The sequence below is a fragment of the Streptomyces sp. NPDC051738 genome, from assembly GCF_044453205.1.
Lineage (GTDB): Bacteria > Actinomycetota > Actinomycetes > Streptomycetales > Streptomycetaceae > Streptomyces.
On the sequence record NZ_JBITCM010000036.1, the window covers coordinates 1 to 53,308 of the forward strand.

Annotated in this window: 48 protein-coding genes and 10 pseudogenes; 35 read left to right on the forward strand and 23 right to left on the reverse strand. The window is 70.0% G+C overall.

The genetic code is table 11. The features are described 5' to 3' along the window. Nucleotides 1–198: 198 nt before the first annotated feature. A complete protein-coding gene (locus ACIA8X_RS44875; RefSeq protein WP_393459665.1) occupies nt 199–336 on the reverse strand; it encodes a hypothetical protein in 138 nt (45 codons plus the stop codon). Continuing rightward, nucleotides 333–883: pseudogene (locus ACIA8X_RS44880) on the reverse strand (cation:proton antiporter); the annotation flags it as partial. The pseudogene ACIA8X_RS44880 and the gene ACIA8X_RS44875, both read right to left, overlap by 4 nt. Before the next feature lie 226 nt (nt 884–1,109). On the opposite strand from ACIA8X_RS44880, the gene ACIA8X_RS44885 reads away from it, so the two are divergent. From ACIA8X_RS44885 to ACIA8X_RS44895, 3 genes and pseudogenes are all read left to right on the forward strand, one after another. Then, complete coding sequence (locus ACIA8X_RS44885; protein ID WP_393459662.1) at nt 1,110–1,553, forward strand: hypothetical protein; 444 nt, start codon at nt 1,110–1,112, stop codon at nt 1,551–1,553. Nucleotides 1,554–1,574: 21 nt separating this feature from the next. Then, nucleotides 1,575–1,763 carry a DUF1648 domain-containing protein gene (locus ACIA8X_RS44890; protein WP_393459659.1) on the forward strand — a complete coding sequence of 63 codons (189 nt, stop codon included), beginning with the start codon at nt 1,575–1,577 and terminating at the stop codon, nt 1,761–1,763. Nucleotides 1,764–2,401: 638 nt separating this feature from the next. After that, nucleotides 2,402–2,602: pseudogene (locus ACIA8X_RS44895) on the forward strand (potassium transporter TrkA); the annotation flags it as partial. 292 nt (nt 2,603–2,894) lie between these two features. On the opposite strand, the gene ACIA8X_RS44900 reads toward ACIA8X_RS44895, so the two are convergent. Further along, nucleotides 2,895–4,424 (reverse strand): FAD-dependent oxidoreductase, encoded by a 1,530-nt coding sequence (locus ACIA8X_RS44900; RefSeq protein WP_393459656.1) that lies wholly within the window; start codon nt 4,422–4,424, stop codon nt 2,895–2,897. A gap of 216 nt (nt 4,425–4,640) precedes the next feature. Here ACIA8X_RS44900 and ACIA8X_RS44905 point away from each other — a divergent pair, with 216 nt between their 5' ends. After that, nucleotides 4,641–4,874, forward strand: coding sequence for a hypothetical protein (locus ACIA8X_RS44905; RefSeq protein ID WP_393459725.1), 234 nt, complete (start codon nt 4,641–4,643; stop codon nt 4,872–4,874). A 185-nt stretch (nt 4,875–5,059) separates the two neighbouring features. Here the strand turns inward: ACIA8X_RS44905 and ACIA8X_RS44910 are convergent. Together ACIA8X_RS44910 and ACIA8X_RS44915 are read right to left on the reverse strand one after the other, a co-directional pair. Then, nucleotides 5,060–5,434 (reverse strand): annotated as a pseudogene (locus ACIA8X_RS44910) (DUF6766 family protein); the annotation flags it as partial. 214 nt (nt 5,435–5,648) lie between these two features. Continuing rightward, nucleotides 5,649–6,038 carry a hypothetical protein gene (locus ACIA8X_RS44915; protein ID WP_393459653.1) on the reverse strand — a complete coding sequence of 130 codons (390 nt, stop codon included), beginning with the start codon at nt 6,036–6,038 and terminating at the stop codon, nt 5,649–5,651. Between the two features lie 539 nt (nt 6,039–6,577). Here ACIA8X_RS44915 and ACIA8X_RS44920 point away from each other — a divergent pair. Continuing rightward, on the forward strand, nt 6,578–7,357 hold the full coding sequence (locus ACIA8X_RS44920; RefSeq protein ID WP_393459650.1) for an Fpg/Nei family DNA glycosylase: 780 nt from the start codon (nt 6,578–6,580) through the stop codon (nt 7,355–7,357). Between the two features lie 439 nt (nt 7,358–7,796). Here the strand turns inward: ACIA8X_RS44920 and ACIA8X_RS44925 are convergent. The 3 genes and pseudogenes from ACIA8X_RS44925 to ACIA8X_RS44935 form a co-directional block, all read right to left on the reverse strand. Then, nucleotides 7,797–8,113: pseudogene (locus tag ACIA8X_RS44925) on the reverse strand (enolase C-terminal domain-like protein); the annotation flags it as partial. A gap of 56 nt (nt 8,114–8,169) precedes the next feature. Then, nucleotides 8,170–9,993, reverse strand: coding sequence for a thiamine pyrophosphate-requiring protein (locus ACIA8X_RS44930; protein WP_393459647.1), 1,824 nt, complete (start codon nt 9,991–9,993; stop codon nt 8,170–8,172). Between the two features lie 220 nt (nt 9,994–10,213). Further along, a pseudogene (locus ACIA8X_RS44935) lies at nt 10,214–11,296 on the reverse strand (FAD-binding oxidoreductase); the annotation flags it as partial. 815 nt (nt 11,297–12,111) lie between these two features. Between ACIA8X_RS44935 and ACIA8X_RS44940 the strand changes: the two are divergent. The 6 genes from ACIA8X_RS44940 to ACIA8X_RS44965 all read left to right on the forward strand — a co-directional run bounded on the left by ACIA8X_RS44940 (nt 12,112) and on the right by ACIA8X_RS44965 (nt 16,721). Beyond that, nucleotides 12,112–12,534: a CBS domain-containing protein gene (locus ACIA8X_RS44940; protein WP_393459644.1), complete on the forward strand. Its 423-nt coding sequence runs from the start codon at nt 12,112–12,114 to the stop codon at nt 12,532–12,534. Between the two features lie 205 nt (nt 12,535–12,739). After that, complete coding sequence (locus ACIA8X_RS44945) at nt 12,740–12,967, forward strand: DUF6480 family protein (protein ID WP_393459641.1); 228 nt, start codon at nt 12,740–12,742, stop codon at nt 12,965–12,967. 228 nt (nt 12,968–13,195) lie between these two features. Continuing rightward, the gene (locus ACIA8X_RS44950) at nt 13,196–13,369 is read left to right on the forward strand and encodes a hypothetical protein (RefSeq protein WP_393459638.1); all 174 of its coding nucleotides are present in this window, start codon (nt 13,196–13,198) and stop codon (nt 13,367–13,369) included. A 1,405-nt stretch (nt 13,370–14,774) separates the two neighbouring features. Continuing rightward, complete coding sequence (locus ACIA8X_RS44955) at nt 14,775–15,458, forward strand: HemK2/MTQ2 family protein methyltransferase (protein ID WP_393459635.1); 684 nt, start codon at nt 14,775–14,777, stop codon at nt 15,456–15,458. Beyond that, nucleotides 15,442–15,663 carry a CDGSH iron-sulfur domain-containing protein gene (locus ACIA8X_RS44960; protein WP_393459632.1) on the forward strand — a complete coding sequence of 74 codons (222 nt, stop codon included), beginning with the start codon at nt 15,442–15,444 and terminating at the stop codon, nt 15,661–15,663. Before ACIA8X_RS44955 ends, ACIA8X_RS44960 begins: the two co-directional genes overlap by 17 nt. After that, entirely contained in the window at nt 15,660–16,721 is a 1,062-nt protein-coding gene (locus ACIA8X_RS44965; protein WP_393459629.1) for an iron-containing redox enzyme family protein, read from the forward strand. The genes ACIA8X_RS44960 and ACIA8X_RS44965 overlap by 4 nt, the downstream gene beginning before the upstream one ends. Before the next feature lie 88 nt (nt 16,722–16,809). Here the strand turns inward: ACIA8X_RS44965 and ACIA8X_RS44970 are convergent, their stop codons facing one another. Further along, a complete protein-coding gene (locus ACIA8X_RS44970; RefSeq protein WP_393459626.1) occupies nt 16,810–17,766 on the reverse strand; it encodes an LLM class F420-dependent oxidoreductase in 957 nt (318 codons plus the stop codon). Between the two features lie 382 nt (nt 17,767–18,148). Between ACIA8X_RS44970 and ACIA8X_RS44975 the strand changes: the two genes are divergently transcribed. Further along, nucleotides 18,149–18,307 (forward strand): hypothetical protein, encoded by a 159-nt coding sequence (locus ACIA8X_RS44975; RefSeq protein ID WP_393459623.1) that lies wholly within the window; start codon nt 18,149–18,151, stop codon nt 18,305–18,307. A gap of 86 nt (nt 18,308–18,393) precedes the next feature. Here the strand turns inward: ACIA8X_RS44975 and ACIA8X_RS44980 are convergent, their stop codons facing one another. After that, the gene (locus ACIA8X_RS44980; protein WP_393459620.1) at nt 18,394–19,866 is read right to left on the reverse strand and encodes an aminotransferase class I/II-fold pyridoxal phosphate-dependent enzyme; all 1,473 of its coding nucleotides are present in this window, start codon (nt 19,864–19,866) and stop codon (nt 18,394–18,396) included. 528 nt (nt 19,867–20,394) lie between these two features. On the opposite strand from ACIA8X_RS44980, the gene ACIA8X_RS44985 reads away from it, so the two are divergent. The 9 genes and pseudogenes from ACIA8X_RS44985 (at nt 20,395) to ACIA8X_RS45025 (ending at nt 29,530) form a co-directional block, all read left to right on the forward strand. After that, complete coding sequence (locus ACIA8X_RS44985; RefSeq protein WP_393459617.1) at nt 20,395–22,551, forward strand: SpoIIE family protein phosphatase; 2,157 nt, start codon at nt 20,395–20,397, stop codon at nt 22,549–22,551. A 162-nt stretch (nt 22,552–22,713) separates the two neighbouring features. Continuing rightward, nucleotides 22,714–22,902: a hypothetical protein gene (locus ACIA8X_RS44990; protein ID WP_393459614.1), complete on the forward strand. Its 189-nt coding sequence runs from the start codon at nt 22,714–22,716 to the stop codon at nt 22,900–22,902. 79 nt (nt 22,903–22,981) lie between these two features. After that, a complete protein-coding gene (locus ACIA8X_RS44995; RefSeq protein WP_393459611.1) occupies nt 22,982–23,308 on the forward strand; it encodes a plasmid stabilization protein in 327 nt (108 codons plus the stop codon). 12 nt (nt 23,309–23,320) lie between these two features. Continuing rightward, nucleotides 23,321–24,314, forward strand: a pseudogene (locus ACIA8X_RS45000) (Ppx/GppA family phosphatase). A 258-nt stretch (nt 24,315–24,572) separates the two neighbouring features. Then, the gene (locus ACIA8X_RS45005) at nt 24,573–24,926 is read left to right on the forward strand and encodes an ANTAR domain-containing protein (protein ID WP_393459608.1); all 354 of its coding nucleotides are present in this window, start codon (nt 24,573–24,575) and stop codon (nt 24,924–24,926) included. A 231-nt stretch (nt 24,927–25,157) separates the two neighbouring features. After that, complete coding sequence (locus tag ACIA8X_RS45010; RefSeq protein ID WP_399460696.1) at nt 25,158–25,634, forward strand: SRPBCC family protein; 477 nt, start codon at nt 25,158–25,160, stop codon at nt 25,632–25,634. Nucleotides 25,635–25,766: 132 nt separating this feature from the next. Further along, nucleotides 25,767–28,241: a molybdopterin oxidoreductase family protein gene (locus tag ACIA8X_RS45015; RefSeq protein ID WP_399460697.1), complete on the forward strand. Its 2,475-nt coding sequence runs from the start codon at nt 25,767–25,769 to the stop codon at nt 28,239–28,241. Further along, entirely contained in the window at nt 28,238–28,765 is a 528-nt protein-coding gene (locus ACIA8X_RS45020) for a hypothetical protein (protein WP_399460698.1), read from the forward strand. Before ACIA8X_RS45015 ends, ACIA8X_RS45020 begins: the two co-directional genes overlap by 4 nt. Nucleotides 28,766–29,317: 552 nt before the next feature. Further along, on the forward strand, nt 29,318–29,530 hold the full coding sequence (locus ACIA8X_RS45025; RefSeq protein ID WP_399460699.1) for a hypothetical protein: 213 nt from the start codon (nt 29,318–29,320) through the stop codon (nt 29,528–29,530). Between the two features lie 38 nt (nt 29,531–29,568). On the opposite strand, the gene ACIA8X_RS45030 is transcribed toward ACIA8X_RS45025, so the two are convergent. The 4 genes and pseudogenes from ACIA8X_RS45030 to ACIA8X_RS45045 all read right to left on the reverse strand — a co-directional run. Further along, a complete protein-coding gene (locus ACIA8X_RS45030) occupies nt 29,569–29,727 on the reverse strand; it encodes a hypothetical protein (protein ID WP_399460700.1) in 159 nt (52 codons plus the stop codon). Nucleotides 29,728–29,808: 81 nt separating this feature from the next. Continuing rightward, nucleotides 29,809–30,219, reverse strand: coding sequence for a hypothetical protein (locus tag ACIA8X_RS45035; protein ID WP_399460701.1), 411 nt, complete (start codon nt 30,217–30,219; stop codon nt 29,809–29,811). A 459-nt stretch (nt 30,220–30,678) separates the two neighbouring features. Continuing rightward, nucleotides 30,679–30,843 (reverse strand): annotated as a pseudogene (locus ACIA8X_RS45040) (UTRA domain-containing protein); the annotation flags it as partial. Between the two features lie 71 nt (nt 30,844–30,914). Then, nucleotides 30,915–31,049 (reverse strand): annotated as a pseudogene (locus tag ACIA8X_RS45045) (helix-turn-helix domain-containing protein); the annotation flags it as partial. A gap of 165 nt (nt 31,050–31,214) precedes the next feature. Between ACIA8X_RS45045 and ACIA8X_RS45050 the strand changes: the two are divergent. Both ACIA8X_RS45050 and ACIA8X_RS45055 read left to right on the forward strand, forming a co-directional pair. After that, nucleotides 31,215–32,450, forward strand: coding sequence for an MFS transporter (locus ACIA8X_RS45050; protein WP_399460702.1), 1,236 nt, complete (start codon nt 31,215–31,217; stop codon nt 32,448–32,450). Between the two features lie 89 nt (nt 32,451–32,539). Beyond that, nucleotides 32,540–33,742 carry a UDP-N-acetylglucosamine--N-acetylmuramyl-(pentapeptide) pyrophosphoryl-undecaprenol N-acetylglucosamine transferase gene (locus ACIA8X_RS45055; protein ID WP_399460703.1) on the forward strand — a complete coding sequence of 401 codons (1,203 nt, stop codon included), beginning with the start codon at nt 32,540–32,542 and terminating at the stop codon, nt 33,740–33,742. A gap of 180 nt (nt 33,743–33,922) precedes the next feature. Here the strand turns inward: ACIA8X_RS45055 and ACIA8X_RS45060 are convergent. Further along, nucleotides 33,923–34,201, reverse strand: a pseudogene (locus ACIA8X_RS45060) (hypothetical protein); the annotation flags it as partial. Between ACIA8X_RS45060 and ACIA8X_RS45065 the strand changes: the two are divergent. Next, nucleotides 34,092–34,457: pseudogene (locus ACIA8X_RS45065) on the forward strand (tyrosine-type recombinase/integrase); the annotation flags it as partial. The pseudogenes ACIA8X_RS45060 and ACIA8X_RS45065 overlap by 110 nt on opposite strands. 12 nt (nt 34,458–34,469) lie before the next feature. Here ACIA8X_RS45065 and ACIA8X_RS45070 read toward each other — a convergent pair. The 4 genes from ACIA8X_RS45070 to ACIA8X_RS45085 all read right to left on the reverse strand — a co-directional run bounded on the left by ACIA8X_RS45070 (nt 34,470) and on the right by ACIA8X_RS45085 (nt 37,986). After that, nucleotides 34,470–35,627, reverse strand: coding sequence for an oxygenase MpaB family protein (locus ACIA8X_RS45070; RefSeq protein WP_393459585.1), 1,158 nt, complete (start codon nt 35,625–35,627; stop codon nt 34,470–34,472). A gap of 95 nt (nt 35,628–35,722) precedes the next feature. Then, the gene (locus ACIA8X_RS45075) at nt 35,723–36,778 is read right to left on the reverse strand and encodes a polyprenyl synthetase family protein (protein ID WP_399460704.1); all 1,056 of its coding nucleotides are present in this window, start codon (nt 36,776–36,778) and stop codon (nt 35,723–35,725) included. Next, entirely contained in the window at nt 36,768–37,046 is a 279-nt protein-coding gene (locus ACIA8X_RS45080; protein WP_399460705.1) for a polyprenyl synthetase, read from the reverse strand. The genes ACIA8X_RS45075 and ACIA8X_RS45080 overlap by 11 nt, the downstream gene beginning before the upstream one ends. Nucleotides 37,047–37,473: 427 nt before the next feature. Beyond that, nucleotides 37,474–37,986, reverse strand: a complete 513-nt coding sequence (locus ACIA8X_RS45085) for a MarR family winged helix-turn-helix transcriptional regulator (protein WP_399460706.1) — start codon at nt 37,984–37,986, stop codon at nt 37,474–37,476. A gap of 110 nt (nt 37,987–38,096) precedes the next feature. On the opposite strand from ACIA8X_RS45085, the gene ACIA8X_RS45090 reads away from it, so the two are divergent. From ACIA8X_RS45090 to ACIA8X_RS45125, 8 genes are all read left to right on the forward strand, one after another. Further along, complete coding sequence (locus ACIA8X_RS45090) at nt 38,097–39,575, forward strand: MFS transporter (protein WP_399460707.1); 1,479 nt, start codon at nt 38,097–38,099, stop codon at nt 39,573–39,575. 61 nt (nt 39,576–39,636) lie between these two features. Then, the gene (locus tag ACIA8X_RS45095; RefSeq protein ID WP_393459722.1) at nt 39,637–40,293 is read left to right on the forward strand and encodes a sigma-70 family RNA polymerase sigma factor; all 657 of its coding nucleotides are present in this window, start codon (nt 39,637–39,639) and stop codon (nt 40,291–40,293) included. A 165-nt stretch (nt 40,294–40,458) separates the two neighbouring features. Beyond that, nucleotides 40,459–40,905, forward strand: coding sequence for a hypothetical protein (locus ACIA8X_RS45100; protein WP_393459570.1), 447 nt, complete (start codon nt 40,459–40,461; stop codon nt 40,903–40,905). A 63-nt stretch (nt 40,906–40,968) separates the two neighbouring features. Beyond that, nucleotides 40,969–42,204 carry a CaiB/BaiF CoA transferase family protein gene (locus ACIA8X_RS45105; RefSeq protein ID WP_399460708.1) on the forward strand — a complete coding sequence of 412 codons (1,236 nt, stop codon included), beginning with the start codon at nt 40,969–40,971 and terminating at the stop codon, nt 42,202–42,204. A 78-nt stretch (nt 42,205–42,282) separates the two neighbouring features. Beyond that, nucleotides 42,283–43,470 (forward strand): acyl-CoA dehydrogenase family protein, encoded by a 1,188-nt coding sequence (locus ACIA8X_RS45110; RefSeq protein WP_399460709.1) that lies wholly within the window; start codon nt 42,283–42,285, stop codon nt 43,468–43,470. A gap of 23 nt (nt 43,471–43,493) precedes the next feature. Further along, nucleotides 43,494–44,276 carry an electron transfer flavoprotein subunit beta/FixA family protein gene (locus ACIA8X_RS45115; protein WP_399460710.1) on the forward strand — a complete coding sequence of 261 codons (783 nt, stop codon included), beginning with the start codon at nt 43,494–43,496 and terminating at the stop codon, nt 44,274–44,276. Nucleotides 44,277–44,341: 65 nt separating this feature from the next. Next, nucleotides 44,342–45,307: an electron transfer flavoprotein subunit alpha/FixB family protein gene (locus ACIA8X_RS45120; protein WP_393459558.1), complete on the forward strand. Its 966-nt coding sequence runs from the start codon at nt 44,342–44,344 to the stop codon at nt 45,305–45,307. Nucleotides 45,308–45,374: 67 nt separating this feature from the next. Continuing rightward, nucleotides 45,375–45,917, forward strand: a complete 543-nt coding sequence (locus tag ACIA8X_RS45125; protein WP_393459555.1) for an SRPBCC family protein — start codon at nt 45,375–45,377, stop codon at nt 45,915–45,917. A 133-nt stretch (nt 45,918–46,050) separates the two neighbouring features. Here ACIA8X_RS45125 and ACIA8X_RS45130 read toward each other — a convergent pair whose 3' ends face one another. Further along, a complete protein-coding gene (locus tag ACIA8X_RS45130) occupies nt 46,051–46,545 on the reverse strand; it encodes a flavin reductase family protein (RefSeq protein ID WP_393459552.1) in 495 nt (164 codons plus the stop codon). Further along, nucleotides 46,542–47,723 carry an acyl-CoA dehydrogenase family protein gene (locus ACIA8X_RS45135; RefSeq protein ID WP_399460711.1) on the reverse strand — a complete coding sequence of 394 codons (1,182 nt, stop codon included), beginning with the start codon at nt 47,721–47,723 and terminating at the stop codon, nt 46,542–46,544. Before ACIA8X_RS45135 ends, ACIA8X_RS45130 begins: the two co-directional genes overlap by 4 nt. A gap of 281 nt (nt 47,724–48,004) precedes the next feature. Here ACIA8X_RS45135 and ACIA8X_RS45140 point away from each other — a divergent pair, with 281 nt between their 5' ends. Further along, the gene (locus ACIA8X_RS45140; protein ID WP_399460714.1) at nt 48,005–48,991 is read left to right on the forward strand and encodes a phosphotransferase family protein; all 987 of its coding nucleotides are present in this window, start codon (nt 48,005–48,007) and stop codon (nt 48,989–48,991) included. 64 nt (nt 48,992–49,055) lie between these two features. Further along, nucleotides 49,056–49,586, forward strand: a complete 531-nt coding sequence (locus ACIA8X_RS45145) for a cupin domain-containing protein (protein ID WP_399460712.1) — start codon at nt 49,056–49,058, stop codon at nt 49,584–49,586. A 432-nt stretch (nt 49,587–50,018) separates the two neighbouring features. Here ACIA8X_RS45145 and ACIA8X_RS45150 read toward each other — a convergent pair whose 3' ends face one another. Further along, nucleotides 50,019–51,179: a magnesium and cobalt transport protein CorA gene (locus ACIA8X_RS45150; protein WP_393459543.1), complete on the reverse strand. Its 1,161-nt coding sequence runs from the start codon at nt 51,177–51,179 to the stop codon at nt 50,019–50,021. A gap of 151 nt (nt 51,180–51,330) precedes the next feature. Here ACIA8X_RS45150 and ACIA8X_RS45155 point away from each other — a divergent pair, with 151 nt between their 5' ends. Beyond that, nucleotides 51,331–52,452 (forward strand): winged helix DNA-binding domain-containing protein, encoded by a 1,122-nt coding sequence (locus ACIA8X_RS45155; RefSeq protein WP_393459540.1) that lies wholly within the window; start codon nt 51,331–51,333, stop codon nt 52,450–52,452. Nucleotides 52,453–52,459: 7 nt separating this feature from the next. Here ACIA8X_RS45155 and ACIA8X_RS45160 read toward each other — a convergent pair whose 3' ends face one another. Further along, nucleotides 52,460–53,107 (reverse strand): LysE family translocator, encoded by a 648-nt coding sequence (locus ACIA8X_RS45160; RefSeq protein WP_399460713.1) that lies wholly within the window; start codon nt 53,105–53,107, stop codon nt 52,460–52,462. Between the last annotated feature and the right edge of the window lie 201 nt (nt 53,108–53,308).

The following is a 53,308-nucleotide window of genomic DNA, read 5'->3' on the forward strand; positions in this document are numbered from 1 at the left end:
CGGAGGCCGCGGCCGCGATGTCGCCGCAGGTGCCGCGCCGGGGACAGACGTCGGGCGATTGAGCCCACCCTCGGGCTGTCGCCAGGACCGCCGTGACGCGACTGGGCGGCGGCGACACACACCAAGGGTGACGACTCGCTGCGGCACGCCGCCGACCTGCCGGCCTTCGCCCTCCTGGCTCGCGCGGCAGCCCTTGATTCATTTGGTTTTGCTGCGCCGCAGGACCCTCGGCAGGTTCCGGGCGAAGCCGACGACGCCACCGAAGTAGACGGCGAGGGCCGCGAGCAGCAGGACCGTGTCCTGCTCTGCCAGCGCCGCCCAGCCGGCCTCACTCATGCCCGGCCGACCGCATCCTGATCATCCACTGCTTCATTCGCTTCCGCAGGCGACGCCACACCCTCGCCCGGGACGCGGCTCGCCGGTTCGGGCTTGCCCCGACGGCCCGTCAGCCGCAGGGCGACGGGCTCGGTGTAGCTCGCGGCGAGCGGGCCGAGGATCACAGGATCAGCACGTACGCCGTGGCCAGCGGGCCCAGGGACGGTTCGATCCCGGCGGTGACGGCGAGCCCGGCGATCACGATGGAGAACTCACCTCGCGCAACCAGCGTCCCCCCGCTCGCCACCGGCCCTTGACCGAGATCCCGGCCCGCTTCGGGGCCCAGTACCCGGTGGCCGAAGAAGACGAAGAACACCGCGGCCAACAGGTCCCGCAGCGGAGCGAGCAGATTGTGCGTGCCCTCCGCCACCTCGCCGGACAGGGCGATGCCGACCAGGAACGCCCCCACGGCGGCCGAGACCTGCAGCTGCTGCGCGAGCCCCGCGACCAGCAAAGTCAGGCCCAGCACCACCAGCAGCAGCTTCTCGGGGTCGTCGCTGGAGACGAAGACCGGGGTCTCCCGGTTGCCGAGCCGACCGGGCTGTCCCCTTGTCTGATTCGGCTGTTTTCTTTGGCCAAACTTTAATGACACGCTAACGAGCGCCTGGAACTCGGCCTTCGCCAGCTCCGTCCCGAGCCGGCAGGAAGCGATCACTGTCCGGTTGCCGGGACCGGCACGTAGCGACGACTGGCGTGCCCCCTGCTGGGACGGGCACGTGAAGGAAAGGTCAAACATGGTCGAGTGGGTGTCCCTCAGCACCGGGGCACGGCCCGTTCCCAGGCCCGTGGCCACGCCGCTGGTGTGGGCTACGGCGTCCGGCGGTGCACTGCTGCTGGTAACGCTCCTCAACGCGCTCGTGGGTCCGAACCGGCCCTCACTCGCCCTGGCCGTTCTGTCCCTGCTCGCAGCCCTGCTGGGACTGCGCGCCCGCTTCACCGCGGCCCCGGGCACGGCCGTCCTGTGCTGGCTTTTCCTGAACGGCTTCGCCATCCCACCCGTCGGCAGCCTCACCTGGGCCGGACACCGTGATGCCTTCTGGCTCACCTGCCTGTTCAGCGCCGTCCTCCTGGGTACGACGCTGGCCCGCCTCCTCCACGCCCGCGCCGCCTACCGCCGTGTCACCGCAGGAATCGACGCTGCCGCAACACAACCGCACCGTGCACAGCGCGGCTGCTGAACATGTGACGAAGGAGTTTCCATGTCGGCCAACCGCGGACCAGCTACGGTCCGCTTACGGCGCACAGCCTTGATTACCGTGCCCTTTGCCGTAGGAGCGTCGGCCACAGCCATTGCCTTCCTGCTGCTCCGGGACTCACTGCCTGCCCAGATGGCAACGCACTTCACCCTCGACGGCAGGGCCGACGGCTTCACCCGCAGGCGTACATGAACTGCGGTCATAGAGCGGCAGCAAGGTGGGGGAGGCCACGGATATGGAGGCGGCCGACGCAGCCGACATCCCGGAACTCACCGTCGTCTTCAAGGTAGTTCCCTTGCCATCAGCGAGTGGTCGTCTCCGCCGAGGTATGGCAATGAGCTGAGGCGACGAGCATCAAAGCTCTGGGGTATGGGGTGGAGTTTCAACCTCCATGGGGGAATCGCGGCCGGGCTGAGCGCCTTGCTACTGATCCTCGCCGCATTGGCGTGGCTGCCAGGGACCTTGCCGCCGGCGGACTCGGCATGGCTCTCATTCCGGTGTCTACCCGGCGCAGTTCAGGGGGTTCTCGGCGGCCTGGTCGCCTCGGGAGTCGTGGTGCTCGTGGTCAGCATGGCCGGTGCGGGGAACCTGCAGTCAGCCGAGACCAGGGACGGGTGAGGGACGTTTTCACCCACGGGATGCCGCTGTCCGGCAACCGGCTTTCTGACCAGGAGGTCACGAACGACATGGCCCTGTTCCCACAGCCGACGCCGGGGGTTCCGCCGCCGAGGCGCATGATCGTGTGCGGTGACGACGCGCTCGCCGAGAGGCTGGCAGCCGAGCTCACGGCGGTGTACCGGGAGTGGGTCACGCTCGTCGTCCCGGCCGGGCACCGGGCCGGCCCCGCCTTCGCCGGAGCCATGATGGGCCGTCAGATTCTCGGCGCCGTACCTGTCGAACGCCGCGTGCTGCTCTTCGCTGCCCTCAATGTCGCCGGAAACCCGCAGTTGGAGGGGCACACGATCGCGGAATCATTCCGCCCCGGCGCCTGGCGGGTTCTGGCGCTCGACACGGCCGAGCCGGATGAGCGGCTGCAGCGGTTCTGACGTGCGCAGATGGCTTTTGCTGGGGTGGTCGTGCGGGTTGGATCGCGCCGCTGTTGACCGTGGTTGTCCGCTCTTACGGGCACGCTATGGGCACGGTGTTGAGTCGAGCTCGGACGGACGTCCAACGTGGAACGCCTTCGCGCGCACAGAGCTTGAGTGAAGCCCGTTCTGCGCTGCGAGGTCGGGTCGCGGCTTCAGTGATTATGGCCGATAGGTCGGGTATCGATGGTGCGTCGTCCGGGTGTCCGTCCGTTCGCCCCGGAAATCCCGTGCCGCCTCACAGGTCTCGCTTCTCCAGCGGCTTTACCGCGGGGCCCTGGAGGATGCGGCCGTCCGGGGCGAAGCGGGAACCGTGGCAGGGGCATTCCCACGCCTGCTCAGCACGGTTGAAGGCGACGAGGCAGCCGAGGTGGGTGCACGTGGCGGACACGGCCTGGAGCTGCCCGCTCGCGTCGCGGTGGACGGCGCACTGATGTCCGCCGAGCCTCACCACGGCGCCGTCGCCCGGTGCGATGTCCTCCGGCCGGGGCCCGGTCAGAGCAGGCAGCCGGTCGCCGATGAAGTGCCGGGCGACCTGAGCCTGGTGCTTCAGGAAGGACATCCCCTCACGGACCACCGGACCCACGCGGCGCGGGTCGTACAGACCGGCCCACTCCACCTCACGGCCGCCGACGAGGTCGCTGATCAGGCGCCCCGCCATGATGCCGCCGCTCAGACCCCAGCCACCGAACCCGGTGGCCACGTAGGCGTGGTGGCTGCCGGGGTGGAGCGGCCCGACCAGGGGCACGGAGTCGGTGGAGTCGTTGTCCTGGGTGGCCCAGCGGTGGGTGAACGTCAGCCCGGGGAAGTGGTGGTCGGCCCAGTCGGAGAGCAGGGCGAAGCGCTTGTCGACGTCGGCGGTGCCGGGCGTGAAGTGTTCGCCGGTGACGATCAGCAGGCGTTTGCCGTCACCGTAGGGCGCGCTGCGGACGGAGCGGGTGCCCTGCTCCGGAGTGATGTACATGTCGCGCGGGGCCCGGTCCTCGTCGATGGTCCCGGCCACGACCAGCTCCCTGCGCGAGGAGAGCCGGGTGAACAGCAGGGCTCGGTCGAAGACGGGATAGTGAGTGGCGACCACGACCTTCTCGGCCCGCACCGACACCCCCGCGTCCGTCTCCAGCACACAGGGCTCACCCTCGGTGAGGCCCACGACCCGAGTCCCCTCGTACACCGTGCCGCCGCGCCGGCGCAGGTCGTCCGCCAGCGCCAGCAGGTACTTGCGGGGATGGAACTGTGCCTGCCCGCTCACCCGGACCGCACCGGCCACCGAGAAGGGCAGCCCCGTCTCCGTGACGAATTCGGCGGCCAGCCCGGCTTCCCGCGCCGCCCGCGCCTCCGCGCGCAGCTCCGCCACCCGCGCGGGATTCTGCGCGTACGTGTAAGCCGCCGCTTCCTCCCACTCGCAGTCGATGCCCAGCTCCCCCACGATCTCGGCGGCATGCCGGATCGCCTCGCTCTGCGACAGCGCGTAGAGCCGCGCACCCTCGGGGCCGCGGGTCCGGCGCAGGTGGTCGTAGATCAGAGTGTGCAGAGCGGTCAGCTTGGCCGTGGTGTGTCCGGTGACCCCGGCGGCCAGCCGGTCCGCTTCCAGCACCGCCACCTCGCGCCCCTGCCGGACCAGCTCCCAGGCCGTACTGAGCCCGGCGATGCCACCGCCGACCACGGCGACCTCCACAGAAAGGTCACCGGACGGCGGCGGGGCGGGTTCGCCGGGCGGTGCCGACTCCAGCCAGTACGAGCTCCGGATTCCGCTCTCGGCGTCTTTCATGGCCGTACCCCTGTCTCAGCGTTCATGGCCGCCGGGTTCCCGCCACGGGGACGTGATATCCGGAACCACGTCAGAAGCCGGGGCCCCGTCGGGTGGTGGGTGAGCGCGATCGCGGTCGGCTCTCCCAGGTGCGTCCTGTCCGGCCGGGGGTACTCGGTCGGCCAGGCCGGCGGGCCGGGCGCCCGCCTCAACCCAACGCAACGGAGTGATGCGACGATGGCCAGCACCCAGGAGACCGGAGCCATCACCGGAACCCCCGACAAGGACTACAACCTCCTCTGGTACGTCGAGAGCTGCCTGGACAACGCCCTCCGGCTGGACACGTACATCAAGGACGCCGAGCGGGAGAAGGACGAGCAACTGGTCGAGTTGTTCACCAAGGCACAGGCTGACAGCCGCAAGGGCGCCGATATGGGCAAGGCGCTGCTGCGCAGCCGCTTGAGCGGCTGATTCCCGGCGCCGACCGGGAACCCCCTGGGCCCGGCCCATTCATCCCCGGCGGCGACAGCAAGCCCCTGAAGCCGGCCCCGGGGAACCCCGGGGCCGGCTTCAGGGGCTCTACGCGCTCTGGCAGCCGTTTCCAGGTTGATCGACAGGACGGCCATGGAGGCGACGGCCAAGAGCTCGGACTGCCAGTTCTGCAGTGTGCGGTTCCATAAATCCGCCGAGCCGAGGTGGTCGGCCCAGCTCAGCGGGGCCTGTAGCTGCCGTAGCCGCTGTTCGTCGTAGGCGGCCACGCCGGTGATCGACTGGACCAGCCAGGACAGCAGGAAGATCGTCCCCATGACCAGCAGCAGGGAGTGCGAGTAGACCGCGCGGCGCCATCCGCCGGCCCTGGCTCACTTGGGCGAGCCCTCCCTGGCGTATGCGCCGACCAGCTGCTCCTCGTCGGACTCGATGCCGCCCTTGTGCAGTTCCTTGGATTCCGGGGAACCGCGTTGCAGTAACCAGACCGTCACGCCGACGTACAGGAAGAACTGCAGGTACTCCGACTGCCAGTTCTCGGACACGTCGACCGCGAAGTGAAGTCGGCGTGGCCTGCGATCGCCTGCCCGACCAGGGCCAGCAGGAACCCGACGGTGAAGAACAGCCCGAGCCCGTTGTCCCGCAGGAAACCCCTCACGTCTTCGCGCCCGGTCATCGGTGCATCAGTCCCAGGGCCGCCAGGTAGGCGAGACCCACCACGACGATCCCGAGCACGACGACGAACATGATTCTCACACCTCACCCGCCCTTGATCCGGCACTGGTACGGCTGCTGCGGCCGTGGCTCGCAGCCGGCAGCCACGACCTTCCAGCCGGTGGCGAAACGGGAGAGGAACAGGGTGTCGGCGGAGAGCACCGCCCGTGCCTGGTTGCCGTAGACATCCGTCCGTCGCACGGCACCGCCCGGCCGCGGAGACTCCTCACGCAGCGCCTGCGCACACGGGCTGTCGGCCGACTGCTCCAGCTCCTCCGCCGTGCCCGGCGCCAGAAGGGCGCATCCACGGTCGTAGGCACCGTCTCCGAGGGCCTGCTCGAACACAGCCACCGTGTCGTGCACATCGGCCCGCCGCTCCGCGACCGTGCCGCACCCAGCGACAGCGCCGACGGCCAGCAGGACGCACACCGTCACACCGCACGCTCGCCCGCCATCCGCCCACCTCCAAACGGCAGTACACCGCAAGGAACCGCACCTGAGAGGCCAGCGCGCACCGCCTTCCCCCTCCCGGCCGATCGACCGGCGGGGATGAGCGAAGTCGCGGTCAGCGAGTGCGTCTCGTCCCTGGTGTGCGGATGCGATCAGAGCAGGGGCGGGGTGCGATGGACGGGTGGGAGGTGAGGACGATGGCGCGTGCCGTATGGAGCGGAGTGCTGACATTCGGAAAGGCGGCGCCGCCGCCGAAGTCGACCCACGCCGTCGAGCTGGTGGAGGCGCTGCAGGCGAGCGTGGAACGGACCATAGGCCCCAAGGCCGGTGGGAAGGAGACGGGTGCCGGCGCCCGTCGAGGCTCCGGGGCAAGAAGACCGCGGACTTCGCGGGCAGGTCCTCGATGAACCGCGACCAACTGATCCACGCGCTCGCGCCCGCCGGGGGCCGGAAAGCACACGCATTCTGACGCGCCGGGTGCGTGGGATTGTCCCGTACAGGTATCGGAGAGCCGAAGAGGAAACATGCCCGAACTTCCGGATGTCGAAGGATTCCGCCAGGTCCTGTTGACTTGCAGTCGGCGCCGGTCCGTCACGGACATCGACGTGCGGGACGCCGGAGTTCTGCGGGGTGTCACGGAGAAACGGCTGCGGAGAGAATTGAAGGGGAGGCGCCTTGGGGAGGCGTGGCGTCACGGGAAATGGCTTTTTGTGCCGGCGGACGGTGGCCCGACACTTGTCTTTCATTTCGGCATGACAGGATCACTGCGGTGTTGTGCTCGGGAGGAAGCGATCGAAGCGCATGACCGCGTCGTGCTGACGCTCGATGGTGATCGGAATCTGTGCTATCGCGATCAACGCAAGCTACAGGGCGTGCAGTTGGCCGGCAACGCTGCCGTCGACCGGATTCTGGAGGGCCTCGGCCCGGACGCCCTGGCCGTGGACCGAGAGGAGTTCCTGGAACTGCTGTCGGGACGACGAGGTGGCGTCAAGAGTGCGCTGATGGACCAGTCCGTCATCGCGGGTCTCGGAAACCTCCTGTGCGACGAGATCCTCTGGCGTGCTCGTGTCGCCCCTCGGAATCCGGCGCGGAACCTGAACGAGAAATCCCTTCGGCGTATCTACGCGGCGATGGGTCGTGTCCTTGCGGCATCGGTGCCTGCCGCGTGCGTGCCGCCACGACGCTCCTGGCTCACGGGACGTAGGGACGACAGCGAACCGCTGTGTCCACGCTGCGGCAATTCCCTGCGTTCGACTCGCGTTGCCGGACGCCGTACGGTCTGGTGCCCGCAGTGTCAGAGCTGACGGTGTGCCCTGTGAACCCGGTCTGCTGCACGCGATCCGTTATGGCAGGAGATCTTCGGCCGGCGGTGTGGCCGGTCAGCGCCAGGATCCCGTAGTTCAAGGTGTCGCTCAGTACCCCGCCAGGAGTGTCTGGGCAGGTTCGTCGGGCTTTCGGTCGCCGCTCCACCTGCTCGTCCGGTCGGGCGGCGGCGGCCGGAGCCTGCACGGTTTCGCCCTCGCGGTCGGCCGCGACGCGCTCGCCGTGCCCTCCACGCCGCTGCAACGTCCGTGCTGTGGATGCGGGTTGCCTCCTGGACCAGGCTGGTGGGTGTCGTCGGACCTGGAGTCATGCTTGTTTTCCTGACGAGGTGTGGGCGCGCCTTTTCAGCAGGGCCGCCGCCGTGGCTCCGATACCTGCTGCGAGGGCTGAGGCGGCGGCGGGGTGGCTGGACAGGGTGGCCTAGGGCCGTGCCCGCTCCGTGTTGAGGGTGAGGCCGAGGCCGGGTGTGCCGTCGGCGCCGGGGGTGAGGGCGCCGTCCGTCGGGGCGAGGACTCCGTCGGAGAGGATGCGCTCTATGCGAACGCGGTCGTGGAACCACTCCAGGTGGCGCAGGTTGGGGACCGCGGCGGCGTGCGCGTGCGGGGCGCAGTGCCGGAGATCTCGGTGCCACGGACCTGGGCGAGGGCAGCGGTCCGCAGCCGGACGGTGACGCCGCCGCACCGGGTGATGTCGGCCTGCAGGCAGTCCACGGCGCCCGCGGCAAGCATGTGCTGGAAGTCGGTGGGCACGGTGAACTCAGCGGTGTCCACCCGTTCCACGCCCGGGGTGTCGCTCATTGGCCGGGCCCCGCACCGGGCCGGTCCTCGCGGTGGCGGTGACCAGGCAGGAACTCCTGCATCTTGGCCTTGAAGCCCTGGCGAACCATGCCCGCACGGTCGCTGTCGCCCTTGAGGATCGAGGTCGCGGCGGCTTCGATCTGATCGAGGGTGGCGTGCGGCGGGATGGGCGGCACGGCCGGATCGGTCACGAAGTCCAGCACGCAGGGCCTGTCGGCGGCCAGCGCCGTTTCCCAGGCGCCCCGGACGTCCTGCGGCTTCTCGATGCGCTGGCCGTCCAGCCCGGCCAGGCGGGCGACATCGGCGTAGGGGAAGTCGGGGAGCGACTGGGAGGCTTCGAACTGGGGGGCGCCCTCCATGGCGCGCATCTCCCAGGTGACCTGGTTGAGGTCCTGGTTGTTCAGCACGGCCACGATGAGCCTCGGGTCGTCCCACTCCCGGTAGTACTTGGCGATGGTGATCAGCTCGGCCATGCCGTTCATCTGCATCGCCCCGTCACCGACGAGCGCGATGGCCGGACGGTCTCCGTGCGCGAACTTCGCGCCGATCGCGTACGGCACCCCGGGCCCCATGGTGGCGAGGGTGCCGGACAGCGAGCCGCGCATGGCGCCGCGCAGCTTCAGGTGCCGGGCGTACCAGTTGGCGGCCGAGCCGGAGTCGGCGGACAGGATCACGTTCTCCGGCAGCAGGTCGTTCAGCGCGTGCACGACGTACTCGGGGTTGACCGGGTCGGCGTCGACGGCGGCACGCCGCTGCATGACCTCCCACCAGCGGGCGGTGTCCTTCTCGATCTTCTTGCGCCAGCCCTGGTCCTTCGCCGCGTCGAGCAGCGGCAGCAGCCGGGTCAGCGTCTCACGGGCGTCGCCGACCAGGTTGACCTCGAAGGGGTAGCGCAGGCCGACCATGTGCGGGTCGATGTCGATCTGCACGGCCCGCGCCTGCCCGAACTCCGGCAGGAACTGGGTGTAGGGAAAGGACGAGCCGATGACGAGTAGGGTGTCGCAGCCGGTCATCAGCTCGTACGAGGGCCGGGTGCCCAGCAGGCCGATGGAGCCGGTGACATACGGGAGTTCGTCGTCGAGGGCGTCCTTGCCCAGCAGCGCCTTGGCCACCCCGGCGCCGAGCCGGTCGGCGAGGGCCATGACCTCCTGACGAGCCCCGCGGGCGCCCTGCCCCACGACGATCGCGACCTTCTCGCCCGCGTTGAGCACTTCGGCGGCACGGGTGAGGTCCTCGTCGCCCGGTACCGGCGCGTAGTGCGGCATGCCGAGGCTGGAGGGGACCATCTTGAAGGCGTGCTCGGGCGGCGAGTAGTCCAGTTCCTGCACGTCGGCGGGGATGATCACAGCCGTGACCGAGCGGCGGGCCATGGCGGTGCGCATCGCCCGGTCCAGCACGCCTGGCAGTTGCTCGGGGACGGTGACCATCTCGCAGAAGTCGGAGGCGACGTCCTTGTACAGGCTCACCAGGTCGACCTCCTGCTGGTAGGAGCCGCCCATGGCGCTGCGGTTGGTCTGCCCGACGATCGCGACGACGGGTACGTGGTCGAGCTTGGCGTCGTACAGGCCGTTGAGCAGGTGGATGGCGCCGGGCCCGGAAGTGGCGGCGCAGACGCCGACCCTGCCGGAGAACTTGGCGTAGCCGACGGCTTCGAAGGCGGACATCTCCTCGTGGCGCGACTGGATGAACCGGGGGTTGTCGTCGGCGCGGCCCCAGGCCGCGAGCAGACCGTTGATGCCGTCGCCGGGGTAGGCGAAGACGTGCTCCACTCCCCACTCGCGCAGGCGCTCGAGGACGTGGTCGGAGACCTTCTTCGACATGTGCGCAGACCTTTCTGGTGGTGCGTGCAGGACGGGCCGGGGGGCGGGGCTATGTGCGGGGCCGGGGGCGGCGCAGCGAGTGCAGGGTGGCTCGGCCGGCTGCCGCCGCGGCGGCAGCCGTGAGGACGGTGGCGCCCGCGGTGGTCGCCCACCGAGCGGTTCGGGAGGGGTGGCCGGGGCGTCGGGCCAGGCGTTCGGGGTGCTCGCTCGGGAGGGTGCCGTCGGGCGGGACGGCCGAGTCCTCCCAGCCCTCCCACGTCTCCCGGTCGTCGGGCGGGCGCGCGGTGACGCCGAGCCCGGCCTCGCGCGCCTTGAGCATCCGCTGCTCGCGTTCGATGTCGTCGGAGAAGGCGACATCGCCGTCCTTCTCGGCCCGGGCGACGGCGCGCAGCAGACCGTTCGCCTGCTCGTCGACGTCGTCCTGGCTGTAGCCGCCGAACTGCACCATCAGCCAGCTGTCGCCCGCCGGCAGAACTTCCAGGGACTCCAGGTGGGCGCCCTTCTCGCACATCAGCTGGGCCATGCGCCCGTCCAGGGCCTCCAGTTGGCTCGGGTCGCAGTGCTCCAGCAGGCGGGGGACGTCGTCGGCGGCCGTACAGATGTCGTCGTAGCCGAGGACGAGGAGCGACTGGTAGGCCGGCACCGGCACCAGGTCGAGCTCGGCGTGCAGCACGGTCACCAGGGTGCCCTCGCTGCCGACCAGTGCCCTGGCCACGTCGAAGCCGTTCTCGGGCAGTAAGGAGTCGAGGTTGTAGCCGGAGACCCGGCGCGGGATCTTCGGGTAGCCGCGCCGGATGTCGGCGAGATACTCCGTGACGATGCGGTCCAGGCCCGCGTACAGCTCGGCGCGGCGGTCGCCCTCGGCGGCGATCCGTGCCCGCTCGGCCTGCGAGGTCGGCCCGATCCACATCCGGGTGCCGTCGTAAGTGAGCACTTCCAGTCGGCGTACGTTGTCGACGGTCTGGCCGTACGCCTGCGCGGCCGCCCCGCACGAGTTGTTGCCGATCATGCCGCCGAGCGCGCAATGGCTGTGCGTGGACGTCCTCGGTGCGAGGCTGGTGCCGCCTCCCCGTGGCAGGACCGGGGCTCCGAAGCGGGCGCACACCTGTACGGCTTGCGCCCTGGCTTCCACCCTGTGAGGTATCACGACGCCGACCGGCACCTGACGGTAGTTCGAGCCGTCGGTGGCGTAGGCGCCCCTGCTGCCCGCGTCGAACCGGACCTCGGCGTCCACGGCGTCACGCAGCGCCGCTTCCAGCCCGGCCACGTCCGCCCCGGAGGTGTCCAAGGGGGTGCGAGTCATCAGAGGAAAACCGCCTTCCCGAGCCGTTGACCGTGCGCGGCATCGGGCCGTAGAGAGCGGCTCTCCGCCCGGTGCCGCTCCCGAGTACCCGACCTTGGCGAGTGCAATAGGGCATTCTTCGGATCCCTGCCATCCGGCCCGGGTGTGGCGGGACCTGCCCCGCCCTGTCCGCCCTGCATGCCACCCGCCGCAGGGCGGCCCTCCTCCTGGGCTTGGCCGCCCGTGATCGGCTCCGTGCCCGAGGATCCGCGCGGCGTCGTTCGGCAGTGCGGTTGGATCTTGCCGTCGACCTGCTCGTAGGCGGTGCCTGGATCGAGCGCAACGGGCCCCTGCCGCGGCCTTGGAGCAGGGCGGGCGACGGTGTCGGCTGCCCTGTCGCTTCAGGGCAGCCAAGGACCACCACCAGGACGTCGAACACCCGGGCGGCAGCGCGCGGCCTGGGCGCGGCTTGGGTCGGTCGCCCAGAAACCACACGCCACACCGGACAGCGCACCCCACAGCAGATCGGACCTCACCCACTCCGCAGGCGCCACACACGGCGACCAGTGCGAGGAGCAGGCCACCCACCTGGCCCAGGAACGTGACGACAGCGAAGTGGACTCGACGGGATCAGAGACCGCCGGCGAAGTCGACGGCGCCGTAGCAAGCCGCCGACGCCACGCAAGAAGACCGCCCATGAAACAGGCGTGGCCGATCGAACGACAGACACCCGCTGAGTCCCCACCGGATGAGGACGTGGGAGCCGGTCAACGCGGGTACTCGGTGGCTGCGCGGCAGTGACAAGCACCGCCCCACTCCCACGGAGGGATGTTCCCATGACTCAACATGTACGCGACGTCATGACGACGGACCCGGTGACCGTCGAACCTCTGACCTCGGTGACGGAGGTGGCCCAGATGATGCGAGACGAGGACATCGGCGCCGTTCTGGTCACCGAGGGCGGTGAGCTACGCGGGCTGGTCAGCGACCGTGACCTCGTGGTTCGCGCGGTGGCCGGGGGTGGTGACCCGGGCCGGACGACCGTGGCCACCGCATGCAGCGAGGACCTGGTGACGGTCGGGCCCGACGACGACCTGGGCCGCGCGGTGCACGTGATGCGTGAGCATTCCGTGCGGCGTGTACCAGTGGTCGACGAAGGACATCACGCGGTGGGCATCGTCTCCATCGGTGACCTGGCCATCGAGCGCGATCCCGACTCGGCTCTGGGCGACATCAGCGCCGCGGAGCCCAACCAGTGAAAGGACCAGCACCCTTGACAGGTCGTCAGTTCCCATCGGCGTAACGACAACAATCGAGCCCCCTCGCCTCGACGAAAGGATGGAGGTGGAGGCAGGACTATGTCAGGCGCGGGGAGCCCATGACGTCCGAGCCTCATCGAGGCGGATCCAAGGTCATCCGGCCAACCGACCGGAGCCCCATCCGGAGCCGAAAGGAGCGCATGCCATGACGAGCCCTGATCCCGAGCCAAGGCGAACTCCGGGACTCGAACCCGGCGGCGGGGTGCCACCCGGTGAGACCCCTCCCGCCGAGGCCGGCAGCACCTCAGGCATCTCCCATCCGCAGCCCGAACTGCGCAAGGGCTGGGGACCGATGCCACTCACCCTGATCATGGTGGTGGTCGCGCTGGTGGCGATCGGGCTGATCGCCATGGCGGTGGCTCTGATCGTCTAGTTTTCACGGGCAGCGATCGCACTCGGAGGCAGCTACCTCAGAAGGCAGGCCCGAACTTCACCGAGTGCCCGTTGCGTAGGACGCGTGAGTCACCCCTCGCTGCGCCCCTGGTTCGGATGTCCACGAGCCGACAGCGTTTCCCGCGGCGCCCAGCGGAGACTCGATGAGAGGTACGGGGGTGGGAGACCGGACCGCAACGGGCCGGACACAGAAGGACGATGAACCGCCATGACGACGGAAACCAAGAAGACGACCACCATCCGGCGAGCAGAGACGGGCTGGGCCACCGCACGCCGTGTGCACAGGCAGCGCATACGCACCTGCGTACGCGCGACGATCACCGGCGACGACGGACAAAAACGCTGGGGAGACGACTGGAACGTCGTCCGCGGCGAGGACTGAGCCCCCCTGTCGGCGCCGAACCCTGCGCCCGACCTGGGCCGTGCGACCGCGTGCCCCGTATTGCGCCACGGACCTCCCCCCGAGGGGCTACCCGTCGTTGGCCGCTGTTCGCCGTCCGCGCGGTCAAGGCCGGCCGTGATGATCGCCGACGCACGGGGCACTCGGAAGATCATGGCGTCGACCGATGCGGACGCGGCTTTCGCCGAACCCGTTCAGGTACAGAACGGCCACGGCCCCTGCATGGACTGCCACCACACCGGAGAAGCGGTGAGCGTCCCCCGACATGGCTGCCGGCCCCCGCCTGCCGACTCGTTCGGCCATTCCGTGGGTCGCGGGGATGCCGTGCGCGCCCTCCCACCAGGCATGGCACCGCAGAAGCGACCGTCCCCCTGCCGCGGTCGGCGGCGTCAGTCCTGGACGAGTTGATCGGTCAGGCGATGTGCCTGGGCCGGCAGGGTTCCGTAGATCACCAGGGCGTCCGGGTCGTCGGGCACGGCCTCTGGCAGCTGTTGGCGGAACTTGTCGAGCGGGCGGCGGAGTTCCCCCGACCGCCTCGCGTAGCTGCTCGGCGGCGCGTTCGTCGCTGCCGCTCGGGGGAACCGGGTCTGACCGTACAGCCGGATGACACGCGCTGTATCGCGCAGGAAGCCGCGTAGGCACGGGTGACCCCGCGGCCGGAGTACCCGCCCTCCTCCTGTTGGCGGTCTCCCGTACGGCCCGGGTCACACCTGCTGTATGGACGGCGACGTGGTCGAGCACGTCCAGCGCATCGGCGTACGCCTTGCCGCGCGGGGAAGGAGTCCGCTCGCGGCGCGCCCACGCGGAGTGCCGCGCATGCTCTGCTGACTCCAGCCGATCGCGGACCGCCCTGGTCCACCGGGTCGCCCACGCGCAGCACGCGCTCGTGCCACTCCCGGGCCGCATGGGCGTCCCACTCGCCGGTGGCCAGGTCGTCGGCCACCGCGGCAAGGACCTCCTGCGCCTCACGTGCCGCGTACTCCAGCGCGGAGCGGGCGTCGCGCCAACGCCATCGGGGTCTTGAGCCACCAACCAGGCGGCCAGCGCCCCCTTGTCCGCCTGCACCGCCGGATCCCGCTCGGGCCCCGGCCTCGCCCACGCCCGCCGCACCGCCGGTACGGGAGCCGGGTTCCGGCACCGGACGGCCCGCGCCGCCCTACGCATCCACTCATGGCACGGCAAGTGCCACACCAGGGACGGGACGCACCCACTGAGAGCGACGTCACGCTGTTTGGCAGCCTCAGAGATCCCCTCCTGGGTGCAAGAGGGCTGTTCGCCATCGTTACGTCTGCTGCCAAGGGGTACCCGAGGTGCACTGCGGCGGGTCGGCGAGGTCGCCCGGATCTAATTCCGCTGTCGTCGCAGAGACCGGCTGAGGGAGGTGCCCATGACAGCAGAGGCCCTCACGACCGCCCCCCGGCTTCTCTGCTGGGTTCCCCCGGGCGTCTATCCACCGCAGAGCGACACCCGGCTCCTGGAGCGGGCGATGCGTCGCGAAGGGGTCACCGCGGCGACGGACGTACTGGATCTGGGTACCGGAAGCGGCATGCTCGCGGTGTCGGCGGCCCGCCTCGGCGGACGGGTCACGGCCGTCGACATCTCCTGGCGGGCCATCGCCGCCGCCTGGTTGAACGCGCGGCTGAACCGCCAGACGCTGCGCGTGCACCACGGTGACCTGACGGCGGCCGTGCCCGGCCGTCGTTTCGACCTGGTGATCTCCAATCCGCCTTACGTACCCGCACCCGCCCCTGGCCGCATGTCGGCTCGGGGCCACTCCAGAGCCTGGGACGCCGGAACGAACGGACGGCTGCTGATCGACCGCATCTGCGACACCGCGCCGACGTTCCTGCGGCCGACGGGGACCCTGCTGATGGTGCACTCGCACCTGTGCGGCATCGGCGCGACGTTGACCCGGCTGGAGAAGGCAAGTCTGCGCGCGGAGGTCGTCGACCGGACCTGCCTGCCCTTCGGGCGCGTACTGCGCTCACGGCTCGCCTGGCTGCGCGAGCAAGGGCTGACCGCCGACGATACGACGGAGGAGCTGGTGGTGATCCGTGCCGAACGCATCTGAACGCCCCCGCCGCGTCCGCGTCCAGCGCGACGGACCTCTGCTCATCGAAGGGCCGGTCGAGGTGGTGGGTGAGGACGGCGAGGTGAGGGTCTCGACCCGCTTCACCGTGGCCGTCTGCACATGCCGTCGCAGCCGGGTCTTCCCCTGGTGCGACACCAGCCACCGCTGCCGCGACAGGCGACCCGGCGAAGGCGGAGCCGTATGAACCACTCCGGCCCCCGACAGCAGTCGCGGCGCCCGTCACCGCCGTTGCCCGAGCCGCGCGGGGCGCTCTCCGCCGCCGTGACGGCCCTCCTGCGGGGATCGGACCCCGGCAGAGTTCCCTCCCCGGTGCACTGTTCTCCGTACGGCGACGACCTGCAACTCGCGCTCTACGTCCTCTACGAGCTGCACTACCAGGGCTTCCAGGGCGTGCCCGACGACCTGGAGTGGGACAGCGGTCTGCTGGCCCGCCGAGGAGCGATCGAGGACCGCTTCCTCGGCGCGTTGCGCAAGGATGTGCCGATCGACGGCACCGACACGGCCCGGCAGGTGCTGGACGAGCTCCAGGTCGAACCGGTGGACGGCTCGGGCAGCGTCTCGCACTTCCTCCGCGACCAAGGCAATCTCGATCACCTGCGTGAATACGCGGCACTGCGCTCGCTGTACCACCTCAAGGAAGCTGACCCGCACGCCTGGGTCCTCCCGCGGCTCCACGGCCGGGCCAAGGCGGCCATGGTCGCCGTGGAGTTCGACGAGTTCGGAGCGGGCCGTCCCGACGAGATCCACGCGCAGTTGTTCGCCGACCTCATGGCGGACCTGGGGCTGGACACGGCGTACGGACACTACGTTGACGCGGCACCCGCCGAGGCACTGGCCACCGTCAACCTGATGTCGCTGCTCGGTCTGCACCGAGCGCGGCGCGCGGCGCTCGTCGGACACTTCGCCGCCGTCGAGGTGACGTCGTCGCCGGCCTCGCGCCGACTCGCCGAGGCCATGCGACGCGTGGGCGCGGGCCCGGCGGCCGTACGGTTCTATGCCGAGCACGTGGAGGCGGACGCCGTGCACGAGCAGGTCGTACGGCACGAGGTCGTCGGCGGGCTCCTGGAGAGCGAACCGCACCTGGAGACCGACGTGGTGTTCGGGGTCCGCGCGACCACTCATCTTGAGAACCGCCTGGCGGACAGGTTGCTCGGTGCGTGGCGCGACGGCGGCACGGTGCTGCACGCGCCCCGGCCCGCGCATGCCGCAGCAGCTCGGCGTCCTCGTGCTCGTATGTGTTGACCATGTCGATCACGACGAGAGCGAGCCCCGTCGTGTCTGCGGGCTGATCCACGGCCTCCGCCGCCCATCCGGTGCTGTCACAGGGCTGTCAGTCGCGCAGTCGCGGCAGGATCTTCGTGCGGTAGAAGTCGAAGAAGCCCTGCTGGTCCTTGCCGATCTGGTTGACGTACACGGTGTCGAACCCCGCGTCGACGAACGCGGTCAGGGCCTCGATGTGCGCGTCCGGATCGTCCCCGCACGGGACGGCGGCCGCCACCTGGTCCTCGGTGACCGACTCGGACGCCTGCTCGAAATGGCGCGGGGTCGGCAGGATCTGCGGGAGTTCCCCGGGCAGTTGCTCATTGGCCCACAGGTGGTGCGCGGTGCGGAGCGCCTCCCGCCGGTCCGTGCCCCAGCACACCTTGAGTCCGCCGTACGCCGGCTTGGTACCGCCGCCACCGCGACGGAAGCGCTCGACCAAGGCGGTGTCGGGCATCATCGTGATCAGACCGTCGCCGATCCGTGCCGCGACCTCGGCGGCCTGCTGTCCGAAGGCCGAGACATCGATGGGCACCGGCTCGTCGGGCAGGGTGTACAGACGGGCGTTCTCCACTGTGTAGTGCTTGCCGTAGTGGCTTGTCTGCTCGCCGGTGAACAGCTTGCGGATGATCTGGAGCGCTTCCTCCAGCATTTCCAGGCGTACGGGTGCCTCGGGCCAGTGGGTGCCGAGGATGTGCTCGTTGAGGGCCTCGCCGGTGCCGACGCCCAGCCGGAACCGGCCGCCGAGCTGGGCGGCGCTGGTGGCGGCCGCCTGCGCGATCACCGCGGGATGGGTACGCATGATGGGACAGGTCACGGCCGTTTCCACGGGCAGCGAGACGGCCTGGGACAGGGCGCCGATCACCGTCCACACGAACGGACTCTGGCCCTGCCGGTCGTTCCAGGGATGGTAGTGGTCCGAGATCCAGAGAGAGTCGAAGCCGGCCTGCTCGGCCATGCGGGCCTGCTCGACGAGTTCTGCCGGGCTGTGTTCCTCGCACGACAGGAAGTATCCGAACTCGGGCATCGTCTCTCCCAGGTGAAGCGTGTGGCGGCGGTTCCGCGAACGCGCTGCCGAGTACCCGGCGACCCTGCGGGCCTAACAACGGCGTGCGGGTGTCCTGGGCGCGAGGGAGGGTACTGGGAGGCGGATCGCGCGGGGTCGGAAGGTCCCGGATCGTGCGTCGACAGGAGGTGTCCTGGGAGCAGCGCGCTTTCTGCCCCGGAAGGTTTGGCGGCAGCGGCAGCGGCAGCGGGACGACGAGCTGCGGCCCGGGCCGCACTCGATGCCGGACTCGACCGATGTCGAGGCCGCCGCCCGCCGGTTCCTGCTGCTCGGGATTCTCCCCCTGTGGGTGGCAGCGGGACCAAGGAGTCCGCGATCCACGCGCTGATGATGACCGAGGCCGGTGTACCGATCGAATCCGCAGGACTGGCGTCTGCTGCCGAAGGAACGCCCGCTGCCGGCCGGGTACCTTGCGGGGCTTGCCTGCGTGATCGGATTGGGTGTCGTCGTGCCGTACGCCGAGGAGTTGCGACGCTGTCTGCGGGCCCGGTTCGGGGTGTAGGGCGCAGCCGCGGAGCCGCCGGAAATCCGGCGCCGCGCCGCCGTGCCGCTCGGCCGCTTCGGCAGTGGGCCCGCGCGGGGCACCGGTCAGGGTTCCGCGACGACCCGTACGGTGCCCAGGCGCCGGTCGGCCGCGTCCGGGAGGAACATACCGGCCTCGACTCCGGTGAGCAGGTACTTCAGTACCGGTTCCGTCAGGCGTTCGCCGGGCAGGACCACGGGGATGCCGGGTGGGTAGGGCGTGATCATCTCGGCGGCGATCCTGCCGACCGCTTCGGTCGTGGGGACCTCCGTGTGTCCCGCGAAATAGGCGTCCCGCGGCAGGCGTACCTGGTCCATCAGCAGGTCGGCCGGGGAGGGGACGTCGACTTGCGGGGCGTCCCGTTGCTCGGCGGCGTGGTCGGCCAGATCGCGTAGGGCCGTGAGGAGCCGTTCCGTGGTCCGCTCGTCGTCGGCATGGGTGAGCTGCGCGCTGATGCGCCGGTGGTCGAACAGGTGGGCGTCGATGTGATGGTGCTCCCGAAGCCAGTCTGCCGCCCGGTAGCCGCTGGTGCCCAGTTCGCTGATGTCGATGACGACCGGGAGCGGGTCGAAGTCGGCTGCGAGGCCGGGACCGCGGAAGTCTTTCGCGTCGTTGACGTGTAGGCCCTCGATCGCCTCGATGGCCGTGCGGGTGCGTGCGGCCAACTCCAGGGCCCGGCCGATGAGTTCGTGACCGTGCTGGACCATCTGCCGGCGCCAGGCGTCGATGCCGGCGTAGATCAGGACGTTCGGGCTGGTCGTGCCGAGGAGGTCGGCCCGCGAGGCCAGTTCGGCGGGATCGATGAGATCGCCCTGGAGGTGGAACACGGAGCCCTGTTCCAGTCCGCTGCCCATCTTGTGGATGCTGGTGACGCAGATGTCGGCGCCCGCGTCCATGGCCCACGCCGGCAGTTCGGTGTGGAAGGGCAGGTGCGCTCCCCACGCCTCGTCCACGATGAGCGGCTTGCCGAGCCGGTGACAGACGTCGGCGATGCCCGCGAGGTCGGCCGCGGCTCCGTAGGGTGTGGGGCTGGTGACCAGGGCACCGTCGGCGTCCGGATGCTCGGTGAATGCTTCGTCGTAGGAGGCGGTGGAGGGCGGATGGGCGATGTGCCGGTCCGCGTCCCACTGGGGTTCCACCCACACCGGCTCGACACCGGACAGGATGAGTCCGGCCACCACCGACTTGTGCGCGTCGCGCCCGACGAGGAGCCGGTGGCCGGGGCAGGTCACCGCCAGCATGGCGGCCTTCACCGAGAGGGAACTGCCGCATGTCGAAAAGAACGTGTGCTCCGCGTGGACCGCGTCCGCCATGAGGTTCTCGGCCCGCGCCAGTACCCGGCCTCGGGTGAGCCGGTCGTCCGCGCCACCGTTGGCAAGGACATCCCCGAAGAAGACGGCATCGCCCAGCACCGCGCGGGCGCGTGGATCCGCTCCGCGGGCCTGTTTGTGGCCTGGGGGCGTGAAGCCCAGCTCGTCCGCGTCCTGATACCGGGCGAGCGCTTCGAGAATCGGAGCTTCGGCGTGGTCTGCACCCATGGGGCGCCGGGTTCCCTCGACGCCGGCCGGCATGCAGGCCAGGTCCCAGACCGTGGAGGGGCCCGACCGCCGCACGCTTCGGGCGGGCCCCCGGGGACGCGTGCCTTGCCCAGTCCGGCCCGGGCCGGCCCGGTAGTTGAGGCGGTGGCCGTGTTGTTCGCCATTACTCCTCCTGCGGTCGGGGTTGGAGGGGTCTTGCGTGACGCCGATCACTGATGCGGTCCTTCCGGTGGCCGATGTGCAGCACGGTCTTCTGCTGCCGGTGCGCACGCGAAGTGGAGGGTCCGATTGCCCGCACGGGTCGAAGGGCAGAAAGCCCGGCACCACATGGTCCGTGCTCGCCGTGCGCTCCGCCCGCATCCGCGGGGAGCCTGCGCGGGGCGACGGCGTGCCGACCACCTCCCAGGGGCGTAGCGTCCACGTAGGGGCGAGTTCGGGTAAGCCCGACGTGCGCATTGCCGCGCCTCTGAGGAGCACGGAGGGCCGGTCCGGCCATCCGCGAATCCCTCGCGATGCTGGAGGTGCCTCGTGACCAGCGCGGGTGATCCGGTCGCCGACATCGCTGAGCTGGATGCCGTGTTCGCGGAGACGGTGCGTCGAACCGGCGCGTCCATCGGCGCGCTGTATCTGCTCGCGCCGGATGAGCAGCTGTTGTGGCTGGACGTGGTGTGCGGGGTGCCGGCCGAGTTCGCCGCGCCGTGGGCGAGGGTACCGATGGCCGCTCTGGCGCCGGTGGCCGTCGCGGTCCGTGAGGACCGCCTGGTGTGGGTGGGCAGCCAGGAGGAGATGGCCCGCTCCTATCCGCGCACGGCGGTGGTGCTTCCCTACCCGTTGGCTCTGGTCGCCGCGCCGGTCACAGGCGCCCGCAGGTGGGGAGCGCTGCTGCTGATGTGGCCGGCCACCCGTCCGCCGTACATGACCGGGCGCGAGCGTGGTCACATCGCGGCCAGTTGCGGGCGTCTGGCCCGGCTGCTGGAGGAAGCCGTCGAGCACGGAAGGTCCCTGTACGGCGACGACGGAAGCTCCCTGCCCGGCGATGACCGGCCTCGCGTCGTCCCGCTCGCAACCGGCGGCGGGAGCGGGAGCGCGACAATGGCCGCCGCCGACTTCGCGGAGCGCCTGCCCGGCGGAAGCTGTGCGCTGAGCCTCGAAGGGCAGTTCACCTACGTCAGCTCCGGTGCCTGTGAACTGCTGGGCTGCGAGGCCGGTCGGCTGCTGGGCACTGTGCCGTGGCAGTCGCTGCGCTGGCTCGACGATCCGACCTACGAGGACCGCTACCGTGCCGCGGTGATCAGCCGCGAGCCCGTGTCGTTCACCGCGTGCCGCCCACCGGACCAGTGGCTGGAGTTCCACCTCTACCCGGACCCCAGCGGCATCAGCGTCCGCATCGTTCCCAGCGGGGCACGGCCCCCGCCGTCACCGGCGCCGAGCCAGTCCACGCGTGCCGTCACTCCGGCTCGCGCGGGCGGGCTCTACCAGCTCACCCACCTGGCCGCCGGACTGACCGAGGTCGTCGGAGTCCAGGACGTCATCGCCCTGGTCGCCGACCAGATCATGCCCGCCTTCGGCGCCCGGGGCCTGGTCCTGTCCACCGCCGAGGCCGGCCGCCTGCGGATCACCGGATACCGCGGCTACGACCCCCACATCATCGAGCGTCTCGACGGTCTGCCCCTCGACACCGACTTCACCCCGGCCGGGCGTGCCCTCAGCAACGGCATCCCCGCCTTCTTCTCCGATCCGGAGGAGATGCGCCGTATGTACCCCGAGGCCCCTCAGATCAGCGGAAAGCAGGCATGGGCCTTCCTGCCGCTGATCATCTCCGGCCGCCCCGTCGGCTGCTGCGTCCTCTCCTACGACCACCCCCGCGCGTTCCCGGCCGAGGAGCGCGCCGTCATGACGTCGCTCGCCGGGCTCATCGCTCAGGCCCTCGACCGCGCCCGCCTCTACGACACCAAACACGAGCTCGCCCACGGCCTCCAGCAGGCACTGCTCCCGCGCACCCTTCCCGAGATCACCGGTCTGCGCGTCGCCGCCCGCTACCTGCCCGCGACCCGGGGCATGGACATCGGCGGGGACTTCTACGACCTGATCCGGCTCGGCGACACCGACGCCGCGGCCGTCATCGGCGACGTCCAGGGCCACAACGTCGCCGCCGCGGCTCTGATGGGCCAGGTCCGCACCGGTGTCTACTCCCACGCGACCCTCGGAACGCCCCCCGACCAGGTCCTTGCCAGAACCAACCGGCTCCTCACCGACCTCGCCCCCGACCTCTTCACCAGCTGCCTCTACGCCCACCTCGACTTCGCCCGCCGACGCCTGTGCGTGGCCAGCGCCGGCCACCCGCCACCCCTTCTGCGTCTGCCCGATCGCGCCACCCGGCCCGCTGTCGTCCCGCCCGGACCACTCCTCGGAATCGACCCCGACGCCGACTTCCCCCTGACCGAGATCCCGCTCACCCCGGGCCTGATGATCGCCTTCTACACCGACGGCCTCATCGAAACACCGGGGGTCGACCTCGACGAGTCCATCGCACACCTCGCACACCACTTCGCCCAGGCTGACGACCGGGACTTGGACCTGCTCATCGACAACCTGCTCAGGAAGGCCGGGGCAGCCGAGCGGCGTACCGACGACATCGCACTCCTCGTGCTGCACGACGCAACCGGCGATCGGCGGCAGAGGTGACTCGGCGGTGGTTCATCCGCGCGGGCCGGGTTCCCCGCAGCCTGTCCGGCCCTGCAGGCCAGGCGGTGGAAGGGCACGTCGCTGCGTGCTTCGGGCCGGCCGGCTGGGGAACTCGTCGATCCGAACGATGTCCGACGCGAGCTACGAGCGAGGTGCCCGCGGATGTCCAATCCCCAGCAGCCAGAACAGCGACGCAGTCAAAAGGGCGGCGCCACGCCGCAGCAGAGCGGCGAACTCAAGGCGCGGCAGGCCGAGGCGAAGGGCGGCCGTGCCCACGGAACGGACAAGGGAGACAAGGGTGGTGGCGAAGGCGGAGGGGTGCCGCCGGAACAGCAGGCCGAGCACCCGTGATCCGGCCTGACGGCCCGTCGCTGCCTGGTGAGGTCGATACAGCTACCTCACCACCGTCCCAACGAGAAGGAGAGCCACCATGCCGGCCGGATCCAGCTCCAAGCGCGAGCGCCAGTACGAACACGTAAAGAAGAGTGCCGAGGACCGTGGCGAGTCGCCGAAGCGGGCCAAGGAGATCGCCGCACGGACCGTCAACAAGGAGCGGGCCAGGTCGGGCGAGTCGAAGACCGCGAGCAAATCTTCAACTCGTGACCCGAAGTCGGCGTCCCAGCGTGGTGGGCAGCGCTCGCACAGCGGCGCTGAAGGTCCGACCAAGGATCAGCTGTACGCAGAGGCCAAGAAGCGCAACATCCATGGCCGCTCCTCGATGAACAAGAGGGAGCTGGAGAACGCGCTGGGCCGCTGACCAGAGGCGGCCTTGCCACCGGAGCGGCCGGAAGTGAGGCGGGCGGCGCCTGCGGATACGTCGGACGGAGTGCCGCTGCCGGTGCACACCTCCAAGTGGAGACTGAGGCTTTCCGAGCACGTGGATGTGGAGGGGCATCTTTCCGAGGAGGCTGTGGGGCGCTTGGTCGAGGCGGTCGCGGCGGCGGGTGAGACGGCTCAGCGGTGGGGTGCGGCTGGGCCGTTGGCTTTGCCACGGCGGTGGTGCGCAATGCGCCGAACCGTGGGGAGGTGCTGCGCGCGGTCCGCGTCGGGACGGGGGTGCAGATCTGCACGCTGCCGGGCGAGGTGGAGGCGGAGCTGACGTTTCTCGGTGCGCGGCGTTGGATGGGCTGGCAGGCCGGGCCGCTGGTGCTGTTCCACATCGGCGGCGGTTCGTTGGAGGTGGCTTTCGGGACGCGGCCGGCTGCCGGACTTTGTGGCCTCGCTGCCGCTCGGCGCGAACCGGCTGACCCGCGAGTTCTTCCAGGGCGAGGATCCGCCGAGCGCACGGAGTGTGAAGTCGCTGCGCCGGAGAGTACGCCATCAGCTGCGTGATGTTGCCGGGCGGATCCGCTGGGAGGGCCCGCGGACGACGGTGGCGACTTCGCGCACCTTCCAGCAGCTGGGACGACTCTGTGGGGCCCCCGGGGCGGGAGGGCCCGTTCGTGCTCCGCCACCTCGTACGCTGCGAGCTGCATAGATGTATCGACTCTCTCGCGGCGCTGCCCGCGGCTGAGCGTGCACGGCTGCCCGGGATCTCCGCGCCGAGGGCAAGGCAGAGTCTGGCCGGGGCGGTAGTAGGTCCCACGGTCATGAAGCTCTCCGGGATAAAGACCGCTGAGATAAGCCCGTGGGCCATCCGGGAAGGAGTCCTGCTGCGCTACGTCGAGGACGGTGCCGCCTGGTGGTCTGGAGTCACGGACGGCGGCGAGGATACGGTGCCGACCGGCCGGGTGCCGTTGCGGATCGCCACTCCGACGGACTGAAGCCTGCGGGCGCGCACAGGCGTATGCGAGGCGGCCTGCCATGTGTGGCTGACCCGGTACGTCCGCGTCGCAACAGGGCGCCGAGGTGGACGAGGCGGCGGGCTGTCGGGGCCCCGCCGGCTACTGACCTCGGTTTGGGTGGGCAGGCTTTCTCAATCTCTTGCCCGCGGTCGCGAGGCGATCGCGTGTGGGCAGGACGATGCCGGGCAGGCTGACGTCATGCGACCTCCCCAGGGCCCTGGCCCCCGCCGTGGAGAGATGCCCGGTGATCCGCAGCGTGAGGACCGGGAACAAGCCGGACCGCTTCCAGGGCTGCCGGTCGTCGAGCAGGCCGAGCTGCTGTACGAGGAGACAGAGCAGCTCAAGGAGGCTTTGGACCGGCGGCCGGTGATTGACGTGGCCCGCGGTGTGCTGATGGCGACCTGGTCATGCACCGAAGAAGAGGCGTGGCAGATGCTGGTCCGGGTGTCCCAGCACTCCAACACCAAACTGCACGATGTGGCGGAGGCCGTGGTCACTGCCACGCAGCACAAGCCGATACCGGCCCACCTCCAAGACCACCTGGCGGCGGCGGTGGCGGTATGGCGCACTCGCCGAGCCGAAGACGCGTAGGGCGCAGGTAGGTCCGCAGGCAGCCGTACGGCACCTCACCGCCAGTACGCCCACGCCTGGCCGGGAACGTGTAGCTGATGTCCACGCGCAGCCGAAACGCGTGCAGCAGGCCGAGACCGCCGACAACGATCTTTTACGTCGGATTTCCCGGGTACCCGGCGCCTCGCACACACAGGAGGTCGGCTCGCTCCACGCGGCCGGCCCCCGCGAAGAGTGGACCAGGAGGTATCGATGAGCACGGTCAAGGAAACGGTCGAGGTGGAGGTCCCGCTCCGCATGGCCTACGACCAGTGGACCCAGTTCGAGGAGTTCCCGCGCTTCATGGAAGGCGTGGAGGAGGTTCGGCAGCTCGACGACCGGCACAACCACTGGACCACCAGCATCGGTGGGGTGCGGCGCGAGTTCGACACGGAGATCGTCGATCAGCTGGCGGACGACCGGATCACCTGGCGGTCCATCGGTGGTGACTCCGAGCAGCGCGGCTCGGTCCGGTTCGAGCGGCTGGACGACACCCACACGCGGGTGGAGCTTTCGATGGATGTGGAGCCGACCGGTGTCGTCGAGAAGGGCGCGGACGCGCTGGGTGTGATCGACCGGCGGGTGAAGGGGGACCTGCGTCGCTTCAAGGACTACGTCGAGAGCGGCGGCGGCCAGAGCGGCGGCTGGCGCGGACGCATCCGGCCGGAAGACCCCGGCACCAGCCTCTGACAGCTCCACATGGTGGGCGCAGACAGAGCGACCCAGGTCAGCCCCGCGCCTCAGTGGGGCTGGCCGGGAAGCCCGCCCCGGGGGGCTCGATGCACACAGCCTGAACCGGTACGTAAGACACGGAGGTTGGGGATGCGAGCCGAGGTGGACCGGATCGCGGAGCCCTGGGGCGAGCGCACCCCGTACGACCCCGACACGCAGTGGCCGGCACGGGTCGACTCGTTCCTGGAGCCCGGCGTGACGGCCGACGAGGTGCAACGGTGGGTGCAGACGGCTTCGCTCCTGCACTCCAACGGGGACGCGATGGACCTTGCCATCGCCGACGGACGGATCGTCGGGGTGCGTGGCCGTCCGCAGGACCGGGTGAACTGCGGCCGGCTCGGGCCGAAGGACCTGTTCGGCTGGCAGGCGAACCACTCCCCGGACCGGCTGACCACCCCACTGATCCGCGAGGGTGGGCGCCTGGTGGCCCGCGACTGGGACACCGCCATGGACCGCATCGTCGACCGGTCCCAGCAGTTGCTGCACGAGCGCGGACCGGGCTCTCTCGGCTTCTACACCAGCGGCCAGCTGTTCCTGGAGGAGTACTACACACTGGCGGTGATCGCCCGTACCGGGCTCGGCACCAACCACCTCGACGGCAACACCCGTCTGTGCACGGCGACCGCCGCCGAGGCGTTGAAGGAGACCTTCGGCTGCGACGGCCAGCCCGCCTCCTACACGGACATCGACTACGCCGACGTCATCGCCCTGTTCGGGCACAACATGGCCGAGACCCAGCCGGTGCTGTGGATGCGGGTCCTGGACCGGCTGGCGGGCGGCGACCCGCCGCGGCTGGTGTGCGTGGACCCGCGCCCCACACCGGTGGCCCGGCAGGCGAGCGTCCACCTCGCTCCGCGCGCCGGCACGAACGTGGCCCTGCTGAACGCGCTGCTGTACGAGATCATCCGAACGGACCGAGTCGACCACGCGTTCATCGACGCACACACCGTCGGCTTCGAAGAACTCGCCGCGCGCGTAGCCGACTGCACCCCGGCTTGGGCCGCCCGGATCTGCGACGTACCGGCCCGGAAGATCGCCGAAGCCGCCGAGATCCTCGGCGGCGCCGAACGGCTCCTGTCCACCGTGCTCCAGGGCGTCTACCAGTCCCACCAGGCCACCGCGGCCGCCTGCCAGGTCAACAATCTCCAGCTGATCCGCGGCATGCTCGGCCGCCCCGGCTGCGGCGTGCTGCAGATGAACGGCCAGCCCACCGCCCAGAACACCCGCGAGTGCGGCGCCAACGGCGACCTGCCGGGCTTCCGCAACTGGGAGAACGACGCCCACGTGGCCGACCTCGCCCGGGTCTGGAACGTCGAACCGTCCCGCATCCCCCACTACGCGCCGCCCACCCCCGCGATGCAGATCTTCCGCTACGCCGAGCAGGGTTCGATCCGGATGCTGTGGATCTCCGGCACCAACCCGGCTGTCTCCCTGCCCGAACTCGACCGTATCCGCGGCATCCTCGGCCAAGAGCGGCTGTTCACGGTCGTCCAGGACCTGTACCTCACCGAGACGGCCCAACTCGCGGACGTCGTCCTGCCCGCCGCGACCTGGGGGGAGAAGACCGGCACGTTCACCAACGCCGACCGCACCGTCCACCTCTCCGACAAGGCGGTCGACCCGCCCGGCGACGCGCGCCCGGACCTGGACATCCTGCTCGACTACGCACGCAGGATGGACTTCCGCGACAAGGATGACCGCCCGCTCGTCCCCTGGCACGACGCCGAGTCGGCGTTCGAGGCGTGGAAGGAGTGCAGCCGCGGCCGGCCCTGCGACTACACCGGCCTGACCTACGAACGGCTGCGGGGCGCCAGCGGCATCCAGTGGCCCTGCACGCGCGAAGCACCCGATGGTACGGAACGGCTCTACACCGAGGGAGTCACCTGGGCCGCCCCCGACGTCTGCGAGACCTACGGCAGGGACCTGGTCACCGGCGCGTCCGTGTCCGAGACCGAGTACCGGGCACTCAACCCGGAAGGCAGGGCGGTCCTCAAGGCGGCCGAGTATCTGTCGCCGCACGAGACGACGGACGACGAGTACCCGTTGCAGCTGAACACGGGCCGCACCCTGTACCACTTCCACACACGCACAAAGACCGGCCGCACACCGCAGCTGAACGCCGCCGCCCCCGAGGTGTGGGTGGAACTCTCCGCCGGCGAGGCGCTGCCGCACGGCGTGGCAGAGGGCGATCTGGTCGAGGTCACCAGTCCGCGGGGATCGGTGCGTGGCCGCCTGCGGATCACGGGCATCCGCGACGGCATGGTGTTCCTGCCCTTCCACTACGGCTACTGGGACACCCCGGAGGGCGACCACACCGGAAAGGACGGCGGCCGGGCGGCGAACGAGACCACCGTCACCGACTGGGACCCGGTCTCCAAACAGCCGCTGTTCAAGACCGCCGCCGTGCGTCTGACCCTCGTCGAGCGCGCCGAGGGCGCCCTCTGCCCGGCACCGACCACCACGGCCTCCGCCCCGGCCGACCCACGATCCGTCCCGCCCACCACGGGCGGCCCCTCCGCGGTGGCCCACCAGACCGTCGTATCCTCGGATGGCGACCGGCGATGAACGGCATCCCGACCGTCTTGCGCGCCCTGTACGAAGGCGAACGCGCCCTGGAACAAGCCCTGCTCTCCACCGCCGAACGCCACCCCGCCGAGCACGAGGTCCACCACGTCGCCACAGACCTCGCCCGCTGGTCCCACGAGCACGCCGAACGCATCGCCCGCGGCGCCGAACCTCAGGGACTCCACCTGTCCGACCCCGGCCCCGGCAGCCCGTCGAGCATGCGGGCGAAGACTGAGCCACCCGCCCACACGCTGGACGAGCCCTCCGATCCCGACCTGCGCCTGCTGGACGATCTACGTGCCCTCCACCTCGCCGTCGCCGACAACTCCCTCCACTGGGAGATGCTCGCCCAGGCCGCACAAGCCACCGGCGACAACCGCCTGCTCGAACTCAGCACCGCCTGCCACCCGCAGACCCTGCGTCAGATGCGCTGGACCAACACCATGATCAAAACCCTCTCCCCGCAACTGCTCTCCAACGCGAACGGATTTTCACGTACGGCCGCGTCGAGCGCGAGGCGGTAATCACCGGGCATAGACGGACAACTCCGGATCCAGCCGATGATCCTCCAGTACTGCATCGGAATGCCGTAGAGGCTGCTCTCCGTGTCCCAATCCCGCCTTCCAACAGCAGCGTTGGGCGATGTTCGATCGCGCGGGTCGATGGCACAGGGGTGCCTGTCGATCGGTCGGGTACGCCTGCTTCCCGTCGAATGCACTTCGCTGTCGTCACGTTCCTGGGACAGCTGGGCGGCCTGCTCCCGACGGTGGCGTCGGCCCTCGTGCGCTGCGATGTGTACCGCGGGTGATCGAGTTCTACGAAGAAGGGGTGACGATCGCCGAGGTCCTCGGTCTGCCGTGCCAGGTCGGCGAGTCGGCGCGGGTCGGTGTCCCCGCATGCCGGGACCCGCCGAGCGGGCCGTCCTGCGCATGCTCCGGAACGGTGACCACCCCACTTCGACGGCACCTTGAGCCCGGTCGGACCTATGCGGCCGGCCGAATGCTCTGGGCCGCCCTACGCCGGCATGACCATGCGCTTGGGATGCGGGGCCACGGGCCAGGGGTGAGGCTGGTGCCATGTCCGAACCCCGCGTGATCGTCTACCCGCCGTCCGAGCGTGGTGGCCGCAAGGTGCGCGTCGGGGGCGAGGTGCTCGGCACCGCGTACAGCCTCCACGAGCTCACCGTGTTTCTGCAGAACGCCGGCCTGACCGGCTGGGACGAGTTGGATGTCGTCGAGTCGGGTCTGATCGAGTGGCATGAGGGCGGGCCAGAGGTGTGGAAGCCCTGACAAAGGGCAAGGGCAAACGGGTCGCCGCAGGGAAGACCTCAACGGTCGACCGCCCAGGCGATGTCTCGGCTGGTGCCGCGTTCGACGGTGTTCCGCTGCTTGCAGCTCTCGGTATCGAAGCCGGGCGGGTAGCCGCCGCGACGACCTCGCCGCAGCAGGTGCCCGATCTGGGTCAGCCAGTTGTGTGTGGGGGGCACCGCGCGGATTCCCCGCCAGCGTGGATGCGGGTGGTCACGCCCACTCGGGTGTGCGCCATTACGGCCTCGAAGGCTGGCGTATCACCGCATGGCCTGCGGTGGAACGGACGGCCAGTGAGCTTGCACGGCCGACCTGTGCCCAGCGCGCGCCGGGCGGTTCAGGAAGACGCTGACCTGGTCCGGTTCCCAGGGCCAGGCGGACACGGCGCCGAGTTCGCATTCCCACAGTGCGAGCCAGTCAGTGCGTTCTCGGAGGTCTTGCTCCAGGAGCCGTGCAACGGTCCGCGCCGGCCATTCCCAGCTGCGGTCCGCGGTCGCCCGCTCGACTTCTCTCTGGTACTGCTGAGCCTCAAAGCGGAAGGCAGGCAAGTCGACCTCGTCCTCGTCGGGATTGCGCCAGTCGTCCCAGAGCACGTAGTCGCCGTCGCGCTGGATGGTCACGTAGAGAGCGCCGCAGCAGCCTTCGGTGCACGACGCCTCGGCCAGCTGCACCTCGTGCGGTTCCGAGGCAGCAGTGAGAGGGCCGCCGGGCACCAATAGGTACTGGGGATCTTCGCCCGGACCCTCTGTAAATGCGTCAGCCAGGATGTCCCTGCCATCAACCAGGGCCCGGACCTCCACGTTTGCACCCCTCTGCGTGGGATCAGGAACGACAACGCGAAGGGTGAGGCAACACTTCTCGCGGTTACGACGGCAAGGTCGAGTTTCGAGGCCACCCTGGCCGTCATGAAACCGCATCTGACCAGCGAAAACGCCCTCCCGGCGGGAGGGCGGAGACTAGGCGCCCCCGGCAGGACTCGAACCTGGGGCCAAGCGCTTGGAAGGCGCTTGGTGGGTCGGGTGTCAGTCTGCTGCTGACCTGCGTTTCTTCCGCCGCTGGGTGTCTCGCCGATCGGTCTTCGACACGCATTCGACTTCGACAGGTGGCAGGGGCAGGGCTGGTGACGGTTCGATCGGGATCTCGTAGACGATCTCGCAGTGAGCGGCGGGAACCACAATGTCCGCCGTCTCCACGGGCCGCCCGTCGTCGCTGTAGTACGTCCGCCTGATGTGCGTCACGAGTGCGGCCTTCTGGATACCGAGAAGTAGCGCCTCCTCGGCGGTCGCCTTGCCGGGGCTGGCGGACCGCTCGCACCGGCCCGTCTCGTGTCCGCACCGGATCGCCGGGGAGGCGGAGGCGGTGGTGTGTGAGCTGCGGCGCCGCCCGCGTCCGCCCAGCGCCGCGCGGTGTCCGGGCTCACGCCGAGCAGCCGGGCCGTCTGGCCGATCGTGTATGACTGCTGCGCGCCAAGATGGGCCCATCCGCAGGGTGTCCTCTCCACCGTCCAATCCCGTGGCCACTCCAGTCCGGCGGTGTCCTCAAACGCGCGTACGTGCTGGGCTTGTTGAACATGCTCCGTTGACTGAGGGACGGGCGAGGCCGGAGACTGTCGCCTTGGTCGGGATCAACGGCATACGTGGGACGGTGTGCGGTGGCTGGCTCGGACATGGCCCGTGACCTGCAAGCCGAGGAGACCTCGTCCCATCCGCCTCTTTGGACAGCGGACTTCCGGCTGTTCTTCACCGCCCGCACCACCTCTTTGCTGGGTGACGCGATGCTCCCCGTCGCGATCACGGCCGCCGTGATCCGGGCGGGTCACGGCGCGAGTGGGGTGGGCTATGCGCTGGCCGCGCTCGTGGCGCCGTTCGCAGCGCTGATCATCTTTGGCGGGGTGCTGTCCGACCGCTTCGGTGCCCGGCGGCTGATGGTCGTCTCGGACACGGTCCGACTGTGCTTTCAGGCGCTGCTCGCGCTGCTGTTCACGCTGGGTACGCCGCCACTGTGGCAGATCCTGGTGCTGTTGGCCCTGGTCGGAGCGGGTAGCGCGATCTTCCAGCCGGGAGTCGCAAGCATTACCCCGCGCATAGCCAAGGACGTGCAGAAGGCCAACGCCACCCTGCGCATCGCAGAGTCCGTCACCGCTGTGATCGGCCCGTCGCTGGCCGGCTTGCTGCTGGTGGTCTCCTCACCGGCAACGGTGGTCGCCCTCGACGCCTTGACCTATGGGGTCAGCGGCGCCTGCCTGCTCCTGCTCCGTTCGGTCCCGATGGGCCCGGCCGAGCGAAACGGCGCATCGACGTTCCGCGCCGATCTCGTCGAGGGATGGCGGGAGTTCCGGGCCAGGACCTGGCTGTGGAGTGTCATCGTCGTCTTCATGCTCTGGCAGCTGGCCGGCGCCGGCCCCACCATGACCCTCGGCAACAGCACGCTGGTCACCGACTACGGAGCATCGACGTTCGGCTTGGTCATGTCGTCCCTCGGGGCGGGAAGCGTGCTGGGCGGAATCGTCGCGATCAGGCTCCGTCCGCGGTATCCGCTCCGGGCCGGCGCCCTCTCCATGATCCTGTGGGCGCCCATGCCGTTGAGTGTCGCTCTCGGCCTTCCCGCGCCACTCATTGCCGGGTGCTACGGGGTGAGCGGCGTGGGCATGGCGTTCTGGATCGTCATGTTCCACACGAGCGTGCAGACACACATCCCGCAGGACGTCCTCGGCCGCGTGCACGCTTACGACGCGGCAGGCTCGCTGGTGATGAAGCCAGTCGGGCAGGCGATGGCAGGGCCGCTCTCGGTTGTCGCGGGGACGACGCCGCTGCTGTGTGTGTCCGCGTCCATGGCGCTCGTCGCCTGCGCCCTGCTGCTGGCAATCCCGGCCGTGCGCGGTCTGAAGCGCGTAGAACGCTAGCTGCCCACACCCCCTCCTGTCGGCCTGGGTCCCTTCAGACACCTGCCCGAACGCGACGTCCCTTTGGGAGGTCGCGCTAGTCTCCCGGGATGGCTGACTTCTTCCAGGGCGCTGGTACCAGCCCTGCGGTGCCCTTCCGCCTGATCGTCACTGGAGGCGGGACCGGTGGACATACGTATCCGGCCCTCACCGCTGTGCGGACCCTGCAGGCACGTCTGGCCACCGCGGGTAGGCCTCTCGATGTGCTCTGGGTGGGCACCGCGAGTGGGCTGGAGGCCCGCGTGGCCGCCGCCGAGGGCATCCCGTTCGTCGAGGTCGCCACGGGCAAGATCCGTCGTTCGAAGAATCCACTGAAGCTGGTCTCGCCGGCCAACGTGAAGGACATGACGAACGTGCCGCGCGGTGTGAGCCAGGCGCGGAGGATCGTCGCCGATTTCCGGCCGGACGTCGTGCTGGCCACGGGTGGCTATGTGGCTGTGCCGGTGGGGCTGGCGGCGAAGCTGTGCCGGCGTCCGCTGGTGGTGCACGAGCAGACGGTGCGTCTCGGTCTTGCCAACAAGGCTCTCGCGCGGGCTGCGGCCGTCTTCGCCGTGTCCTCGGAGTCCACTCTTTCGCTGCTGCCGGAGGCGGCTCGTGCCAGCGCCGTGGTGACGGGTAATCCGGTGCGGCCGGAGGTACTGGCGGGGCAGGCGGAGAAGGCTGTGGAGGCTCTGTCCCTGACGGGCTTCGACCGTTCCTTGCCCACCGTGTATGTCACCGGTGGAGCGCAGGGCTCGGCTCAGATCAACCAGACCGTCGGCGGGATCCTGCCGTGGCTTCTGGGCCACGCGAACGTCATCCACCAGTGCGGCGAGGCCAACCTGTCCGCCATGCGGGAGCTGGCGGCGACCTTGCCGCCCGCCCTGGCGGCCCGCTACTACCTGACCGGGTTCGTCGGCAGCGAGCTGCCCGACGTCCTGGCCCTGGCCGATGTGGTGATCTCCCGCAGCGGCGCCGGGACGATCGCCGAGCTGACCGCCCTTGGCAAGGCCGCGGTGTTCATCCCCCTGGCGTCGTCGGCCGGCAACGAGCAGGCCCACAACGCACGCCACCTGCAGGACGCAGGTGCTGCCGTCGCCCTGCTGGACGAGGTGTCACCGGCGAGCCTGCAGGCGGCTGTCGGTCCACTGCTCACCGATGGCGTGCGGCGCGCGGGCGTCGCCGAGCGGGCGCGCGCTCATGGCCGCCCCGATGCCGCGGAACGGCTTGTCGACGCGGTCCTGTCGGCCGTAGGTCAGCCGTCCGGGCGCTGAACGCGCCTGGTGGCGCCAGCGACGATCATCTCGATGCGCTCGTGGAGCGCGCTGCCCGGTGGTCGAACGGGTCGGGTACGTCGCGGGGCCGCTCGGCGCGCGCAGGCGCAGACGGCCCGTGAAGTCGCCTAGGTAGAGCGCGAGTCGGCCGACCATGTGCTCGTCGGCCAGCTCATGCAGCGCCGTCAGGTTTGTGGCATCCATGGCCAGGACGGTGTCGGCCCAGTGCATCAGGTCGCGGTCTCCCTGGCGGGCGCGGTGTCCGCTGAGGTCGTAGTCGTGGTGCGCGGCGGCTTCGGCCATGGCGGGGTGGGCGGGTTTGCCGGTCCACTTGTCGCGGATCCCTGCGCCAGTGCTCGCCACCGCCGGTGTCATCCCCATGCGGAAGAAGGACGAGCGGTGGAAGGCATCCCGCAAGGACGGCTTCCACGTGCTCCGACACACGTACGCCTCGGTCATCCTCGAAGCGGGCGAGTCCGTCGTCACCTTGGCCCGCTGGCTCGGCCACTCGAGCCCGACCATCACCTTGGATTACTACGCGCACTTCATGCCCGAGGCAGGCGGCAAGGGGCGCGGCTCATTCTCCGCAGATTCTCCCCAGAGAACGGCACTGCCCGTGGCCGGTGGGGCGCGCTGCGGAAGTTTCCCCGATTCGTCCGGCGGTCGCAAGCAGTTACTCCCGCTGGTCCGAATACCAGCGGGTCGTTGTCTCTGAGTGCGAGGGGCGTCAGACGGTGGCGGCCGGCGGGATCCACCGGTGGGTGCGGGGGACCACGCTGGTGATGCCGTAGTCCTTCTTGAGGGTTTCGGGGATCGCGTAGTGCATGACGCGTCCACGGGTGAGGGAGGACAACTCGAGGACCGTGGTGAGGTGGCCGAGGCGGTCCAGGGCCCAGGCGCCGAGCGGGGAGCGGTCCTCGATGGTCTCCAGGACGCCGAGGAGGTGGGGTACGGCCTTCACGACGGTGTCCCACGATGTGCGCGGCACGTGGAGCCAGTCGGCGCAGGTGTCGCCGATGAGGTGGCGGATGAGGGCGGAGACGATGGGGTCGAAGAGGGTGCCGGGCACGACCTCCTCGTAGAGGTCGATCAGCTGCCGGGTCAGATGGGTGCCCTCCTCGGAGGGCCCCATGTGCCGGACCATGTACAGGTCGAGGAACCGGCGGGCCTCGTCGAGAGTTCGGGGGACGGCGTCCTGGTCGACGCCGAGCATGGCGCCGACGACGCGCCACGCGTAGTAGTACGCTTCCGCGCCCTCGGTCGACATATGGATGCCGAGACGGTGCAGGCTGTCCAGGACGAGCAGGGAGAAGAACATCTGCCCGCCGATCATGTCCTCCTGGCAGATCGGCGTCCCGTGCGCCGCGGTGTCCCAGCGGCTCTCGCGTGTGAGGTGGTGGCGGATGGAAGCGTGCAGGAGGCGGACCTTCTGGGCGGCGGGGATGAAGCGGCTGCCGGCCTCGAAGGCGTCGGGCTGCATCAGATGGACGGTGAACTGGCCGGTCTCCGCCATCCGTTTGGAGGGGTACTTCAGCCCGTGGGTGGCCGACAGCAGCTTCGCCACGTGCGGGACGAGGTAGCAGGCGGGCATGGAGGCGAAGGACAGCGCGGTGGAGATGTGCACGTTGTTGTCGATGAAGAACAGCCGGGCCTTCTCCATCTCCGCCCAGTCCACCCAGGCCGGCGGGGTGCGGGTGGCTTCGAGGTACTCGCGCGCGACGTCGGGCAGGCCGTCAGGCAGGGGAGCGCCGGCGGTGGAGACGTAGCGCATCAGGGTGTTGAACTTGCCCACCTCCCCGCGTTCGAAGAGCTCGGCGACGGTGGCATCGGCGAGTTCGTCCCCGGCCTGCCGCAGGGCGTCCAGCGATGCGTCGGTGTAGGTCACGGCAGGGTTCCTCGTCTTCTTCGGGGCGCGTGCACGACGGGCGGGAGGGGCGGCTGCCCGGGAGGGCACTGGCTTGCGCCACCCCGATGCGGGGGTCAGGACAGGCGTACCGCCGCGGAATGCGCCAGCGCGGTCAGTCCGGCGGCGGCGTGTGCCGGTAGATCCAGCTCGTGGAGGGCACCGAGAGCCTCCTCGACCCGTGCCTGGATCATGTCCTCGATGCGGTCGGGCGCCCTCAGCCGGCGCATCACCTCGCGCACCGAGTCCAGCCCCTCCCTGTCCAGGTCACCCCGGCCCAGCAGGGAGTTCAGTAGTTCGCGCTCCGCGTCGTCGGCGAGACGCCATGTCTCTGCCAGCAGCGTCGTGGGGCGTCGGCCGCGCACATCGTCGGTGTTGGCCTTGCCGGTGAGCCCGGGGTCTCCGAACAGCCCGAGCAGGTCGTCCCGGAGCTGGAACGCCTCGCCCAGCGGAAGCCCGTACGCGGAGTAGCCCTCGCGCAGCCGCGCGCCCGCACCGGCCAGCGCACCACCGATCAACAGGGGCTGTTCGACGGTGTACTTGGCGGTCTTGTACCGGATCACCTTCAGTGATGCCTCGGTGTCCGGACCGGTTCCGGTGCGCAGGATCTCCAGACACTCACCCGCGATCAGCTCACGGGCCATCACTGCCCACAAGGGGCGGGCCCGGACGAGATACGCGGCGGGCAGACCGCTGGTGGCGAACAACTGCCCGGCCAGCGCCATCAGCAGGTCTCCCACCAGCATCGCCAACGACCGCGCGGCGGCCTCGGCGTCCGGACGAGCCCCTACGGCCCCGAGGAGGGCGACGTGGGCTGTGGGCCGCCCGTGCCGCAGCGGGCTGTCGTCGATGAGGTCGTCATGCACGACCGCGGCGGCATGCACCAGCTCCATCGAAGCCGCCGCCCGCACCAGCGCGTCGCTGTCCGGCTGCCCCGCCGCCCGCCACCCCCAGTAGCAGAACGCCGCCCGCAGCCGTTTGCCGTCCGCGACCGCCGCCTCCAGCCTCTCGGCCACGGCGTCGAGCAGCGGATCAACCGCCGCGAATTCGTCTGCCTCCCGGGCGACGAATCGACGCAGCACCTCGTCCACGCGGGCCTTGAACGCGGTCGACTCCCACCGGTCATACGCCACCGGTGGACCGCCGAACCAGAGCGCGCTGGGCGAGGATCTCCAAATGGGCTGGGGGTACAGCCGCGTACCGGTCCAGCACCAGACGCCCACGCGCCACGAGCTCGTGCTCGGCATCCGTCGCCAACTCCGCGGCGTCCGACCGGCGCAGCAGCCCACGCACCGTCCCCAGGGCCGAACCCACCGTGCTCACCGCCAGATCGGCCAGCCCGGCAGCCAGCAGCAGCGCCTGACTGTCTAAGCCTCCGCGCCGTCCCGCTTCTTGCGTCACGCCATCTCCCTCATCCGTCGTACCGCCAGCGGCCCCGGGCGCTCACCGTCCTTGCGAGCATCGCGTCCCACCGGGTGCGAGAGGGGCAGAACTCACGATCGAGTGATCCCACCGCTCGCCCGTGCGGATCACGGATGCCGCTGCTGCTGGGGCAGGCACAAGGTGGACTCTTCCGTGACGCTCGTTTGACGCTCAGGGGTATCCAGCCCGCGCGGGAAGCTGGGTATTTAGCCTTGTTGGTGCAGGCGCGCATCTTTCCGATGACGCATCAGGAGTGCCATCACCCCCTGGTCGCGCTACGGCTCCCTGCCGCCGCGTACTTCAGCGCTAACACCTGGCAGTTCCTGTGCCCGGGCGGGTTCCTCGCCATGACGTGAGCGGAACGGGGTGCCGGTACGGTCGCGAAGTTCGGTGCCCCGTCAGGAGTTCATGACTCCGTCGTCGGATGCGTGGCACGGGACCGTGGCCGTGACTTGGCCAGGCCGGATTCCACGGCGCCGAGCAGGGTGAGGGCGGCGTCGAGGTGTGTGGAGTCGTGGTGGGCCGCTGCTGAGACGGCTGCGGCCCATTCCCGGCGGACGAGGGCGTAGTTGGCGCGTCCGTGGTCGGTGGCGTGGACGGTGACGCCGCGGCGGTCGCCCGGGTCGGCGCGTCGCTCGATGAGGCCCTTGTGCTCCAGTCCGCGCAGGACGGTGGAGAGGTTGGTGCGCTGCAGTCCGGTCGCCGTGGCGATGCGGCTGGGCGGGGCGGGGGGCTCGTGCTGCAGGTAGCGCATCACCATGCCCTCGGACGGTGACAGGGGGATGGCCCGCTCGTCGGTGTAGCCGCGGAACTGGATCTCCCGGCTGACGATCAGGACGAGGTCGGCCAGCTCGGCCCACCGCTGCTCATCGTCCGGCGTGGTCATCGAGTCCGTTGGGTGTGTCTGCTCCTCCGTCACGGCTCCAGGGTACGGGGTTGCCCGGAAGTGGTTATGACCCCATACTCGCAGCGAGGCTTGTAGTTATGACCTCATAACTTCTCTCACTTCTCTATCTCCTGGAGGCTGTCATGACAGCGCCCACTTCCTCCCTGCATGCCAGGGCGAGCGGGCTCTCGCCCCATGCCACGGCCCGTGCAGGCGGGCTGCATCCGTTCGGGGTGTTCGTCCTGCTGGCCGGCGCGTTCCTGCCGATCATGGACTTCTTCATCACCAACGTGGCCCTGCCCAGCATCGACGCCTCGCTGCACGCCTCCGCGTCGTCGCTGGAGCTGGTGATCGCCGGGTACGGCGTCGCGTACGCCACGTTGCTGGTTCTCGGCGGCCGGTTGGGGGACCGCTACGGCCGCCGTCGCGTCTTTCTCGGTGCGTTGGTGGGTTTCGTACTGGCCTCACTGGCCTGCGGAGTTGCTTCCGACGTGGGGGTGCTGATCGGGGCCCGCATCGTCCAGGGCGCCACCGCTGCCCTGCTCGTTCCGCAGGTGCTGGCGACCTTCCATCACGTCCTGGAAGGGGAACGCAGGGCGCGTGCCGTGGCGTTGTACGGCGCGACCTCCGGAATCGCCGCCGTGGTCGGGCAGTTGGTGGGCGGGCTGTTGGTCAGCGCCGACATCGCCGGGACCTCGTGGCGGCCGATCTTCCTGGTCAACGTGCCCCTCGGTGTGCTGGTGCTGGTCGTCGCGGCCCGCGTCGTGCCCGACACACGCTCGCACCATCCGGTCGGCATCGACCTGCCCGGCACCGTGCTGTTCGCCGCCACGCTGACCGCCCTGCTGGTTCCCCTGACCGAGGGCCACTCACTGGGCTGGCCGTGGTGGACCTGGCTGTCGCTCGCCCTCGCGGTCGTCCTCGGCGGCGCCACCTACGGCGTGGAGAAGCGCGCCGAGCGGCGCGGCGAGGTGCCGCTGCTGCCACCGTCCGTGCTGGGCCTGCCGTCGATGTCCCGTGGCCTGGTGATGGTGTTCGCCTTCAGCGTCGGCTTCGGCGCGTTCATGTTCGTCTTCGCCCTCACCGTCCAGAACGGCCTGCACGCCGACGCTCTGCACGGCGGCCTGGCCATTCTGCCCATGGCCCTGCTGTTCTTCGCCGGCTCCCTGCTCGCACCCCGCGTCATCGGCCGGTACGGCAGGGCTGCGCTGTCCGCGGGAGCCGTCGTCCAACTCGTCGGTCTGGCCTTGCTGGTGACGGTGCTGGTCGGCAACTGGCCGCATGTCGGTCTCTGGGCCATGGCCGGGCCGCTCGCTCTGGTGGGAGCCGGGCAGTCGATGCTGTTCGCCGGTCTGTTCCGCAGCGTGCTCGCCGACGTCCCGCCGCACCTCGGCGGCGTCGGCAGCGGAGTACTGATCACCCTGCAGCAGAGCGGACTCGCCCTCGGCGTGGCCACGCTCGGGACCCTCTACCTGACCCTGGCTCCGCACGACATCGCTCACGCCTTCGCCGGCGTCGAGTACGTCCAGATGGGCATCGTCGCCCTGCTCGCGGTCGGCGCCGCCGCCCTGCCGCGCTTCACCGAGGCCGCCCCGGCGGCCACTCCGGTCGTCGACGCTTGAGCCCGCCGCCCCGCGAGTAGGAAGCCCAGGCCGTCATGCAGGAGGCACTTTGAGCACAGTCGTGGACGGGGAAGACCTTGGGCGGCAGGGCAGAAGGGAGTCCGAGGCGCAGCGTCATGCGCGGTTCGAACCGGCCCTGGCGTTCCTCGACCGGCTCTACTCGGCCGCCTTGCGCATGACCTGCCATCCGGCCGACGCCGAGGATCTGGTGCAGGAGACGTATGCCAGGGCCTACGCCTCGTTCCACCAGTTCCGCGAGGGCACGAACCTCGGGGCGTGGCTCTACCGCGTCCTCACCACCACGTTCCTCAACTCCTGCCGCGCACGGCAGCGCCGCCCGCAGCGTGACGGCACGGTGGCGATAGAGGACTGGCAGCTTGCCCGCGCCGAGTCGCATACCTCCACGGGTCTGCGCTCCGCGGAATCGGAGGTGCTCGACCGCCTGCCCGACGGGGATGTCGAAGCGGCGCTGCGGGCCCTTCCGGAGGGATTCCGGATCGCTGTGTACCTCGCCTATGTCGAGGGCTTCACCGTTCGGGAGATCGCCGACATCATGCAGACCCCCGTCGGCACGGTGTTGTCCCGACTGCACCGGGGGCGCACGCGGTTGCGCTCGATGTTGGGCGCTGCTCACCCGCCACGCCCCGGGAGCCGCGACCGCGGCCACCTGAGCCAGACGCTCAGTGAACGGGGCGCATGCGAGGTGAGCCCAGAGTAGCGCCTGGAAACCGGCTCTGACCTCAGCGAATGGAACGCGTTCCGCGCACAAAGATGCGTCAGCTCGTCGTTGACCGGCGATCTGCGACGGGGCCAGGGTGGTGGAGCCAGATCGGATTCCGATCTCCCGTTTTTCCGGTCACCGAACTGCGTGCAGGAGGCCGTGATGCTCCGGACAGACACCCGTGAACCCGCCGAGTTGTGGGAAGACCGCGAAGCGGCTGCCGCCGCCACGACCGCGTCTGCCACGACCGCGCCCGCCACACCGACCACCCCGGCGGACTGCCGCGAACTGCTCTTCCAGCGCTGTCTCTGGTGCGGCACTCCGGCCTACCGCCGTTCGTTCTGCCGTGCCTGTGGGGCCACGACCTTCGAACGGGAGCGCAGTACGGGTGCCGGGGTCCTGGTTCGCCGCATCGGACAGACTCCGCTCAACACCTGGTTCGTCGCGATGGACGAGGGATTCACCCTGGTCTGTCAGGTCACCAGGACGGCACCGGTCGTGGTCGCGGTCGGGGCGAGGGTGCGTGTCGTGCGGGCGGTCGCGCCCCTCGACCAGGGGCTTCCCCTCATCGAACTCACCTACCGTGCAACGGCGTTGGAGCGCTGGTGATGACGGGAAACGGCTCCGGCCATGTCACGTACGCCTAGGCGTCACGATCAGAGAGGAGGGTGCGTGGGCACCCAGTACAACGCGCCGGACGGATGGGCCGGCGTCGTCGACGGAGCGGGACGGGGCGCGCTGGAGGGTGTGCGTATCGCCGACTTCTCCCGGGTTCTCGCGGGGCCCTATGCCACGATGCTCCTCGCCGACCTAGGCGCCGACGTGGTGAAGGTGGAGCGGCCGGGGATCGGGGACGACACCCGGGCCTGGCACCCGCCCGCGGACCACGACGGAACATCGACGTATTTCCTGAGCGTCAACCGGAACAAGAGGTCCGTCGTCCTGGACCTGACGACCGAGGCGGGCCTGGAACAGGCCCGTTCCCTGGCTGCCGAGTCCGACGTGCTGGTAGAGAACTTCCGGCCCGGCACGATGGAACGGCTGGGGCTCGGACATCAGGAGCTCCGTGCCCGGCACCCTGAGCTGATCTACTGCTCGATCAGCGGTTTCGGCAGCGGCGCCGGCGCCGCGATCCCTGGATACGACCTGCTCGTGCAGGCTGTCGGCGGCCTGATGAGCGTGACCGGAGACGTGCACGGGGAGCCGGTGAAGGCGGGAGTGGCCCTGGTCGATGTGATCACCGGACTGCACGCCTCGCTCGGCATCCTGGCTGCCCTACGGCACCGGGACGCCACCGGAGAGGGGCAGCTAGTGGAGGTGAACCTGCTCGGTTCCCTGCTGTCGGCCATGGTCAACCAGGCATCGGCCTTCGCTGTCGCCGGTGTCGTACCGGGGCGCATGGGCAACGCACACCCGAGCATCGCCCCGTACGAGACCTTCCCGACCGCCGACCGTCCGCTCGCCCTCGCGGTGGGCACCGACCGGCAGTTCGCGGCACTCGCCGAACTCGTCGGGGATCCCGGTCTCGCTCTCGACGACCGCTTCCGCACCAACGCCGACCGGGTCGCCCACCGCGCCGAACTCCGGGACATCCTGGTCAAGCGGCTCAGCGCGGCAGGCGCCGACCACTGGTCGGACGTCCTGCTGGCCGCCGGGGTGCCCGCCGGACCGGTCAACAGCCTCGACGATGCCTTCGCCTTCGCGCGGCAGCTCGGTCTTCCCGGCATCGTCGACATCCCCGCCGTCCCGGCCGACGGAGAAGAAGGCAGGCCCTCCCGCCAGGTCGCGCACCCCATCGCGCTGAGCCAGACACCGGCGCGGTACCGCCTGCCCCCGCCCCGCCTGGGCCAGCACACGGCGGAGATCCTCCACGGCCCCTCCGGCGAGCCCGACCCCGCCTCCGCGTGACACGGAGCGGTCACCTGACCGTTCGCGTCGTCGGCATCACGACCGAACCAACCCACCTGATTTCCCACCCCTGATGACATGGAGCTCAACATGAACGGCAAGCCGATGAAGGACCCCCTCGAACTGCTCGACATCGCCTCCGTCCTCACCGACGAGGAGCGCGAGATCCAGGCCACCGTCGCCAAGTTCCTCGCCGACCGGGTGCGCCCGCATATCGGCGAGTGGTTCGAGAACGCCCACTTCGCGCGTGAACTCGCCCCGGAGCTCGGCAAGTTGGGGGTGCTCGGCATGCACCTCGAAGGCTACGGCTGTTCCGGTACGAACGCGGTCAGCTACGGCCTGGCCTGCCTGGAACTGGAAGCGGCCGACTCCGGCTTCCGCAGCTTCGTCTCCGTACAGGGTTCGCTGTCGATGTTCTCCATCTGGAAGTGGGGCTCGGAGGAGCAGAAGCAGGAGTGGCTGCCCCGGCTCGCCGCCGGTGAGGCGATCGGCTGCTTCGGCCTGACCGAACCCGACTTCGGCAGCAACCCCTCCGGGATGCGCACCCGTGCCGTCCGCGACGGCGACGACTGGATCCTGAACGGCTCCAAGATGTGGATCACCAACGGCGGCATCGCCGACGTGGCCACCGTCTGGGCGCACACCGAGGACGGCATCCGCGGCTTCCTCGTGCCGCGCGGCACGCCCGGCTTCACCACGCAGGACATCAAGCAGAAGATGTCGCTGCGCGCCTCGATCACCTCGGAGCTGTACTTCGACAACGTACGGTTGCCCGACTCGGCGCGGCTGCCGCTCGCGGAGGGCCTGCGCGGACCGCTGTCCTGCCTGAACGAGGCCCGCTTCGGCATCCTGTTCGGCGCGGTCGGTGCGGCTCGCGACTCCATCCAGGCGGCCATCGAGTACGCCGACTCCCGCGTGCAGTTCGACAAGCCGATCAGCGCGTTCCAGCTCACCCAGAAGAAGCTCGCAGACATGAGCGTGTCCCTGGGCAATGCCGCGCTGCTCGCTCTCCACCTGGGCCGGCTCAAGGACCAGCACCGCATCAGGCCCGAGCAGATCAGCGTCGGCAAGCTCAACAACGTCCGGGAGGCGATCGCCATCGCTCGGGAGTGCCGCACCGTTCTCGGGGCCAACGGCATCTCCCTGGAGTACTCGCCGCTGCGCCACGCCAACAACCTGGAGTCCGTGCTCACTTACGAAGGTACGAGCGAGATGCACACGCTGGTCGTCGGTCAGACGATCACCGGTTATCCGGCGTTCCGCTGACCACCGGCTGAAGGAATACGCCCGTGAACATCGTCGTACTCGTCAAGCAGGTCCCCGACACCGGTGCCGAACGCACCCTGTCCCAGGCCGACCACCTCCTCGACCGCGAGGACGCCGATCTCGTCCTGGACGAGATCAACGAACGAGCCGCCGAAGAGGCCCTGACACTGAAGGAGACGACGGACGCCCACATCACCGTCGTCTCCATGGGACCCGACTCCGCACTCGATGCCATCCGCAAGGTCCTGGCGATGGGCGCCGACCGCGGAATCCACATCTGCGACGACCGGCTGCGTGGTGCGGACCTGCTGACCACCGCCAAAGTCCTGGCGGCCGCCGTTCGGACAGTGGAGGACGTTGACCTGGTCCTGGCGGGCAACGCGACCACCGACGGACAGGCGAGCGCGGTCCCGGCCGTCGTCGCCGAACTGCTCGGCCTGCCGCAGCTCACGCACGTCCGGCAGCTGACCGTGGAGGCGGGAGAGGTGAGCGCCGAGCGCGAGACCGAGAACGGCGAGGCGACACTGAAGGCGTCAGTGCCCGCGCTGGTCAGCGTCACGGAGAAGGTCAACGAGCCGCGCTACCCCTCCTTCAAGGGCATCATGGCCGCCAAGAAGAAGCCGGTGGACACGGTCGACCTCGGCGACCTGTTCCCCGACGCGGACGACACCGGGTTCCTCGTGACCCGCACCCGCGTCGTGGAGGCCGTCCCCCGTCCGCCGCGGGCCGCCGGAATCCGCATCACGGACGACGGCACGGCCGGCCGGCAGCTCGTCGAACAGCTCATCGCCCAGAACCTCGTCTGAACGGCCCCGCCCCCTGTCTCGACCAAGCAGCGCGACCAAGCGGCACGACCAAGAAGTAGGCACTCATGCCCGATGTCCTCGTCCTCGTCGACCACGACGGGGAACGTGTCCACAAGTCCACCTACGAACTCCTCGCTGCCGCACGGCGGCTGGGGGACCCGGCCGCCGTCGTCGTGGGAACTCCCGGTACCGCGGCGCGTCTCAAGGAATCCCTCGCCCGCCACGGCGCCACCAGCGTCTACGCGGCTGAGTCGGACGAAGCCGGCGAGTTCCTCGCCACGCCCGCCGTCGACGCCCTGGAACTCGCGGTTCGGGACGCCTGTCCCGTCGCCGTTCTGGTCTCCGCGACGACGGACGGCAGGGAGGCGGCGGGGCGCCTCGCCGCGCGGCTGGACGCCGGGTTGCTGATCGACGCGGTCGATCTCGACCCCTCCGGGGTGGTCACCCAGATCGTCTTCGGCGGGTCGTACACCGTGCGCTCCGAAGTCACCCACGGCACGCCGGTGCTCGCACTGCGTCCGGGGGCCGTCGAGCCGGAGGAGCACCCGGTTGCGGCGGTGGAACGGGAACTCGTGCTGCCGTCCGTCGACCCTGCGGCCTCCGCCCGCATCACCGACCGGCGCGCCGCACCCGCGGGCGACCGGCCAGGGCTCACCGAGGCGAGCGTCGTCGTCTCCGGAGGCCGCGGTGTCGGAGGAGCGGAGGGCTTCAAGGTGGTGGAGGAGCTGGCGGACGCCCTGGGAGGTGCGGTGGGTGCCTCGCGTGCCGCGGTCGATGCCGGCTACTACCCGCACCAGTTCCAGGTCGGGCAGACCGGCAAGACCGTCTCTCCTCAGCTGTACATCGCGCTGGGCATTTCCGGCGCCATCCAGCACCTCGCCGGAATGCAGACCTCCAGGACGATCGTCGCGGTCAACAAGGACGCGGAGGCGCCCGTCTTCGGCCTCGCCGACTACGGCGTGGTGGGCGACCTGTTCGCGGTGGCTCCCCAGCTCACGGCGGAAGTGGCCGCTCGTCACGCAGCCCGCTGACGAGCTTCGCGGCCTGAGCAGTTCGAAGGTCCGGACCGTCCGGTCCGGACCAAGAGGGAGGGACGCGGTGCGGTATTGCGAGGGGCCGAAGGTCTGCTGTGACGTCTATGTCGAGGCGGACCCATCGCGGGTGAGGGACCTGGTGACGGACATCGGTCTGCCGGCCCGCCTGAGCCCTGAACTGCAGCGTGCGGAATGGTTCGACGGCGCGGAGAAGCCCGCGGTTGGGGCGTGTTTCGCGGGGTACAACCGCCACCGGATTGCCGGCTACTGGCGGACCGTCTCGCACGTCGTGGACCTGGAGGAGCGGCGGGTCTTCGGCTGGGCGGTCGTGGACCCCGACGGCCGGTACGGTGACCCGGCCCCGGACCCCGAAAAGCCCCTGGCCACGTGGCGCTTCGAGCTCGAGCCCGAGGGCCCCGGCGCTCGGCTGCGGCAGTTCGCCCGGATCGGGCCGGGCCGCTCCGGGATCAACCTGGCAATCGACCGTGCGCCGGAGCGGGAGGAGCAGATCGTGGCCTTCCGACTCGCCGAGCTCCGCGCGAACATGGAAGCCACCTTGTACGGCATCAAGGCGCTAGCCGAAGAAGCCGGCCGAGAACCTGTGTAGTTGGCGGCCTGGACGAAGCGGTCACGGCGGCCTGCGAGGAGTTCGCCCAGGATGATTCCTGCGCGGGAGCCCCTCGACCCCCGCTACCTGTACGTCGGGGGTCGAGGGGCTCCCATGGGCAGCTATCGGTCCATCAGACGGCCAGGCGCCGGAACCGGCTGCCGTGGAACACCAGTGGCTCGCGGTCGGGTTCGGCCTTCAGACCGTGTATCTCCAGCACGACGATCGTGTGGTCGCCGCCGGGGAACTCGGAGTGGACCGAGCAGTCCAGCCAGAGGTTGGCCCCGTGGACGTACACGCTGCCGTCCTCGCTCGCCTCCCAGCCGACGTCCGAGAACCGGTTACCGTCCTTTCCGGCCAGCGACCGGCAGATCAGGTCCTGCCCCTCGGCCAGCACGCTCAGGCCCAGGCGGCTCTGCTTCCGCAGCTTCGGCCAGGTCGACGAGGTGTCCTGGACGCAGACCGACACCAGAGGGGGTTCGAGGGAGACCGGAGTGAACGTACTCGCGGCCATCCCCACCGGCATTCCGGAGTCAAGGGCGCACAGGGCCGTCACCCCGGACGGGAAGCAGCCGAATGCCTGGCGCAGTTCGGCGGGATCCGACGGTGTCGTGACGAGCGGGCTCATCGGACGTCCTCCTGACCCGACAGGACCGCGCCCAGACGCCGCAGCGAGCCGTTGTTGCCCGCCACATGCTGGGAGACGCAGCGGACGTCGCGCCAGCGACGCTGCATCGGGCTGGAGTTGTAGAGCCCCGCGCTGCCCGACAGCGTCATGATCTCGTTGAGGATCCGGACGCCCTCATGGTGGATGTGCTGGTGGCCGCCGGTGTAGCTGAACCACTCGGTCGGGGTGGGCTCCTCGCCCGCCAGTGCCCGGTCCATGACGGTGCGGCCGGTCTGTTCCATCAAGGCCGACAGTGCCGCCGTGCGCAGGTGCAGATCGGCGAACTTCTCCTGGAACACCGGGTCCGCACCGATGACCACCCTGGGGTTGAACGCCGGCCGCTTGGTGGCGGCCAGTTCGGCGAGATCGCCGAGCGCGCCCTCCAGACAGCCGATGATGACGGCGTCGTGCGAGGCACCGGTGGCGGTGTACGGCAGGCGGTAGAAGGGCGCGGGGATGTTGTTGTCGCCCACCAGCGGGCCTGTGAGTTGTTCGGGCACGAAGACGTCGTCCATCGTGAAGTCGGTGCTCTGTGTGGCCCGCAGGCCCACCGCGTCCCAGGTGTCGAGGAACGTGACCTTCTCGGGGTGGACCAGCGCGACGCGCATCTCCGGGCGGCCGTCCGGCAGCGGTGACGCGCCCTCGACCACGAAGCCCGCGAGCACCCAGTCAGGGGTGAAGGAGCCGCTGGCCAGCGGCCACCGGCCAGTGATCCGGTAGCCGCCCGCCACCGGCGTCGCCTTGCCCTTCGGGGCGATCGCCCCACGGAGCATCAGGTCACCACCGTTGCAGAAGACCTCCTTCTCGAACGTCTCCCGAGGCAGCGACCGTACGAAGAACCAGGCCATCGAGGCTGCCTGGACGGTCCAGCCGGTCGATCCGTCGGCCCGTGAGATCTCCCGGACCACCTGGGCGCTCTCCACCAGATCGAGTTGTTCACCGCCCCACGCCCTGGGCAGGCTCATCCGGAACACACCGGCCTCGCGCAGCGCGGTGATGGTCTCCGCGGGGACCGCCCGGGCCGCCTCGGCCTCGGCGGAGCGTGCCGCGATCTCGGGCAGGTGTGTGCGCACCCGGCCGAGCACGCTGTCGTCGGTCGTCCGGTCCTGGGACGGAGTGGGCTGGAGCAATGTCGTCATGATCGGTCCTTGGGAATGCATTTGGTCCGGGGGGACCTGGTGCGGCTGATGGATGGACGGATGACGGGGCCGTGTCGTGCTCGTCCTGCACGGACCCAGGCCGATGCCTCCTCGTCACTGCCCGAATGATGTGGGGAGAGGCACATGTCCCGCTTGTGTACGGGAGCACAGGCAATTTGCTTGGCTGAGCACTGCTTCCCGGACGCCGGCGACAGCCGAAAGATCCGTCCGCGCAGGTCAGCCCGGATCCCGCACTGGCCGACTTCCTGCTCGCCCACAAGCTGTCCGAGCCCGGCGAAGCGGCGCACTGGACGCCGCTGGCCGGTGGAGTCTCGTCCGACCTGTGGCGCGTGGACCTGCCGGGACGGTCCCTGTGCGTCAAGCGGGCGCTGGCCCGGCTTCGCGTCGCCGCCGACTGGCAGGCGCCGGTGTCTCGCAACGCCTTCGAATGGGCGTGGATGCGGTTCGCCTCCCGGCATCAGCCGGACAGCGTGCCCGAGTTGCTGGCCCACGACGCCGAAGCCGGCCTCTTCGCGATGGCTTTCCTTCCCCCCGAGCAGTACCCGGTGTGGAAGTCACAACTGCTCGACGGCCAGGTGGAGGCGGCGACCGCCGCGGCCGTCGGACGACTGCTCGGCAACCTGCACGCGGCGAGCGCGGGCGATGCCACCCTCGCCGAGGAGTTCGCCACCGACGACAACTTCCACGCGCTGCGCATCGAGCCGTACCTGCTGGCCACCGCTGCCGCGCACCCCGATCTCAGCGACATCCTCCAGGGCCTCGCCGACCGCACGGCCGACACGCACCTGGCCCTGGTGCACGGCGACGTCAGCCCCAAGAACATCCTCGTCGGCACTTCGGGGCCGGTGCTGCTGGACGCCGAGTGCGCCTGGTACGGAGACCCGGCCTTCGATCTGGCCTTCTGCGTCAACCATCTGCTCCTCAAGAGCCTCGTCGTACCCGGCCGCCGAGCCGATCTCCTCGGCTCCGCCCGGGTGTTGGCCGAGGAATACGTCCGGTGCGTCGACTGGGAGCCCGTGCCGGTCCTCGAGGCGCGGGCCGCATCACTGCTGCCGGCGCTGCTGCTGGCGCGGGTGGACGGCAAGTCCCCGGTGGAGTACTTCACGGATGACCTGCACCGGCAGTTCGTGCGGACAGCGGCGTCGGCCTTGCTCCGGACACCTGCCCTCACGATGGAGGACGTCCTGGACGCTTGGGCGACCGCGCTCAAGTCCCCGACCGAACCCGGCAGTCGCATACGCGACTGACCCAACCGACTCGACGGATCCGGCGGGCCTGGCGGATCCGCCGGAACCGACCGAGGAGACACACATGCGCAGAGTCGTCACCGGCCATGACGAGAACGGGAAGTCTGTCGTCGTCAGCGACGGCCCCGTGCCGCGCAGCCGGGAGTTCACCAGCCTGCCGGGCTGGGTGTCCCGCCTGCCATGGGCCACCGAACCCGGTGAGCAGGTCAGCCGGACCGGGGAGGACCCCACGCCGAAGGTCACCAGCCTGCTCCCGGCGCCCGGCGGCACACGATTCATCGTCCTGACCCTCCCGCCGGACGCCGCGATGGCCGAGCCGGCTTTCGACCCCGTCGCCTTCGACCGCGAACAGCGGGCCGACTCACCCGGCATCGCCGAACTCATCGGACCCGACGGCATGCACACCACGCCGACCGTCGACTACAGCATCGTGCTGCAGGGCGAGATCGTCCTCGAACTCGACGACGGCCACCGCACCCGGCTCTCGGCAGGGGACATCGTGATCCAGAACGGCACCCGCCACGCTTGGCGCAATTGCGGCGACCAACCGGTCACGATGGCCTTCGTCCTTGTGGGCGCGGAACGCGGCCGCTGACAGAGCAGGAGCGGCTACGATCCCGAAGCCGGGCAAGTCTTGTCCACGTGAAGTGACCACGGCGGACACGTGTGGCTTCGAGGCAGTGCGAGAACGGGCGGCTTTCAGTCGCAGGACACGGCCGCCACCGTGCCTCGGCGAACAGGTGCAGCGGGTTCTGCACCTTGCCAGGGAGCTCGTCCTCCGTCGCGGGGCTGTGACGGTAGAGCGTCCGAAAATTCTCACTGTCTGTGATCTGCCGCAGCGGCGGCGGCGTCGTGCCGGGGTGCCGAACAGGAAGCCAGGCGGGCCAGTTGTCGAAGATCCGAGGCGGGGGTTGCCATTCGTTTCTCCCCGGATTCTCCCCAGGGACTCCCCATGGCCGTTCCTGGCTGGATCCGCAAGGGGTGCGCGAGCAAAGTGTGAACGGGAAATGAGCGTCACGTCAGGATCCTAGAGCCAGTCCCGCCGCTTGAAAATCACGTACAAACTTACGCAAACCACCCCCATCAGGCCGATGGCAAAGGGGTATCCGAAGCTCCAGCCCAGCTCAGGCATGTTGTCGAAGTTCATGCCGTAGATAGTTCCGACGAGTGTGGGAGCAAAGAGAATGGCGGCCCAGCTCGAGATCTTCTTGATCTCCTCGTTCTGCTCGAACCCCGCCTCCGCCAGCGCCCGCATCTCCGCGTTCTGCTGCTGCGTGACCAGCGTCGCGTTGACCGTGAGGATCTCGGTGAGGGCCTGGCGGAAGCCGTCGACGCGTTCGCTGGTGTGGGTGACGTGGTCGGCCACGTCGCGGAGGTAACGCTGGAGTTCCTCGTCCGTGCCGTATTTGGAGAAGCCGGCCATCAGGCCGTGCAGCATGCCGACCAGGGGGCGGGTGGCGCGCTGGAACTCGACCATTTCCCGGGAGAGTTCGTAGATACGGCGGGAGACCTCGGGGTCACCGCGGAAGACCTCGGTCTCGATCTCGTCGATGTCGATCTGGACACCCGCGACCACCGGCTCGTAGCCGTCGACCACCGCGTCCAGTATCGCGTAGAGCACCGCTTCCGGGCCGAGTTTGAGCAGCTCCGGTGTCTCCTCCATGCGCCGGCGCACCGCCGACAGATCGGGGGCCGCGCCATGGCGGACCGTGATCACGAAGTCGGGGCCGACGAACACATGGAGCTCGCCGAAGTCGACCTCCTCGGGTGCGTCGAGGTAGCGGGCCGCGCGCAGGACCACGAAGAGCGTGTCGCCGTAGCGCTCCAGCTTGGGCCGTTGGTGTGCCTCCATCGCGTCCTCGACCGAGAGGGGATGCAGATCGAACTCCGCGGCAAGGGAGAGGAGCTCCGCCTCCGTGGGGCGGGCCAGTCCGATCCACGCCATGCCGGAGGGCTGGTCGCGCAGCTCGCGGTAGGTCTCGGCGAGGGTGGCGGGCGAGGACACGCGCACGCCGTCCCGGTACAGCGCCGCCTGCACGACGCTCGCCACCTCGGAGGAGTCGGGAGCGGCGGAATGCTCCGACGACGCCTGTTCCGGCGGCTTCGGTGGCTGCGGCGGGGTGACGGCTCGGCGCCAGACGGACTTCATGGGGTTCTTCGAGGCGGGGCGTGTGCGTCGCTCGGACATCTCGGCTGCCTCCCGGTCGAGACGACGAGTGTGTGTGCGTGATCTCGGAGCAGGATATACGGGGCGAATGGCATGGGCGGGGCGGGCCCATCCCGGCCTCCCTGAGAGTTGCGGACGGAAGCTGTCCGCAAGCCTCGCTAGCGTGCCCGGTATGACGAAGCGCAGCGCCAAGAAGACGACGGCCGCAGCAGGCCCCGTGCTCAGTACCCGCGCCCTCAACCGCGCCACCCTCGACCGGCAGCTCCTGCTGCGCCGCTCCCCGCTGTCCGCCCTTGCGGCGGTGGAGCATCTGGTCGGCCTCCAGGCCCAGGAGGTCAAGCCTCCGTACTACGCGCTCGCCGCCCGCCTCGACGGCTTCAGGCCCGAGGAGCTGTCCGGGCTGCTGGCCGACCGCGCGGCCGTGCGCATCGTCACCATGCGCTCGACGATCCATCTGCACACCGCCGACGACAGTCTCACCCTGCGCCCGCTGGTGCAGCCCGCCCGGGACCGCGAGATCAACTACTTCCGCGAGGGCCTCGTCGACGTCGACCTGGACCGGCTCGCCGTACTCGCCCGCGACCTCGTCGAGGCCGAGCCGCGCACGATGAAGCAGCTCCGCGAGGCACTCAGTGGCGAGTGGCCGGACGCCGACCCGCAGTCCCTGGCCGTCGCAGCCCGCTGCAAACTTCCCCTCGTACAGGTCACCCCGCGCGGCATGTGGGGCCGCAGTGCCCAGGTCTCCCTCACCACCGCCGAGCACTGGCTGGGCCGTCCCGCCGAGCCTGCCGCTTCCGCCGACGCCACGGTCCTGCGCTATCTGGCCGCCTTCGGGCCGGCCTCGGTGAAGGACATGCAGACCTGGTCCGGGCTGACCCGGATGCGCGACGCCTTCGAACGGCTCCGCCCCGAGCTCGTCACCTTCCGGGACGGCAACGGCGTCGAACTCTTCGACCTCCCCGACGCCCCGCGGCCGGACCCGGACACCCCGGCCCCGCCCCGCTTCCTGCCCGAGTTCGACAACCTTCTCCTCTCCCATGCCGACCGCACCCGGGTGATCCCGCCCGCGAACCACGGTCGCACCTGGCAGGCGAACACCGTCTACCGCCCGCTCCTCGTCGACGGCTTCCTCGTGGGCGTGTGGCGGATCCTCGGCGAGGCCCTCGTCATCGAGGAGTTCACCGAGCTCACCAAGGCCCAGCGTGGGGAGGTGACCGAGGAAGGGGAGCGGATGCTGAAGGTGATGCACCCGGAGACGCCGTACGACATCCGGTTCGGGACCGTGATTCCGTAGCCGGGCGTCAGTCCGCCCGCCCCGTCGCCGCGACCGTCACCCCGAGCCCGATCATCGTGCACCCGCCCGCTCCGCCTATCAGCGACAGCCGGCGGTCGGAACCGGCGAACCAGGTGCGGGCCGCCGACGCGGTCAGGCCCCACAGGGTGTCCGTGACCAGGCCGATGGTGATCGGGACCAGGCCCAACAGGAGCATCTGCAGCGGGACATGGCCCGCCGAGTGGTCCACGAACTGGGGGAGTACGGCGGCGAAGAACACCACGCCCTTGGGGTTGGTGACACCGACGAGGGCGCCGTCGAGGACCGTGCGCAGATCGCCGCGTGACGGTCCGGTCGGCTGGGCCTGTATCGCGGACGCCTTCAGCGCCTTGCGGTGGCGGAACGCCTGCACGCCCAGGTAGACCAGATAGGCCGCGCCGGCCAGCTTCACCGTGAGATAGATCGCCACGGACCGCTCGACCAGGGAGCCGATGCCCACCGCGACGGCGATCACGAGCAGATAGGAGCCGAGGACATTGCCGAGGGCCGTCGCCACGGCGGTGCGGCGGCCGTGTGCCAGGGCGCGGCCGATGACGAACAGGACGCTCGGCCCCGGAATCACGATGACCAGCACGGACATCGCCGCGAAGGCCAGCAACCGGTCTGTGGACACCATGCCCATCACCTCCATCCGCATCCATTCAAACAGCGCCCACTGACAGCGGACAGGGATGGACATGGATAGGGGGCGTGGGGGGGGGCGGGGGGGGGGCCCCCCCCCCCCCCCCCCGCCGCCCCGGCGCGGGGGGGGGGGGGGCGGGGGGGGCCCCGCCCCCCCGCCCCCCCCCCCCGGGGGGGCCCCCCCCCCCCCCACTGG

Excerpts from the sequence above, each read along its gene's own strand:
- ACIA8X_RS44875 (WP_393459665.1), bottom strand. The coding sequence starts at position 336 with ATGAGTGAGGCCGGCTGGGCGGCGCTGGCAGAGCAGGACACGGTCCTG.
- ACIA8X_RS44885 (WP_393459662.1), top strand. The coding sequence starts at position 1,110 with ATGGTCGAGTGGGTGTCCCTCAGCACCGGGGCACGGCCCGTTCCCAGG.
- ACIA8X_RS44890 (WP_393459659.1), top strand. The coding sequence starts at position 1,575 with ATGTCGGCCAACCGCGGACCAGCTACGGTCCGCTTACGGCGCACAGCC.
- ACIA8X_RS44900 (WP_393459656.1), bottom strand. The coding sequence starts at position 4,424 with ATGAAAGACGCCGAGAGCGGAATCCGGAGCTCGTACTGGCTGGAGTCG.
- ACIA8X_RS44905 (WP_393459725.1), top strand. The coding sequence starts at position 4,641 with ATGGCCAGCACCCAGGAGACCGGAGCCATCACCGGAACCCCCGACAAG.
- ACIA8X_RS44920 (WP_393459650.1), top strand. The coding sequence starts at position 6,578 with ATGCCCGAACTTCCGGATGTCGAAGGATTCCGCCAGGTCCTGTTGACT.
- ACIA8X_RS44930 (WP_393459647.1), bottom strand. The coding sequence starts at position 9,993 with ATGTCGAAGAAGGTCTCCGACCACGTCCTCGAGCGCCTGCGCGAGTGG.
- ACIA8X_RS44940 (WP_393459644.1), top strand. The coding sequence starts at position 12,112 with ATGACTCAACATGTACGCGACGTCATGACGACGGACCCGGTGACCGTC.
- ACIA8X_RS44945 (WP_393459641.1), top strand. The coding sequence starts at position 12,740 with ATGACGAGCCCTGATCCCGAGCCAAGGCGAACTCCGGGACTCGAACCC.
- ACIA8X_RS44950 (WP_393459638.1), top strand. The coding sequence starts at position 13,196 with ATGACGACGGAAACCAAGAAGACGACCACCATCCGGCGAGCAGAGACG.
- ACIA8X_RS44955 (WP_393459635.1), top strand. The coding sequence starts at position 14,775 with ATGACAGCAGAGGCCCTCACGACCGCCCCCCGGCTTCTCTGCTGGGTT.
- ACIA8X_RS44965 (WP_393459629.1), top strand. The coding sequence starts at position 15,660 with ATGAACCACTCCGGCCCCCGACAGCAGTCGCGGCGCCCGTCACCGCCG.
- ACIA8X_RS44970 (WP_393459626.1), bottom strand. The coding sequence starts at position 17,766 with ATGCCCGAGTTCGGATACTTCCTGTCGTGCGAGGAACACAGCCCGGCA.
- ACIA8X_RS44980 (WP_393459620.1), bottom strand. The coding sequence starts at position 19,866 with ATGGGTGCAGACCACGCCGAAGCTCCGATTCTCGAAGCGCTCGCCCGG.
- ACIA8X_RS44990 (WP_393459614.1), top strand. The coding sequence starts at position 22,714 with ATGTCCAATCCCCAGCAGCCAGAACAGCGACGCAGTCAAAAGGGCGGC.
- ACIA8X_RS44995 (WP_393459611.1), top strand. The coding sequence starts at position 22,982 with ATGCCGGCCGGATCCAGCTCCAAGCGCGAGCGCCAGTACGAACACGTA.
- ACIA8X_RS45005 (WP_393459608.1), top strand. The coding sequence starts at position 24,573 with ATGCCCGGTGATCCGCAGCGTGAGGACCGGGAACAAGCCGGACCGCTT.
- ACIA8X_RS45010 (WP_399460696.1), top strand. The coding sequence starts at position 25,158 with ATGAGCACGGTCAAGGAAACGGTCGAGGTGGAGGTCCCGCTCCGCATG.
- ACIA8X_RS45015 (WP_399460697.1), top strand. The coding sequence starts at position 25,767 with ATGCGAGCCGAGGTGGACCGGATCGCGGAGCCCTGGGGCGAGCGCACC.
- ACIA8X_RS45020 (WP_399460698.1), top strand. The coding sequence starts at position 28,238 with ATGAACGGCATCCCGACCGTCTTGCGCGCCCTGTACGAAGGCGAACGC.
- ACIA8X_RS45025 (WP_399460699.1), top strand. The coding sequence starts at position 29,318 with ATGTCCGAACCCCGCGTGATCGTCTACCCGCCGTCCGAGCGTGGTGGC.
- ACIA8X_RS45050 (WP_399460702.1), top strand. The coding sequence starts at position 31,215 with ATGGCCCGTGACCTGCAAGCCGAGGAGACCTCGTCCCATCCGCCTCTT.
- ACIA8X_RS45055 (WP_399460703.1), top strand. The coding sequence starts at position 32,540 with ATGGCTGACTTCTTCCAGGGCGCTGGTACCAGCCCTGCGGTGCCCTTC.
- ACIA8X_RS45090 (WP_399460707.1), top strand. The coding sequence starts at position 38,097 with ATGACAGCGCCCACTTCCTCCCTGCATGCCAGGGCGAGCGGGCTCTCG.
- ACIA8X_RS45100 (WP_393459570.1), top strand. The coding sequence starts at position 40,459 with ATGCTCCGGACAGACACCCGTGAACCCGCCGAGTTGTGGGAAGACCGC.
- ACIA8X_RS45110 (WP_399460709.1), top strand. The coding sequence starts at position 42,283 with ATGGAGCTCAACATGAACGGCAAGCCGATGAAGGACCCCCTCGAACTG.
- ACIA8X_RS45120 (WP_393459558.1), top strand. The coding sequence starts at position 44,342 with ATGCCCGATGTCCTCGTCCTCGTCGACCACGACGGGGAACGTGTCCAC.
- ACIA8X_RS45130 (WP_393459552.1), bottom strand. The coding sequence starts at position 46,545 with ATGAGCCCGCTCGTCACGACACCGTCGGATCCCGCCGAACTGCGCCAG.
- ACIA8X_RS45135 (WP_399460711.1), bottom strand. The coding sequence starts at position 47,723 with ATGACGACATTGCTCCAGCCCACTCCGTCCCAGGACCGGACGACCGAC.
- ACIA8X_RS45145 (WP_399460712.1), top strand. The coding sequence starts at position 49,056 with ATGCGCAGAGTCGTCACCGGCCATGACGAGAACGGGAAGTCTGTCGTC.
- ACIA8X_RS45150 (WP_393459543.1), bottom strand. The coding sequence starts at position 51,179 with ATGTCCGAGCGACGCACACGCCCCGCCTCGAAGAACCCCATGAAGTCC.
- ACIA8X_RS45155 (WP_393459540.1), top strand. The coding sequence starts at position 51,331 with ATGACGAAGCGCAGCGCCAAGAAGACGACGGCCGCAGCAGGCCCCGTG.
- ACIA8X_RS45160 (WP_399460713.1), bottom strand. The coding sequence starts at position 53,107 with ATGGTGTCCACAGACCGGTTGCTGGCCTTCGCGGCGATGTCCGTGCTG.